Origin of the sequence: Actinomadura sp. NEAU-AAG7 (genome assembly GCF_018603865.1) — a bacterium.
GTDB classification, from domain to species: domain Bacteria; phylum Actinomycetota; class Actinomycetes; order Streptosporangiales; family Streptosporangiaceae; genus Spirillospora; species Spirillospora litoris.
The window spans coordinates 113,315-168,658 of the sequence record NZ_JAHFZY010000010.1 but is presented as its reverse complement, the minus strand read 5'-3'; the positions used below and the strand labels follow the sequence as shown (position 1 = coordinate 168,658).

The 55,344-nt window shown below is 67.2% G+C and carries 65 protein-coding genes and 1 pseudogene (2 of these 66 only partly in view); 41 read left to right on the top strand and 25 right to left on the bottom strand.

Annotation, left to right across the window (positions count from 1 at the left end):
• From KLI87_RS35990 to KLI87_RS35970, 5 genes are all read right to left on the bottom strand, one after another.
• On the bottom strand, positions 1–802 hold the 5' end (the start) of the coding sequence (locus KLI87_RS35990) for a hypothetical protein (protein ID WP_214620608.1). The gene continues 2,096 nt to the left of window position 1, outside the view; the window shows 802 of its 2,898 coding nt (coding positions 1–802); it begins with the start codon at positions 800–802; the stop codon falls past the left edge of the window.
• Positions 799–3,555, bottom strand: a complete 2,757-nt coding sequence (locus KLI87_RS35985; RefSeq protein ID WP_214620607.1) for a DUF6603 domain-containing protein — start codon at positions 3,553–3,555, stop codon at positions 799–801. The genes KLI87_RS35990 and KLI87_RS35985 overlap by 4 nt, the downstream gene beginning before the upstream one ends.
• Positions 3,556–3,572: 17 nt before the next feature.
• Positions 3,573–4,832, bottom strand: a complete 1,260-nt coding sequence (locus KLI87_RS35980) for a hemopexin repeat-containing protein (RefSeq protein WP_214620606.1) — start codon at positions 4,830–4,832, stop codon at positions 3,573–3,575.
• 313 nt (positions 4,833–5,145) lie between these two features.
• Positions 5,146–5,361: a hypothetical protein gene (locus tag KLI87_RS35975; RefSeq protein WP_214620605.1), complete on the bottom strand. Its 216-nt coding sequence runs from the start codon at positions 5,359–5,361 to the stop codon at positions 5,146–5,148.
• Positions 5,362–5,473: 112 nt separating this feature from the next.
• Positions 5,474–6,421 (bottom strand): NAD(P)-dependent alcohol dehydrogenase, encoded by a 948-nt coding sequence (locus KLI87_RS35970; RefSeq protein ID WP_214620604.1) that lies wholly within the window; start codon positions 6,419–6,421, stop codon positions 5,474–5,476.
• Positions 6,422–7,129: 708 nt separating this feature from the next.
• Here KLI87_RS35970 and KLI87_RS35965 point away from each other — a divergent pair.
• The 4 genes from KLI87_RS35965 (at position 7,130) to KLI87_RS35950 (ending at position 11,380) form a co-directional block, all read left to right on the top strand.
• Positions 7,130–7,441, top strand: a complete 312-nt coding sequence (locus tag KLI87_RS35965; RefSeq protein WP_173390832.1) for a hypothetical protein — start codon at positions 7,130–7,132, stop codon at positions 7,439–7,441.
• A gap of 15 nt (positions 7,442–7,456) precedes the next feature.
• Entirely contained in the window at positions 7,457–8,434 is a 978-nt protein-coding gene (locus KLI87_RS35960) for an LLM class flavin-dependent oxidoreductase (protein WP_214620603.1), read from the top strand.
• 229 nt (positions 8,435–8,663) lie between these two features.
• On the top strand, positions 8,664–9,938 hold the full coding sequence (locus KLI87_RS35955; protein WP_214620602.1) for a hypothetical protein: 1,275 nt from the start codon (positions 8,664–8,666) through the stop codon (positions 9,936–9,938).
• A gap of 284 nt (positions 9,939–10,222) precedes the next feature.
• Entirely contained in the window at positions 10,223–11,380 is a 1,158-nt protein-coding gene (locus KLI87_RS35950; RefSeq protein WP_214620601.1) for a phosphatidylserine decarboxylase, read from the top strand.
• Positions 11,381–11,386: 6 nt separating this feature from the next.
• Here the strand turns inward: KLI87_RS35950 and KLI87_RS35945 are convergent, their stop codons facing one another.
• Positions 11,387–12,130 (bottom strand): SDR family NAD(P)-dependent oxidoreductase, encoded by a 744-nt coding sequence (locus KLI87_RS35945; RefSeq protein WP_214620600.1) that lies wholly within the window; start codon positions 12,128–12,130, stop codon positions 11,387–11,389.
• Between the two features lie 221 nt (positions 12,131–12,351).
• Here KLI87_RS35945 and KLI87_RS35940 point away from each other — a divergent pair, with 221 nt between their 5' ends.
• Both KLI87_RS35940 and KLI87_RS35935 read left to right on the top strand, forming a co-directional pair.
• Positions 12,352–12,519 carry a hypothetical protein gene (locus KLI87_RS35940; protein ID WP_156217991.1) on the top strand — a complete coding sequence of 56 codons (168 nt, stop codon included), beginning with the start codon at positions 12,352–12,354 and terminating at the stop codon, positions 12,517–12,519.
• A 106-nt stretch (positions 12,520–12,625) separates the two neighbouring features.
• The gene (locus KLI87_RS35935; protein ID WP_214620599.1) at positions 12,626–13,366 is read left to right on the top strand and encodes a VOC family protein; all 741 of its coding nucleotides are present in this window, start codon (positions 12,626–12,628) and stop codon (positions 13,364–13,366) included.
• Between the two features lie 2 nt (positions 13,367–13,368).
• Here KLI87_RS35935 and KLI87_RS35930 read toward each other — a convergent pair whose 3' ends face one another.
• Positions 13,369–13,854, bottom strand: a complete 486-nt coding sequence (locus tag KLI87_RS35930) for an NUDIX domain-containing protein (RefSeq protein ID WP_214620598.1) — start codon at positions 13,852–13,854, stop codon at positions 13,369–13,371.
• Between the two features lie 397 nt (positions 13,855–14,251).
• On the opposite strand from KLI87_RS35930, the gene KLI87_RS35925 reads away from it, so the two are divergent.
• The 3 genes and pseudogenes from KLI87_RS35925 (at position 14,252) to KLI87_RS35915 (ending at position 17,274) form a co-directional block, all read left to right on the top strand.
• Positions 14,252–15,163, top strand: a complete 912-nt coding sequence (locus KLI87_RS35925; RefSeq protein ID WP_308166460.1) for an amino acid ABC transporter permease — start codon at positions 14,252–14,254, stop codon at positions 15,161–15,163.
• Positions 15,160–15,717 (top strand): annotated as a pseudogene (locus KLI87_RS35920) (amino acid ABC transporter ATP-binding protein); the annotation flags it as partial. The gene KLI87_RS35925 and the pseudogene KLI87_RS35920, both read left to right, overlap by 4 nt.
• Before the next feature lie 21 nt (positions 15,718–15,738).
• The gene (locus KLI87_RS35915; protein ID WP_214620596.1) at positions 15,739–17,274 is read left to right on the top strand and encodes a recombinase family protein; all 1,536 of its coding nucleotides are present in this window, start codon (positions 15,739–15,741) and stop codon (positions 17,272–17,274) included.
• Between the two features lie 959 nt (positions 17,275–18,233).
• On the opposite strand, the gene KLI87_RS35910 is transcribed toward KLI87_RS35915, so the two are convergent.
• The 15 genes from KLI87_RS35910 to KLI87_RS35840 form a co-directional block, all read right to left on the bottom strand.
• A complete protein-coding gene (locus KLI87_RS35910) occupies positions 18,234–18,413 on the bottom strand; it encodes a hypothetical protein (RefSeq protein ID WP_214620595.1) in 180 nt (59 codons plus the stop codon).
• Positions 18,414–18,432: 19 nt separating this feature from the next.
• The gene (locus KLI87_RS35905; RefSeq protein ID WP_214620594.1) at positions 18,433–18,945 is read right to left on the bottom strand and encodes a hypothetical protein; all 513 of its coding nucleotides are present in this window, start codon (positions 18,943–18,945) and stop codon (positions 18,433–18,435) included.
• A gap of 114 nt (positions 18,946–19,059) precedes the next feature.
• Positions 19,060–19,260, bottom strand: a complete 201-nt coding sequence (locus KLI87_RS35900) for a hypothetical protein (RefSeq protein ID WP_214620593.1) — start codon at positions 19,258–19,260, stop codon at positions 19,060–19,062.
• Positions 19,257–19,457, bottom strand: coding sequence for a hypothetical protein (locus KLI87_RS35895; RefSeq protein WP_214620592.1), 201 nt, complete (start codon positions 19,455–19,457; stop codon positions 19,257–19,259). The genes KLI87_RS35900 and KLI87_RS35895 overlap by 4 nt, the downstream gene beginning before the upstream one ends.
• A 39-nt stretch (positions 19,458–19,496) precedes the next feature.
• The gene (locus tag KLI87_RS35890) at positions 19,497–20,204 is read right to left on the bottom strand and encodes a hypothetical protein (protein ID WP_214620591.1); all 708 of its coding nucleotides are present in this window, start codon (positions 20,202–20,204) and stop codon (positions 19,497–19,499) included.
• A 91-nt stretch (positions 20,205–20,295) separates the two neighbouring features.
• Complete coding sequence (locus KLI87_RS35885; protein ID WP_214620590.1) at positions 20,296–20,472, bottom strand: hypothetical protein; 177 nt, start codon at positions 20,470–20,472, stop codon at positions 20,296–20,298.
• A 495-nt stretch (positions 20,473–20,967) separates the two neighbouring features.
• Positions 20,968–21,306: a hypothetical protein gene (locus KLI87_RS35880; protein ID WP_214620589.1), complete on the bottom strand. Its 339-nt coding sequence runs from the start codon at positions 21,304–21,306 to the stop codon at positions 20,968–20,970.
• 399 nt (positions 21,307–21,705) lie between these two features.
• Positions 21,706–21,960 (bottom strand): hypothetical protein, encoded by a 255-nt coding sequence (locus tag KLI87_RS35875; protein ID WP_214620588.1) that lies wholly within the window; start codon positions 21,958–21,960, stop codon positions 21,706–21,708.
• Positions 21,957–22,199: a hypothetical protein gene (locus tag KLI87_RS35870; protein ID WP_214620587.1), complete on the bottom strand. Its 243-nt coding sequence runs from the start codon at positions 22,197–22,199 to the stop codon at positions 21,957–21,959. The genes KLI87_RS35875 and KLI87_RS35870 overlap by 4 nt, the downstream gene beginning before the upstream one ends.
• Before the next feature lie 62 nt (positions 22,200–22,261).
• Complete coding sequence (locus tag KLI87_RS35865; RefSeq protein WP_214620586.1) at positions 22,262–22,681, bottom strand: hypothetical protein; 420 nt, start codon at positions 22,679–22,681, stop codon at positions 22,262–22,264.
• A gap of 243 nt (positions 22,682–22,924) precedes the next feature.
• Positions 22,925–23,317 (bottom strand): hypothetical protein, encoded by a 393-nt coding sequence (locus KLI87_RS35860; protein WP_214620585.1) that lies wholly within the window; start codon positions 23,315–23,317, stop codon positions 22,925–22,927.
• A 499-nt stretch (positions 23,318–23,816) separates the two neighbouring features.
• Positions 23,817–24,200: a hypothetical protein gene (locus tag KLI87_RS35855; protein WP_214620584.1), complete on the bottom strand. Its 384-nt coding sequence runs from the start codon at positions 24,198–24,200 to the stop codon at positions 23,817–23,819.
• A 2-nt stretch (positions 24,201–24,202) separates the two neighbouring features.
• Positions 24,203–24,475 carry a hypothetical protein gene (locus KLI87_RS35850; RefSeq protein ID WP_214620583.1) on the bottom strand — a complete coding sequence of 91 codons (273 nt, stop codon included), beginning with the start codon at positions 24,473–24,475 and terminating at the stop codon, positions 24,203–24,205.
• 291 nt (positions 24,476–24,766) lie between these two features.
• Positions 24,767–25,882, bottom strand: coding sequence for a hypothetical protein (locus KLI87_RS35845; protein WP_214620582.1), 1,116 nt, complete (start codon positions 25,880–25,882; stop codon positions 24,767–24,769).
• Positions 25,843–26,229: a helix-turn-helix domain-containing protein gene (locus tag KLI87_RS35840; protein WP_214620581.1), complete on the bottom strand. Its 387-nt coding sequence runs from the start codon at positions 26,227–26,229 to the stop codon at positions 25,843–25,845. Before KLI87_RS35840 ends, KLI87_RS35845 begins: the two co-directional genes overlap by 40 nt.
• 629 nt (positions 26,230–26,858) lie before the next feature.
• On the opposite strand from KLI87_RS35840, the gene KLI87_RS35835 reads away from it, so the two are divergent.
• From KLI87_RS35835 to KLI87_RS41970, 14 genes are all read left to right on the top strand, one after another.
• The gene (locus tag KLI87_RS35835; protein ID WP_214620580.1) at positions 26,859–27,203 is read left to right on the top strand and encodes a hypothetical protein; all 345 of its coding nucleotides are present in this window, start codon (positions 26,859–26,861) and stop codon (positions 27,201–27,203) included.
• Positions 27,204–27,239: 36 nt separating this feature from the next.
• A complete protein-coding gene (locus tag KLI87_RS41980) occupies positions 27,240–27,686 on the top strand; it encodes a WhiB family transcriptional regulator (protein ID WP_214620579.1) in 447 nt (148 codons plus the stop codon).
• On the top strand, positions 27,683–28,633 hold the full coding sequence (locus tag KLI87_RS35825; protein WP_214620578.1) for a hypothetical protein: 951 nt from the start codon (positions 27,683–27,685) through the stop codon (positions 28,631–28,633). Before KLI87_RS41980 ends, KLI87_RS35825 begins: the two co-directional genes overlap by 4 nt.
• Positions 28,630–28,953 carry a hypothetical protein gene (locus KLI87_RS35820; RefSeq protein WP_214620577.1) on the top strand — a complete coding sequence of 108 codons (324 nt, stop codon included), beginning with the start codon at positions 28,630–28,632 and terminating at the stop codon, positions 28,951–28,953. The genes KLI87_RS35825 and KLI87_RS35820 overlap by 4 nt, the downstream gene beginning before the upstream one ends.
• 30 nt (positions 28,954–28,983) lie before the next feature.
• Positions 28,984–29,421, top strand: coding sequence for a hypothetical protein (locus tag KLI87_RS35815; RefSeq protein ID WP_214620576.1), 438 nt, complete (start codon positions 28,984–28,986; stop codon positions 29,419–29,421).
• Positions 29,422–29,694: 273 nt separating this feature from the next.
• Entirely contained in the window at positions 29,695–29,928 is a 234-nt protein-coding gene (locus KLI87_RS35810; RefSeq protein WP_214620575.1) for a hypothetical protein, read from the top strand.
• 14 nt (positions 29,929–29,942) lie between these two features.
• A complete protein-coding gene (locus KLI87_RS41975) occupies positions 29,943–30,518 on the top strand; it encodes a DNA cytosine methyltransferase (RefSeq protein WP_374225498.1) in 576 nt (191 codons plus the stop codon).
• 64 nt (positions 30,519–30,582) lie between these two features.
• Entirely contained in the window at positions 30,583–30,729 is a 147-nt protein-coding gene (locus KLI87_RS35800) for a hypothetical protein (protein ID WP_214620573.1), read from the top strand.
• 53 nt (positions 30,730–30,782) lie between these two features.
• Entirely contained in the window at positions 30,783–31,142 is a 360-nt protein-coding gene (locus KLI87_RS35795) for a hypothetical protein (RefSeq protein ID WP_214620572.1), read from the top strand.
• Between the two features lie 522 nt (positions 31,143–31,664).
• Complete coding sequence (locus KLI87_RS35790) at positions 31,665–31,820, top strand: hypothetical protein (protein WP_214620571.1); 156 nt, start codon at positions 31,665–31,667, stop codon at positions 31,818–31,820.
• Positions 31,817–31,945 (top strand): hypothetical protein, encoded by a 129-nt coding sequence (locus tag KLI87_RS41315; RefSeq protein WP_284734281.1) that lies wholly within the window; start codon positions 31,817–31,819, stop codon positions 31,943–31,945. Before KLI87_RS35790 ends, KLI87_RS41315 begins: the two co-directional genes overlap by 4 nt.
• 48 nt (positions 31,946–31,993) lie before the next feature.
• A complete protein-coding gene (locus KLI87_RS35785) occupies positions 31,994–34,192 on the top strand; it encodes a bifunctional DNA primase/polymerase (protein WP_250904616.1) in 2,199 nt (732 codons plus the stop codon).
• A 204-nt stretch (positions 34,193–34,396) separates the two neighbouring features.
• Entirely contained in the window at positions 34,397–35,044 is a 648-nt protein-coding gene (locus tag KLI87_RS35780) for a hypothetical protein (RefSeq protein WP_214620569.1), read from the top strand.
• A gap of 519 nt (positions 35,045–35,563) precedes the next feature.
• The gene (locus KLI87_RS41970) at positions 35,564–35,881 is read left to right on the top strand and encodes an HNH endonuclease (RefSeq protein WP_374225497.1); all 318 of its coding nucleotides are present in this window, start codon (positions 35,564–35,566) and stop codon (positions 35,879–35,881) included.
• A 215-nt stretch (positions 35,882–36,096) separates the two neighbouring features.
• Here the strand turns inward: KLI87_RS41970 and KLI87_RS35770 are convergent, their stop codons facing one another.
• The 3 genes from KLI87_RS35770 to KLI87_RS35760 all read right to left on the bottom strand — a co-directional run bounded on the left by KLI87_RS35770 (position 36,097) and on the right by KLI87_RS35760 (position 37,537).
• Positions 36,097–36,276, bottom strand: coding sequence for a hypothetical protein (locus KLI87_RS35770; protein ID WP_214620567.1), 180 nt, complete (start codon positions 36,274–36,276; stop codon positions 36,097–36,099).
• A 108-nt stretch (positions 36,277–36,384) separates the two neighbouring features.
• Positions 36,385–36,849 (bottom strand): hypothetical protein, encoded by a 465-nt coding sequence (locus KLI87_RS35765; RefSeq protein ID WP_214620566.1) that lies wholly within the window; start codon positions 36,847–36,849, stop codon positions 36,385–36,387.
• Positions 36,842–37,537 (bottom strand): hypothetical protein, encoded by a 696-nt coding sequence (locus tag KLI87_RS35760; protein ID WP_214620565.1) that lies wholly within the window; start codon positions 37,535–37,537, stop codon positions 36,842–36,844. The genes KLI87_RS35765 and KLI87_RS35760 overlap by 8 nt, the downstream gene beginning before the upstream one ends.
• Before the next feature lie 200 nt (positions 37,538–37,737).
• Between KLI87_RS35760 and KLI87_RS35755 the strand changes: the two genes are divergently transcribed.
• From KLI87_RS35755 to KLI87_RS35670, 18 genes are all read left to right on the top strand, one after another.
• A complete protein-coding gene (locus KLI87_RS35755) occupies positions 37,738–38,148 on the top strand; it encodes a hypothetical protein (RefSeq protein WP_214620564.1) in 411 nt (136 codons plus the stop codon).
• Between the two features lie 611 nt (positions 38,149–38,759).
• A complete protein-coding gene (locus tag KLI87_RS35750) occupies positions 38,760–39,815 on the top strand; it encodes a hypothetical protein (RefSeq protein WP_214620563.1) in 1,056 nt (351 codons plus the stop codon).
• Between the two features lie 171 nt (positions 39,816–39,986).
• Entirely contained in the window at positions 39,987–41,384 is a 1,398-nt protein-coding gene (locus tag KLI87_RS35745) for a phage portal protein (protein WP_214620562.1), read from the top strand.
• Entirely contained in the window at positions 41,385–42,371 is a 987-nt protein-coding gene (locus KLI87_RS35740) for an HK97 family phage prohead protease (RefSeq protein WP_214620561.1), read from the top strand.
• Complete coding sequence (locus tag KLI87_RS35735; protein ID WP_214620560.1) at positions 42,355–43,842, top strand: phage major capsid protein; 1,488 nt, start codon at positions 42,355–42,357, stop codon at positions 43,840–43,842. The genes KLI87_RS35740 and KLI87_RS35735 overlap by 17 nt, the downstream gene beginning before the upstream one ends.
• A gap of 310 nt (positions 43,843–44,152) precedes the next feature.
• The gene (locus KLI87_RS35730) at positions 44,153–44,785 is read left to right on the top strand and encodes a hypothetical protein (RefSeq protein ID WP_214620559.1); all 633 of its coding nucleotides are present in this window, start codon (positions 44,153–44,155) and stop codon (positions 44,783–44,785) included.
• Positions 44,786–44,857: 72 nt separating this feature from the next.
• On the top strand, positions 44,858–45,208 hold the full coding sequence (locus KLI87_RS35725) for a hypothetical protein (RefSeq protein WP_214620558.1): 351 nt from the start codon (positions 44,858–44,860) through the stop codon (positions 45,206–45,208).
• A 241-nt stretch (positions 45,209–45,449) separates the two neighbouring features.
• Entirely contained in the window at positions 45,450–46,187 is a 738-nt protein-coding gene (locus KLI87_RS35720) for a hypothetical protein (RefSeq protein ID WP_214620557.1), read from the top strand.
• A 68-nt stretch (positions 46,188–46,255) separates the two neighbouring features.
• Positions 46,256–46,663 (top strand): hypothetical protein, encoded by a 408-nt coding sequence (locus tag KLI87_RS35715; RefSeq protein ID WP_214620556.1) that lies wholly within the window; start codon positions 46,256–46,258, stop codon positions 46,661–46,663.
• Positions 46,660–47,661, top strand: coding sequence for a DUF1906 domain-containing protein (locus KLI87_RS35710; RefSeq protein ID WP_214620555.1), 1,002 nt, complete (start codon positions 46,660–46,662; stop codon positions 47,659–47,661). Before KLI87_RS35715 ends, KLI87_RS35710 begins: the two co-directional genes overlap by 4 nt.
• Positions 47,662–47,793: 132 nt before the next feature.
• On the top strand, positions 47,794–48,288 hold the full coding sequence (locus KLI87_RS35705; RefSeq protein ID WP_214620554.1) for a hypothetical protein: 495 nt from the start codon (positions 47,794–47,796) through the stop codon (positions 48,286–48,288).
• Entirely contained in the window at positions 48,285–48,599 is a 315-nt protein-coding gene (locus KLI87_RS35700) for a hypothetical protein (protein WP_214620553.1), read from the top strand. The genes KLI87_RS35705 and KLI87_RS35700 overlap by 4 nt, the downstream gene beginning before the upstream one ends.
• 365 nt (positions 48,600–48,964) lie before the next feature.
• Positions 48,965–52,330: a phage tail tape measure protein gene (locus tag KLI87_RS35695; RefSeq protein WP_214620552.1), complete on the top strand. Its 3,366-nt coding sequence runs from the start codon at positions 48,965–48,967 to the stop codon at positions 52,328–52,330.
• A complete protein-coding gene (locus KLI87_RS35690; RefSeq protein ID WP_214620551.1) occupies positions 52,327–53,625 on the top strand; it encodes a hypothetical protein in 1,299 nt (432 codons plus the stop codon). Before KLI87_RS35695 ends, KLI87_RS35690 begins: the two co-directional genes overlap by 4 nt.
• 68 nt (positions 53,626–53,693) lie before the next feature.
• Positions 53,694–54,176, top strand: a complete 483-nt coding sequence (locus tag KLI87_RS35685; protein ID WP_214620550.1) for a hypothetical protein — start codon at positions 53,694–53,696, stop codon at positions 54,174–54,176.
• A 15-nt stretch (positions 54,177–54,191) separates the two neighbouring features.
• Entirely contained in the window at positions 54,192–54,692 is a 501-nt protein-coding gene (locus tag KLI87_RS35680) for a hypothetical protein (RefSeq protein WP_214620549.1), read from the top strand.
• Positions 54,693–55,001: 309 nt separating this feature from the next.
• Positions 55,002–55,211: a hypothetical protein gene (locus tag KLI87_RS35675; protein ID WP_214620548.1), complete on the top strand. Its 210-nt coding sequence runs from the start codon at positions 55,002–55,004 to the stop codon at positions 55,209–55,211.
• Positions 55,204–55,344, top strand: partial view of a hypothetical protein gene (locus KLI87_RS35670; protein WP_214620547.1) — the 5' portion only. 75 nt of this gene lie beyond the right edge of the window; only the first 141 of its 216 coding nucleotides appear in the window; it begins with the start codon at positions 55,204–55,206; its stop codon lies off the right edge, out of view. The genes KLI87_RS35675 and KLI87_RS35670 overlap by 8 nt, the downstream gene beginning before the upstream one ends.

Genomic DNA, 55,344 nt, shown 5'->3' with positions numbered 1-55,344 from the left:
ACCCGGCGATCATCGACGGATCCACCCCGTTCAACCGTCGCGCGAGCGCCTCGAACGAGCCGTCCGGGCCGGTGCGGAACCGCCACCAGTGGTACACCGGCACCTCGACCGGGACGGCGCCCGCCGTCCACGCCGGCTGCGCGGCCAGCCGGGGATCGGCCGGCCTTCCCCGTACTCCGGCCTCGCGGCCCGCCGCCGTCGCGGGCACCACGCACGCGACGTACGCGGTGCCCCCGTGGAGCCGCCGAGGGCAGACCAGCCGGGCGACGACGGCGCCGGACCTGCGCCGCACGCCCGACATGATCTGCCCGCGCGGGTCGTCCTCGTCGGTCAGGCGCGCCTCCACATGCGCCCACATCGCCGCGTCCACCAGGTCGAACTGCGCCTGGGGCGGGATCGTCACCACCGGCAGCGGGCGGCGCTCGGCGGGGACGCCCTCGTCCTCGCGCAGCACCACGAGCGCCAGCCAGGGCGGCGCGTCCGGCGGAGAGAGCTGCCACGGCAGGTCGGCGTGCGCGAACTCCACGCACGCGAGCTCGCCGGGGTCGGCGTTCAGGCAGCCGTCCGGCGGTTCCCGCCGCGCCACGAGGTTCCGGTCGAACCCGACCACGTCGCCGGGGCCGACCATCGGCAGCCTGAGGTCGGTTCCGGCCGGTGGGAGGACGACGTCGTCGTCACCGGCCTCCTCCCGGGTGCGGGTCAGCGTGATGGAGGGACGCACCTCCGCCCGTCCGTCCTGCCCCCGCGCGGCGGACGCGATGGCGCCGACCCGGACCGACGAGGCGAACCAGCGGCCGGTCACGCGAACCTCACCAGGGTCTCGGCGCGCCGCCAGCGCTCGACCCGCTCGGCGGCGTCCCACCGGCGCGCGAACGCCTCGGCCAGCAGCGACGCCTGGTTCTCGCTCAGGTGCACCGGGCGTTCCGGCCGGTAGCCGGTCTCGTACCCGTCGGCCGCCCGCCGCGGCTCGGCCAGCGCCGACCCGGACGTGTCGGCGGCGACCTCCAGGCCGCTGACGAACTCCCGGAACGCCTCGCCGCCGAGCCGCTCGTCCTCGGTCATGGTGAAGAACTCCGCCTGGACAAAGCGGTCCCTCACGGGATCCAGGTTCTCGTCGGGCGTCCGGCCCAGGGTGGCGGAGGTGGGCCGCCACCGCTGCGGCGCGACCGGCATGCGCTGGAACCGGTCGAAGGTGATGTCCATCGGCAGCACCGACTGCCGGGCGCACAGCACCGAGTCCGGGTGGATGAGCGCGCCGTCCGCCACCTGGGCCTCCGCGTCGGCGGCGAGCCACAGGCCCGTGCGGTCGCGGGCGGGCGGGCGCGCCGACCACGCCTCGCGCCTGGCGAACGCCTCGCCGAGCCTGATCGCGGGCAGTTCGGGATCGACCGCCGGCGTCACCGCGGGCGCCGCGCCCCAGGACACGTCGAAGTCGAGCGAGACGTCGTCGAACAGCACCGAGACACTGCCGGTGCCGAACGCGTGCCACGGAGCGGGACCCTCAAGTGTGAAGTCGAGGGCGACCCCGGCCAGCCGCCGGCCGAACGCCTTCACCGCGACCCCGGCGACGACGCGGACGGAGAACGAGAACACCGGGTCCCAGACGAACAGCGCGTCGAGCCCCAGCCAGCCCTCGACCCCGCAGCCGGCGATCGTGGCCTCCAGGCGCACCTGCCCGCCGAACATCACCGCGTTGGAGGTGACGGCGAGGTACGCCTCGGCACGCAGCCCGAGCCCGCTGCCGAGCGCCAGCCTCAGCCGGCGCAACTCCGGTACCCCCGGCGGCCGGACGTAGCGGGGATGGAACCCGCCCGCCGACAGCACGAAGTCGCCCCCGCCGCTCCCGCCCGCGCCCCGGAACAGCAGGTAGATCTCGCCGGAGACCGGCACGCCGGCGATCCACGAACCGGTCAGCGACACCAGCAGCTCCACCGACGGCGCCCCCGGATCGACCCGCCCGTAGAGTTCCGCCTGCAAGTGGACGATCGGCGCCTCCGCGTGCGGCAGCGCGGCGAGCATCCGGCCCAGCAGCAGGAACTGCGGCGGGGACGGCAGATCGAGGACCACCGCGGCGGCGAGCGACACGATCCCGCCGCTCCAGGTGATCCGCAGCATCGGGCCGACCACGAAACGGCCGCGCGCCTCCGGGAACGCGGCCCCCAGCGCGTCGAGGATCTCCGCCGCCCGCCGGGCGGGGTCGTCGGGGAACAGAACCCGGTCCGCGTGGCCGTCGGCGACCATGCGGCGCAGCGTGTCGGCGTCCGCGCGATGTCCGATCCCGACGATGCCGCCGACCGCGTCCACGGCGAAGCCGAGGCCGACCTGGACTCCCGGTGCGGGGAACGACGCGCTCAGCAGGAGCAGGAACGACAGGGGGGCGTTCCCGGACGGCGGGCGGAGCCGCCCGATCGCCTTGACCGACAGGGCCGCGAGGTCCAGGTCGAGGACGCCGCCGTACACCCCCGGCTCGATCCGCCGCAGGGAACCGCCGCCGCTGACCGGCCCCACGTCCAGGTCGACGTCCACGCCGTCCGGACCGGCGAGCGCGCCGCGGTCCGGAAGCGGGCCGACCCGGTCCCCGGCCAGCGCGATCGGCAGATCGAGCCCGATCCGCGCCACGCCCGCCCGCAGCGGCAGCCCCGGCGGCCGGACCTCGACGGAGACGCGCACGCCGAGGACCAGATCCTGCCCCGCGAGCCGGAGCTCGACCCCCTGCTGGAGGACGGACACCCCCGGCGCCGCCCGGGCGGCCTCCCCGCCACCGCCGCGAGCGTGCGCGCCGCCGGCGGCGCGCCTGAGTTGGAGACCGGTCGTCCCGGTGGCGGCGAAGCGCAGGCCGCCGGCGCGGTCGGCGAGGATCTCCATCCCGGACGGAGCGGACACCAGCGGACCGAGCAGGCCGAACAGCTCGTCCGGGACGACCGTCACGCTGAACCCGCGCAACCCGACCCTCAGCAGGGGCGTCGCGGTGGCGACGTCGACGGCCAGCTCCGCGCCGATCTCGTCCACGGCCACACCGGGAGGCCCCAGGCGGACGGGATCGGCACGGGTCAGGCGGACGGTCAGCGAACCGGACGCCTCGGGGGTCCGCACGGTCGGAGGGGCGCCCGGCACGACGGTGAGGTCCCAGGCGCCGGAGTCCCCGAGCACCTCCAGGCGCCACGGGCCGCTCTCGTGCGTCAGGTGGGGCCGCCCCGAGACCACGACGTCCAGTTGCGGGCCGCCCGGGACGACCGCGACGGCGGCGCAGGCGTCCCCGTCCCTGGCGACCAGCGCGAGACCGCGCCGACCGTCCGCCCGCCGCCACCCGTGCAGCCGCAACGCCGAACCGGTCCCAAGGTCGCCGACCACCGACCGCAGCAGCGCCATGAGCCCGCCGCGTTCGCCGGGGACGGCCCCGACCGGTTCCAGCAGGCGCCCTCGCAGCTCGGACGGCGCGGTGGGATCCTCGCCCAGCCCCGACAGCCCCAGCGGGTCGGCCGCGTCGGTGACCGCGCGCTCCGCCAGCGGCCACAGCAGCGCCGCCACCGCGTCCAGCAGTTCCCTGGGATTCATGACGGTGCCCCCTCGGGTCACTCCTGCCGGCGTGCGTCGCCGAACCGCGTGTCGGAGCCGAGCGCGACCTCCTGCGCGAACGCCGCATACGAACTCGGATTGGTCAGCGCGGCGGCGGTGGTCAGCGCCGAGTAGGCACCCAGCGACGCGCCGGTTGCCGGATCGGTCGCGATTCCGAAAGTGCGGCCCGCGATCGTGGCGCCGGACCATTCGGGGACGTCGGGTCCGGATCCGAACGTGAAGTGGACGGCCTCGTGAATCAGCACGGCGGCCCTGCCATTGGGGCCGTGTGACGTCGAGAACCGGTCGCCGACCTCGGTGAGGAGTCCCTGGCTCGTCTGCGCCGCGAACCCCAGGCCCGGCGTCCACCGGAACGCGGTGGGAATGGCGGCCAGCCTCGTCTGGATCTCCCCCAGCCGGGCCCTGACCACGGTGGTGTCGATCGTCCCCGTCATCGCGAAGTGGTTCCCGAAAGCGGTCGTGATGGCAGGGGTCACCGGCCCGTTGAGCGCCGCCGATGCCCGTGCGACCCAGCCGAGGGCGACGTCGGTGGCGGCCCCGGCGTCCAGGAGCGGCAGGAGGCCCGGCCACCGGGTCACCACCTCGAACGGGTCCGTCACCGTGAACTCGAACTGTTCGGAGTTGTAGTCGTAGCGCGCGTAGATAGGCGCGGACACGCTCTTCCCGATACCCGCGGCGACCGGATGCCCGTCGTCGTCGACCGCGGACGCCGCGGTGCGGAAAAGATACGCCTTCGTGTCGAGGGAGAGCAGCCCCGGGATCTCGCCGTCGATGCCGGCGGTGAACGCACCGGTCGCGTGCCAGTTCGGCGCGAACGGCTTCGGATAGCCCGGCGAGCGGGCGTTCGTCGTCCAGTCGAAGCGGCTGTACTGGTCGCCGCGGAAGAAATAGGCGAACTGGCTCTTGACGCCGCCTCCGGCGAACACGGCGTCGACCGAGGTCCAGCCCGCCGGCAGGTCCCAGTTCGAGGCCGTGTCGGCGGGCGCCCCGTCCGGCAGGCCGTCGGAAGCGCGCAGCCGCAGGTACTGCCCGTCCTTGAAGACGTAATGGAAGGCGGTGAAGTCCCCCTGCCCCGGCACCGCGCCGGCGAGGTCCCGATCGAACGGCGCCGGGTAGGGGATCCGCCGCGGGCCGTCCACGGCCCGGTCGGCCGACCAGTCATAGACCGCGAACCAGCCGCCGGAGAAGACCATCGTGGCGTCGGGGCCGAGCGCAGGCGTCCTGAGGGCGCCGTCGATCCTGGCGGTCGAGGACATGGTCCCCCCTCACATTCGACCGGTACACCGCCAACGCCATTATTGATTGCACGACGAAGGCTGAGCCCGTCCCATTAACCGATCTTTAGTGCGCCTTAGCCGGATTCGGTGACACCCATGGCGCCGGGAAATCCCTCCGAAGAAGGACACGAGGAAGACCGCGATCCGGTCTTGGAGGCCACCGCGGACGCGGCCGCCGCGGTGATCGGTGGCCCAGGTGGCGCGGCGCGCGGGGGCGCGCTCGCCGGACACGGCTCGTCCGCTGGGCGGTGAGCGCGCTTCTGACAGGGGGCCCGTGCCTCTCGGGTCGCGGCTACTTGCCGGTCACCTCGACCTTCCTGATGGTCGAGCGCCAGGTCGCGATGACCGTCACGGTGGCGTCGCCGGGGATCTCCTCGCGCATCGCCTCCTGGACGAAGGCCGCGAGTTCGTCGAGGGTCATGCCGTGCCTGCGGTCTTCGGCGGCGGCCTTGACGGTCTTCTCGGTGGTCATGCCGTCTGCCTCCTCGGCCGGGCCGGGGTCGGTCACCGGGGCCTCCCTGGACCGTGGGTCGGGGACGCGTCCGGGCGCGGCGACCCGGGTTCGTCGCGCGGCCGCGGACCCGCGCTGGTCGGGCTCGCCTCGTCCCCGCCGGCGGAACTCATCGGACGTTGATGACCACGTTGCCGAGTTTCTGGCCCGTCTCGACGTACCGGTAGGCGTCGACGATCTCGTCGAGGGGGTACCGCCGGTCGATGAGCGGTCTGAAGCCGCCGGAGGCGATCAGCTCCCGGATCTCGCGCATCGCCTCCGCGCGCTCGACCGTGAACGGGAACCTCACCCGTCGGCTGGACATCGCCAGCAGCAGGTTCTGGCCGCCGCGTCCCGGCTCGGACGACAGATAGACCCCGCCCGGTTTGAGCAGTCCCTTGCAGCGGCCGAACGAGCTCCTGCCCACCGCGTCGAACACCGCGTCGTGGATCGGCCCGTCGGCGGTGAAGTCGTCCTTCATGTAGTCGACGACCCGGTCCGCCCCCAGCCCCCGTACGAGTTCCATGTGCCCGGTCCCGCACACCGCCGTCACCTGGATGCCCTTCGCCTTGAGCAGCTGCACGGCCGCCGAGCCGATGCCTCCGGTGGCGCCGTAGACGAGAACGTGCTGCCCCTCGGCCACCTTGGCCGAGCGTAAGAACCCCAGCGCGTAGTGCGACCCCTCCGTCCCCGGGGCGACCTCCTCGAACGAGAGCCCCTCCGGCACGGTCGCGATCATCCTCTTCTCCGGAACCGCCACGTACTCGGCGTGCGTCCCGAAGGGCCCCTCGTTGTAGCCGAAGACCCGGTCCCCCACCCCGAACCGCTCGACGCGCTCCCCGACCGCCTCCACGACGCCCGCGAACTCGGTCCCGAGCACCTTGCGCCGCGGTCGCCGGAGTCCGCTCGCGAGCCTCATGACGATCGGCCGTGCGGCCCTGTAGGCGCAGTCCGTGCGGTTGACGGTCGTCGCGTGCACCCTGACCAGGACGTCACTGTCCCCCACCGCCGGCTCGTCCACCTCGGCGATCCGGACCACGTCCGGCGGCCCGTACCTGGCATGCACCGCAGCCTTCATGCCCCGACTTTATGCTCGCGGACGCGGGTTCACCGCCCCTTTCGCGGTTCGGCCTCCCGGCCTCGTCCTCGGCGTCCGGCCCTGGCCAAGATGGTCCCGGCCGAGCACCGGAAACCTCGAACAGGCTGTTGTTGACGTCAACACCTGGATTTCCGAAAGTGTCTCGCCGGGGAGACAGTCGTTGAGTCGGCCGCCACAGCGGGCGGCGGGGATGTGCGACGATCTCACCAGGTCATCGGGAGCCGATCGGCAGCCCGGCGGACCGGACGGCGGCGTCCAGGAGGGAGCTCACGACGACCTGCCGAACATGCAGGTCAACAGGCTGGACGACGTTTTCACCCAGAACGCATACCGGGACATCGCGCACCTCCGGCGCACCGACCCGGCGAGCCCGACCGGCGAGCGGGGCGAGCCGGACAGGGGCGGCGATCTTCGCGCGGCACCCGGTTGTCCCCCTCGTGCCGCGGAGCGGGCCCACAAGGCCGACGCCATCCCCCGGAGACCGGACAGAGCCGAGTAGATCAACGTTCCCACCACGACGAACACGACCGAGGGCCGACCATCGTGGCGGTCGCGACGCCCTACCGGCGACGCCCGCTCACTGACTGTTGACAATCACAACACACGGATCACATACTCAAACCCGCTCCGAAAAGGCCGTTGAGCCCACCGCGGGCCATCCGGCAGCCGAGCGAATGGAGAGCGCGCGTGCAGAAGGTCTACTGCTTGTACAAGCTGAAGCCCGGGGTGACGGCCGAGGAGTACGTCGAGTGGTCCAAGACCGTCGACCAGGCGATCACACGGCAGCAGCCCTGCGTGCACCGGTTCCGTGTGCTCCAGCTCGCCGGGTCGCGCGGCGGCCCGTCCCCGTGGGACGTCGTCGAGGACATCGAGGTCGAGTCGTGGGAGGCCTGGGAGCAGTGCCTGACCACGCCGGAGATGGCCGAGGTCGTGGCCGGTTTCCGCAAGATGGCCGACCGGGAGTCGGCCGTCACCGTGTTCGGCAGCGAGATCGAATAGCGAGGGTGGTGGGACATGGGAACCGTGCCTGACAACGCCGCGGACGGTGTCGTACCGCCGGCATCCCGGCTCTCGGTCGGGGCTCCGACCGAGACGGACCTGCTGGTGCCGTTCGCCCAGAGCGCGGAGCGTCTCGGCTTCGCCGGGATCTGGACGCAGGACACGGTGCACAGCGGCAACTTCTCGCTCGACGGGCTGCACGTGCTGTCGTACCTGGCGGCGGTCACCGAGCGGCTGCGGCTGGGCATCGGCGTGCTGTACTCCGGACGGCGGAACCCGGCCGTCCAGGCCCGCGAGCTGGCCACCATCGACCAGCTCTCGCGCGGCCGGCTCACCGTCGGGCTCGGCGTCGGCAACGACTACCACCGGCCGACCCTCGCCGCGCTGGGCATCCCGACCGATCGGCCGGTGCGCCGGCTGGTCGAGGGGATCGACGTGATGCGGGCCCTGTGGAGCCAGACCGAGGCCGCCTACGACGGGGAGCTGTACTCGTTCTCCGGCATCCGGTCGCAGCCGGAACCGGTCCAGCGCCCCGGCCCGCCCATCTGGATCGGGGCCCGCGCCGAGCCCGCGCTGCGGCGCGCCGTCCGGATCGCCGACGGGTGGACCGGAGCCGGGCCCGTCGCGACCGAGGACTTCCTGGACCAGCTGAAGATCGTCCAGCAGGCCCTGGCCGACGAGGGACGCGACCCGGCGACCTTCACCGTCTCCAAGAGCGTCTACCTCGCGGTCGAGGACAGCGTGGAGACCGCGCGGCGGCACCTGATCCCGTCGTTCGAGCGGGCGTACGGGGGGAACCCGGTCTACAACGCGGCCGACATGACCGAGCGGGTCGCCATCTTCGGCCCGCTGGACCACTGCGCCGAGCGGCTGGGCGAACTGTTCGACGCCGGGGTGGACGAGCTGATCCTCTACCCGATGTACGACCGGCCGGCCCAGCTTGAGGCGTTCGGGGAGCTGGTCCCCGCGCTGGACGGAGCGGGCCGCTCATGACGGCGGGGGCGGCCCGGCCCGTGGGCCGGGCCGTCCCCCACTCCGCTCGGGTACGTCCATCCGCCGTCCACACCACGGCGGGTGACGCGCCTGGCCGGCGACGGCTCTCACGACCGACCTCGGGGAGCCGCGTTTCAGTTGTATCCGCGTGCCGGCGGGCGACGCGCTGTGGTTCCGCCTGTTCGCCGAGGTGACCGCAGAACTCACCGGCCGGGGAGGACGGTAGCCGATGGACGACCTGACCGAGGCGCAGATCGAACGGTTCCGCGCCGACATCGACGCGTCGAGGACGTCCGGCGCGTACGAACCGGGCCGGTGGTCGGTGGCCCCGGGGAACCGCGACACGGCGGTGACCGGGGTGCTGCCCGGACACGTCCGGCTGCGCGACACCTCCGTCCGCGCGATCGAGTCGATGCCCGGCGTGGTGGTCGCCCGCGAGGCGAAGACCGCGTTCCTGCGGCTGCTGGCCCGCTCGGGGGTGCCGGAGATCGTGACCTCGGGGCCGGGCCGCGACCTCGACGCGCTCCGGGCCGACCTGGCGGTGATCAGGGAGGAGCAGCCGGGCTGCGTGGTGTCCTGCCCGTTCGTTTCCACCCTGGACGGCGTGGATCTGGCGCGGGACGTCGGATACGACGCCGTGCAGATCCCCGTGCCCGGGTTCGGGCCGGCGACCGGAATCTACGACCCGCTCCTTCCCGCGTCCCGGGACGAGGTCGTCAGGCGAGCGGTCGCGGTGGTGAAGCACGCGCGCGCCCGGGGGCTGCGGGTCACCGCCGCGCTCACGATGGTGTCCTACCTGAACGAGGAGCGGCTCGCCGAGACCGTGTCGGCCCTGGCCGGAGCGGGCGCCGACGAGATCACCCTGTTCGACGGGCCCGGCGCGGTCGGCCCGGAGGCGTTCGGACGGCTCGTCCACGTGACGAAGTCGGCCGCGCCGGACCTTGAGGTCGGGATCCACCCGCACAACACCTTCGGGCTCGGGGTCGCGTGCGCCGTGGCCGCGGCGCGGGCCGGTGCGACCGTGGTGGAGTCGTCGGTGAACGGCTACTGCGGCGGACCGGGGAACGCCGACCTCGCCGCGACCGCCGCCGCCTTCGAGGCGCTGTACGGGGTGCGGACGGGCGTCCGGCTCGACGTCCTGACCGAGCTGGCCCGGACGGGCGCGGAGCTGACCGGCCACATCCCGGCGCCGAACCAGCCGATCACCGGCCGGGACGCGTTCTGCTGGGGCGGCGGCGACTGGGTCACCGTGGAGCGCGAGGTGGATCCGCTGCTCCACAACTGCGTCGAACCCGCCCTGTTCGGCAACCGGCGCCGGGTGCCGCTGACGCCGCAGAGCGGCCCGCGCACGACCGCGGCGACCCTGCGCCGCCTCGGCATCGACGCGGACCCGGCGCTGGTCCCGGCCATCATGGAGCGGTGCCGCGCGGAACTCGACGCGCTGGGGCGGCTGCTCACCGACGAGGAGATCCGGGCGATCGCGCGATCGGTCCTCACGGCCTGATCAACGCGCGGACGGGCAGGCCGGGCGATTTTACCTATGCCCCGATCCTGGAAAATCTGCGTGCGGGACCGCCTGCAATTGGCGGCCATTCCCACAGGGCGGGCACCGATGGCCCCGAGCCCTGGAACAGGACAGCGGCACCGGGCCAAGGAATACCGCCGGCCGAGTCAAGCTCGGGCATAACACCTGAACCCCGACCCGCGTACCCCGGTTGACAGCGGAACGACCGCCGACCTACGTTCAAAATCACGAATGATCACCTGCCGCATCCACTCGGGGGAGCCTTGGATTACGCGGACGTCGTCAAGAAGCTCAAGAACTACATCGATACGGAACCGGGCTGGAAAGACAGGTTCGACCAGGCCGTTGATTCGGCGAAGGCGGCCGACATCAAAGACTGGGACATCGATTCCATCGACGACTACTACACGTTCATCGATGACTTCCTCAAGTGGGCTCCGCAGGAGAACACCCAGGGCGACGAGGTAATGAACCGGCTCTGCAAGTTCCACTTCCTGCTCGACCAGCCGACGGTGCGGGAGTTGCAGCGCCCCATCCGGCCGAGGGACGGCGCCAGGCCGGAGAGCAAGCTGTCCGACTGGATGGTCGACTACGCCAAGGAAATGGGCAGATTCCTTGACACCGAGAAGTCGCTGACCCCGGACACGCTCAAGTCCTTCAAGAACTCCCCGAACTACAACCTGAGCGAGTACGACGAGTCGGGCGGGGCGTGGACCACGTTCAACAGGTTCTTCGCACGGCACGTCAAGCCGGGTGCCCGGCCCATCGCCGCGCCCTCCGACGAGAGCGTGGTCGTCAGCCCCGCCGACAGCACGTTCGGCGGGCAGTGGGAGATCCGCGCCGATTCGAAGATCACACTCAAGGGCCTGCACTGGACGGTGGAGGAACTCCTGGCGGACAGCGATCACGCGAGCAGGTTCATGGGCGGAACATTCATGCACGCGTTCCTCAGCCCGCTCGACTACCACCGCCTGCACGCACCCGTCGGAGGGAAGGTGCTTGAGGCGAAGGTGATCCCCGGGGACGTCTACCTTGAGGTCACCGTCCAGAAGTCCTTCGATCGGGAGATGGGCGGGCAGCAGAGGCGGCTCAGCGCGATCCGCGTCATGGAGGCTCCCGACGAGCACTTCATGGACGCCCCCGACAGCCCGGGATACCAGTTCGCGCAGGCCCGCGGTCTCGTCGTGCTCGAAACGGCCATCGGGCTCGTCGCGGTCCTGCCGATCGGCATGGCGCAGGTCTCGTCGGTGAACCTCTCGGTCGCTCCGAACGACACGGTGGAAAAGGGCGCGGAGATCGCCTACTTCCAGTTCGGCGGCTCGGACATCGTCGTCCTCTTCGCCAAGAGCGATGTCGACATCACGGCGAAGGAGCACACCCACTACAAGATGGGCACCGCGATCGCCAAAGGCTACCTCTGAAAGGGCTCAGGCCAGGTATCCGCCGTCGATGTCGAGGACGGCGCCGGTGACATAGGAGGCCCCCGGCCCGGCGAGGAAGACCACGCCGGCCGCGATCTCCTCAGGCCGTCCGAAGCGCCCCATCGCGTTGGTCTCGCGCTGGGAGTCGGCGAACTCGCCCTCGGGAGGGTTCATCTCGGTGGCCACCGCGCCCGACCTGATGACGTTGACGGTGATCCCGCGCCGGCCCAGGTCGCGCGCGGCACCCTTGCTGTATCCGATGATCGCGGCCTTGGTCGCGGCGTAGTCGGCCATCCCCGGCCACCGCGCGAGCCCCGACAGCGTGGACCCGATGGTGATGATCCGCCCGCCCTCCCCCAGCACCGGTGCGGCGGCGCGGATCGCGGCCACCACGCCGTTCAGGTTCACCTTGTACAACCGGTCACGCGCCTCCGGATCACCGCCCTCCTCCCCGAGGACCTCCCGGCTGCTCACACCGGCGTTGTTGACCAGCACGTCCAGGCGTCCGAAGTCCGCCACGACGGCGGCGACCATAGCGGCGATCTGCGCCGGATCCGCCTGGTCGGCCCGGTAGGCGGCGCCCTTGCGCCCGGCCCGCTCGACGTCGCGGACGACCTCCTTCGCCCGGTCCGCGGACGCGGCGTAGGTGAGCGCGACGTCCGCGCCTTGCTCGGCGAGCGCCCGCGCCGTCGCCGCGCCGATCCCCCTCGAACCCCCCGTGACCAGGGCGACCCTACCGTCGAGCAGCATGAGACCTCCGTTGTGTACCGAACGATATAGAAGGGACAGTACTATACCGAGCGGTACACAAGAAACCCGACCCGCACCTGCGGCGGCATCGGTCCCCTGCGAGGGCTTGGGGTGTAACCCCCGGGCCTATCTAGGTGTGGACGGTTCACACTTCAGGCGGGAGGGGTTCGATGAGGATGTCGACCAAGACGTTGGCTGACGGTCGCCGGGTGAGTGGTCGGGTGCGTCTCGTCGCTCTGGGGGCGGTGCTGGGCGGGTGGCTGGCGTTCGCCACGGCGATCGAGTACGGCCTCGCCGCCGTTCACGAGCACGCCGGACTCGCGTCGGCCGGGCACGCTGCGGTCAGCACCCAGGGCGACGGCACCGCGCTTGGGCTGGGGCGGTACTAGGCGCGCGGGGGCTTCACCACGTGCGGCCCCCGGCGACACGCCCCCGCTCCCCGGGGGGCAGGCTTCGGCGCAGGTCATCGTCCGGTTGGGCTTATGATCAGCACCCATGGCATTGCAGCTTGTTCAGGTGAACTTCAAGGCTGGGGACGACGTGGCGCTCGGCCGGTTCTGGGCGGACGCGCTGGGGTGGGGCGTGTCCCACGAGGCGCCCGGCGTGACCAACGTCGAGCCCATCGGGTTCGACTGGCCCGACCCCGCGGCCGTGTGCGTTGATTTCGTCGGCGTTCCGGATCCCGAGAACGTGAAGTACCGGGTTCACCTCGATCTCGCCAGCAAGTCCGAGGCGCACCAGGCGGAGTTGGTCGCGCGCCTGACGGAGCTCGGCGCCACGCCCGCCGATGTGGGCCAAGGGGACGTTCCGTGGACGGTCATGGCCGATCCCGAGGGCAACGTGTTCTGCGTCCTGGAGCCCCGGCCCGTCTACCAGGACACCGGGCCGATCGCCGCGGTGGTGGTCGACTGCGCCGACCCGCGGGCCATGGCGCGGTTCTGGGGTGAGGCGACGGACTGGGCCGTGGTCGAGGTGACCGACGAGCACGCGGTGCTGCGTTCGGCCCAGGGTGTCGGACCGTATCTGGAGCTCCTCCGCAAGTCCGGCGAGAGGGCCTACTGGAACCGCGTCCACATCGACCTGCTGCCGTACTCCCGTGACGAACAGGCGGCGGAAGTGGCCCGGCTGCGGGGGCTCGGCGCCACCGATGTCGACCTCGGCCAGGGCGAGGTCTCATGGACGGTCATGGCCGATCCCGAGGGCAACGACTTCTGCGTCCTCGGCGGCGGGGCCTGAGCCTACGGTTCGCTGAGGAACGCCGCGGACCGTCCTTTTCGCGCTTCGTGCAGGGCGTGAATTCGCGTGTACAGGCGCGGGCTCATCATCGTCTTCCAGGTGCCGAGGGGTTGCACCAGCCAATCGGTGTGCTCGGACGCGTCCAGGACGATCCGGTCGAGCTCGGCGGAGGTGAGCACTCCTCCGTCGAAGACGAACCCGATCTTCGCGCACGGCCAACCCGGGCGGGGCGGGATGAAGTGCGTGAGGAGCAGGGTCGGTGGTCCGCCGAACTCGATCCCCGTTTCCTCCCGGCACTCCCGCACGGCCGTGGCGAACGGGGTCGTGTCGCCGTGCTCGACGTTGCCGCCGGGGAACTGCCAGGTCTCCACGCCGTGCGCCGACCGGAGGGCGAAAGGGTCGCCCCCGGTGTCGGTGAAGTACAGGGCCGCGTACATGGTGGCATTGGGGAGGGTCCGCACGTACTCCTCGGGCGGCAGCCATCTCACGGGGACTCCCAACGTCGTCGGTGCTGAATGCGGGGCTCTCGGTGTGAGCCGTCGATACGGGTATGTCGGGCCTGCATCCCGGCGGTTTCACCCATCCGATCATTTTCCGCTTCCGTCCTCGCCTCGCGCCTGAGGGGGTGAAAGGCGGTACAGAACACGTCTCGTGGGATCGGGCACCCGCCTGACCGGGGGGTCGAGCGGCGCCGGATGGTACTTGTGCAAGCGGGGCCAAGTTGCGTGCCACCGGTGACAAGACCCCTGTTCGGGCGCTGATTAGCGTTTCGCGAAATCGCCGGGCGGTGCCCGGCGCCGGTCGCCGAGCGTCTTCCCGGCCTCCCGCCGGACGTCGCGCGGCCCTTCGCGAGGGGGTGTCCCTGTGGTGGCTTCTCATCCGGACGTGGGAGCCGACGGGCACGACAGCCTGCTGGACAGGTTGGACACGCTGACGATCGTCCCCCGGCGAGCGGTCGTGGCGCGGTGGGTGCCGGGGGTGGTGCTGGCCGGGCTCGCGGCGTGGCTGGTGGTGAAGGTGGCCCGGAGCCCGAACCTGGACTGGGGCGTGGTCGGGGACTACCTGTTCGCCGAGCCGGTCCTGCGCGGGGTCGGGGTGACGCTCGTCCTGACGGCGGCGACGATGGTGTCCGGGCTGCTCATCGGCGGTGTGCTGGCGCTGATGCGGCAGTCGCGCAACCCGGTGGCGATCGCGGTCGGCGCGGCGTACGTGTGGTTCTTCAGGGGCACGCCGCTGCTGGTCCAGCTGGTCTTCTGGTTCAACCTCGCGCTGCTGTTCCCCCGGCTCGGTGTCGGGCTGCCCGGCACCGGGCTCGGGTGGACGGCGGAGACCAACCATGTGATCACGCCGTTCGTCGCCGCGCTGTGCGGGCTGGCGCTGCACGAGGCCGCGTACATGGCCGAGATCATCCGCGGCGGGTTCCTCGCCGTGCCGCAGGGGCAGATCGACGCGGCGCTGACGATCGGGATGACGCGGGGGCGGGCGGTACGGAGGATCGCCGTCCCGCAGGCGGTGCAGGTGATCCTGCCGCCGCTCGGCAACCAGTTCATCCTGATCCTCAAGGGGACGTCGATGGTGTCGGTGATCGGCGGCGGTGACCTGCTCACCCGCTCCCAGCAGATCTACGGGATGAACTACCAGGTCATCGCGCTGCTGATGGTGGCGTCGATCTGGTACCTGGTGCTCGTCTCGATCTCCAGCGCCGGGCAGTACTTCCTGGAGCGGGTCGTCCGGGGGCAGGCCGAGGGCGGGCTGCTGAGACGGGTCGTCCGCAACGCGTTCGGGGGACGGCGGTGAGCGCCCGGGGCAGCCTCGTCCTGCGAGGCATCCGCAAGGCGTTCGCGGGCACCGAGGTGCTGCGCGGGATCGACCTGGAGGTCGCGCCGGGCGAGGTGGTGTGCCTGCTCGGGCCGTCCGGCAGCGGGAAGAGCACGCTGCTGCGCTGCGTCAACCACCTTGAGCGGGTGGACGCGGGTTTCGTGCTCGTCGACGGGATCCTGGTCGGGTACGAGCCGCGCGGCGGACGGCTGCACGAGTCGTCGGAGAAGGACACCGCCCGGTTGCGGCGCCGCATGGGCATGGTCTTCCAGCACTTCAACCTGTTCACGCATCTGTCGGCGCTCGACAACGTGATGCTCGGGCCGGTCCGCGTCCTCGGGCGGGACGCGGCGGACGCCGAGCGCGACGCCCGCGCGCTGCTCGCCAGGGTCGGGCTGAAGGACCACGCCGGCAAGCGGCCCGGGCAGCTCTCCGGCGGCCAGCAGCAGCGGGTGGCGATCGCGCGGGCGCTCGCCATGGACCCCTCGGTGCTGCTGTTCGACGAGCCCACGAGCGCGCTGGATGCCGAACTTTCTTAGACGTACCCTCGACTTATGCCGACCACGATCTTCACTCCTGCGGACGTGCAACCCCCGGTGACCAGCCCTGACTACCTACATGCCGCCGCCCCGACGGCCGCCGCCATCTTCACCGGCCGCGCGTACCTTCGCGTGTCGAAGGACCGTCACGGGCGCATGCGATCACCGCAGCAGCAGAACGGCGAGATCGAACAGGACGCCGCCGCACTAGGGATCATCCTCGGCGACCCGTACACCGAGCGTGAGGCCGTGTCCGCGTCCCGCTACACCACAAAGAAGCGGGACGGGTTCGCCGAACTTCTCGCCGAACTTCAGACGGACAGCTTCGGCGCTGACATCCTCTACCTATGGGAGTCGTCGCGAGGATCCCGCCGCGTGGGCGAGTGGGTCACCCTGCTAGACCTGCTAGAAGAACGGGGCGTACTCGTGCGGGTGAAAACGCACGGACGAACCTACAACCCCGCCAACCCGCGCGACCGTCGTACGCTCCTAGAAGATGCCGTGGATAGCGAGTACGAGTCCGGCAAGACAAGTGACCGGATCCGACGTGACGTCGCCTCGAACGCTGCCGAAGGTCGCCCGCACGGCGCCCCAAACTGGGGATTCAAGGCCGTTTATGATGAACGAACCGGCCGCCTGATCAACTGGGACAAGGATCCGAAGCGGGCCCCCATCATTTGGGAGCTATTCGACCGACTCAAAAAGGGGCATGGTTTTATGAGAATCGCCGCAGACTGGGAAGCGCGCGGCATCACAAACAAAGGAGGAAAGCCGTTCTCGCCACAACACCTTCGGGACCTCGCACTTAAACCGACATACACCGGTCTGCGCGTCCATAAAGGTACGCTAATCGAGGCTATATGGCCAAATATCGTTGACCGGGCCACGTTCTGGAAAGTGCAAGAGATACTCGCCGGACCCAAACACCAAAACTACAGCCCGCGCGCGGGCCGTGCCGTTCACGAGTTCACGATGATTATCAAATGTGACGTGTGCGGTAACGGTATCGCGGTTAGCCACACAAAGGGCACACGATACCGTTGCCAAGTTAAGGGCTGTGTCCGCCTCGCAGACAAAGACGGCCTCGACGAGATTCTTCGTGCCGCCATCTGGGATTATCTTTCCAGGCCTGACATTTACGAGACCATCGCGATCTCGCCGAAGGAAACGGCGGAACTTCAGAAAATCGCCGACGACCTCGCGAAATTGCGCACGGAGCTGCGTAAGGCCGAATCCGACGAACCGGAATCGGTCAGTGAAGCCAAAATGATGGGCCGTCTCATCGAAAAACTCAAGACGGACATTGGCACGAAAGAACGACGTGAACTGGAACTAACTACCCCTTCGGCTCTGCGTGACCTCATGGCGCCGGGGGATGACATCGAACGTCGTTGGAAAGCGGCGCCGATCGAAACGCGCCGAAAGGTCGCAAGCATTCTTCTTACCCCGGAGTATCTCGGGGAGGTTCGCGTCACGAGGTCGCCTGTCGCGGGGGGGCGAGTGCCCGCCGCCGCGCGTATCAGATGGGTTCGTAAGGCGTCGGCAACGTAGACATGCCCGCCCGCCCCCCCGGTTGGTCCTACCGGGGGGGTGTTTGGTCTTCTGTGCGGGTTCCGCTCTTGCATACACATGCCATGGGGCATGAGCATGGACGGTGAGTCACACCGACTCAGGCGTAGCCGCCACCGGAACCATGCCGATAACCATAACCGCACCCAGAACTAGGCCACGCCATTGGAACGCCTACCTTTAAGGGCACCCATGGCGACACCGCAACCCGAACATGCACGCGACCACCTAGCCGGCCGCCTAGCTGCGCTTTCACGCTGGCACCCGCACAACCTAGAGGCACTCGAAAAGACACGCGCCGATTTCCATGAGGCGCGGTACCTCAGCGAGGTCAAGGAAATCGTGCGGACGGCGCCGCCGCTCACACCGGAAGCGCGGGACCGACTCCGCGACCTTCTACCCCCGCTGATCACGGGCGACTGACCATTCAGAGTCGACCGGGGCGCCGTCGAGACGGCGCCCCACCTTCGCGCGCCTGGTCGACGTCGAGGGCGGCTAGGGCCGTCCTGTGCGCGGGGGGCGGGTCGTCTCGACGTCGACCAGGCACCCTGGCACCGGTCAGCGCGCGGGGCGAGTGATGGCCCGCTGGCGCTCACATGGGTCGCGCCCCGGTCCCCGCACGGACAATGAGGGACCGGGCGGCGCGACCCATGCCAACCAGCATCCCCGGGACGCGCCCGGGGGCCACGGCAACGATAGAGCCGGTTCCGGGACGCCGTCATGGGTCTGGTGAGTCCAGAACGAAACTAAACAGACCTCGCTGTCCGGCCGTCGAGGCGCCGGCGAGGTCGAGGCGACCAGGGCGCCGCCTCGACGGCTCCAGACGGCCCCTCGACGTCGACCAGGCGCCGCCCGTGGTCGAGGGGGCGCCCCCGACCCCGGACACAAAAAGGGCGCCACCCCGTCAAGGGTGGCGCCCTGTTCCCGCTCCGTCCGACCGGCTAGGACCGGTTCAACTCGTCCCGCCGTGTCACGGCGTCGCCGTAGCTCGTGAACTCGCCCTCGACGGGGAACGCGCTGCGGTCCCCGTTAGCGTGGGCAACCCACTTGTCATAGTCCGTCACCGTGTACTTGCCGCCCGGGTTCGTAATGCTCCCCGGGTTGAGAATCACGTACGCCATTTCGATTCCCTTTCCCTTCCTACGCTTCGGTTTTGCCTAGTAGGTCGGGCGGCACGATAGCGATGAACCCGCCTTCCGACAACTTATGCGTTACCACTATGCAACGACCTTCGCCCGCCTGCCGAACTGTGGCCGCAAAGTTTTCCCGAACGTACTGCATTTCGGCGACTGTGATTGCTTCGGGTGGCGCGAAAGCGTCGGCTATGGCGGCCGGAACAACGGCCGCGATTCGCCGCCCACGCCGCGAAAGATAGGTGATCGTGCCGTGTTCCACGGTGGATTCGGCCAGCGTGGCGAAATTTGTACGGGCCTGAGAGACTCCCATGTCCGGCGCCCGGGGTGTCCGCGTGCGTATGTTGATCTGCGAGCGGAGTGCTTGAACCTGTGTCATGAGTTCCCCTAGCTGACTGGCGATGGCTTCGGGGGGCGGCGGGTCGGCTTGCTCGCACCGGTCAGCGAGCCGCGCCGCCTGGTCTGCCAGAGCGCGGGTCGCTGCGCGTAGCCAATCGTCGAGCGGCGCGGGTGAGGTCATGTCGTCATCCTGGCATGCGACGCCCGCCGCCTGGTCGCCCTCGCCGCCGCCCGGACGGCCGCCCACGGGCGTTAGAGCCAACGTGGATCGTGGGCGGGCCGTCGAGGGTAAGCGTCAGCGAAGTTCCGCTTCGAGTGCTTCTATCAGTGCCCAGTCGGGTTCAGGGCGGGCGCGTTCTTCCGCGATGGTGATCACGGTAATTGCCCCGTTGCGGTCGAGTGGTTGCGGCCACCCGGTGACGTGCCACTTGCCGTCCCGGCGGTGGGCGCGCACGTCTACCTCGGTGCTGGTGATCTGGTCGGCGTCGATGATCAATTGCATTCCTCGCACGCGTCGGCCGGTTGCGCTTCGTCGGAGTGGTCAGGGCAGAGGCCCCTCACCCTCAGGTCGTCGGAATCCTCGCCCTGTTCGATCAACTCGTCGCGCGCCGCTTCGGCTGCTCTGGTCGAGTCGCAGGGTCCGTAGATAAACCCGCCGGCGAAGTCTGACCATACGCCCCATTCGGAGACCATTGTGCTTCCCTTCGTGGTGATGGAGGTTGCGGAAACTTGTCAGCGGCGTTTGCCGCGTCGAGGGAAAACGATGTTCTGGCCGGTAGCCCGGGTGAGCGTCCACACGTAAACGCGGTCGTGGCCCGGGTTGGCTTCTAGGTGGCGGTGCCCCCACATAACGTTAGGGTCCGTGTCCTTGTTGTCCCAGTCGACCGGCGGTCCCATTTCGCCGCACTTGCGGCACTGTTCGACGTGGTATTCGACGAACGCGTCTGGCGCGTGCTCGTCGAGTCGGGGCAATGCAAATCCGGTAGCGGGTGGCGGTGGGGCGTACGCCTCGACGTCACCCACGGGCGCCCAGATGCCGCGCCCCCGGGAGGTCTTGCCATCCCATTCGGGGGTGGCCATCTCCACGAACTTGCCGGGGGTGTCGAGGCGGACGACGACCAGGGGCCGCCCCTGGTAGGTCACGCGGTCGTCCCGCTTGAACGGCGCCGAATCCGTTTCCGCCTCGACGGCGGGCGCCTGGTCCGCCTCGACGGCGGGCGCCGAGGTGGTCTTGACGCGGGGGGCGATTTCGGCGGGGCCGGACTCGACCGCCCATCCGGTCGCCTGGTCCTGGTACAGACGGCGACGGCGGTTAGCTCCGTCGCGCTTGATCCACAGGTAAGTACCGCGCTCGTCCTCGTCGAAATCCGACACGTAGTAGCGCCCCCCATTGGGGGACGTCAGGTGTGTGCCCCTGGCGATGTAGTCGAGGTCAATCACGGGCTGTCCTTTCGTGGGGGTGTCTGACGTCTAGGACTCGTCAGCGACGCTTTGAGCGCCGGACGCGCGGTGATGAGCGCGCGTTTCGTCCTTACGCGAGACGGGCAGTCCAGAAATCCCCGGCGGGACATTGCTGCGCGTCGTTAAGGATGTAACTTTTGACGAAATCGCGGATCTCTTGAGCGGATGTTCCGCACCCGTATTCGGTGTTCAAGGATTCGACGTCTTCGGCGGTCAGCTCTACCGTCAACTTCACGCTGATCTTCATTGGGTACCTTCCGTGCCGGTTACGGTGTTCCTGGCCTCTGTTCGGTCTTGCCTGCCTTACGTTACAGCACGTTTCAACCTTACGGTTCAGATTAGCTAAATCTCGGCGAAGAATCTTTCTTGGAGGATGTTCGCGCAGGTCAAAGCATGTGTAAGCGGTGACCGGATACGGCCACCGCCTCGTTCCACCGCACGGCCGCGCGGCTAAGAGCTGGTCGAGCCGCCCTCAAAGACAGCGATGCCCCCTCGACGGCGGTGGTCGAGGGGGCGCCGGGGAGCGTCGAGGGGGGCACACAAGAACGCGGGTGGGGTGCGGTCGTCTACCGCACACCCACCCGCGTCCCGGGCGCCGCTCCCCACGGGGACCGGGAACGGTGCCAGGGGGGCCGCGCCGGACGGGGCGCCGCCGGGACAGGGTGAGAGACCTTCCCGGGCGCACACGCGAACCAGCGCGGCCCCTGCGCCCGCCCCCGGGGACAGTAGGGCGGGCGCCGTCCTAGAGCGTTTCGCCCCGCCTGAGTCGCGCGAGATACTCGGCGACGTCGGGCGCGCGGAGACTGCCGAGGTACTCGGCGACCGCCGGCACCGGCAGATGCGCCGTGTGCGGCTCGTGGATCCCACGCGGGCAGATTCCGCGCACTCTCACGATGTCGTCGGGGTGGTGGATCACCGCGCAGGGCGGACACATCGGAATGACCGCTGTCCGCCCGGTCAGCTCTATCGCCGCGTCCGGCATGTGCACCACCCTGTCGCAGTACACACATTCCGTTTCGGACCCGGGCAACCGCCCTTGCCCAAGGTCGTCGCAGATGACGAGTGTTCCATCGATTTCCATGTCTCGAATCTCCATTGATTCCGCGGGGCCATTTATTTGACCGGTGGGCGACCTATTGCCCAGCCCAGGCAATTACGCCCGGTCGCCCACCGGCGCCCTATTCACGGGAAAGGGACACGCCGATGGCGGGGCCCGCTTTCCGGTGCGCTCCGAAAAAGGCGCATATTAGGCACTCGATCGTGACGGATATTTCTTCGTCTGTCGTGAGCGCCTCATGTAGCGCCTTCTGTTGTTTTGGCCCTAGCCATATCGGGGAGCCGCAACGGCGGCACGTCGTCCGCTCCGAGCCTGGGGCGGGCGATGGGTTGAGTTCTTCTAGATTCGGGTCGAGTCCGAGTGACCGGAGTCGGGCGTGGTAGGCGCGGGTGATTACGGGTCGGCACGACATCACTACGGGAATCATTCGTAGCCTTCCGTCTGGGTGAGGGTCTGCATCGTGACGTCGAGGCCGACCGCCGTAGCGACCGCCCATCCGACGACCAGGGCGCCCGGTCCCGGCGCGGCGTGGACGGTGACGCCCACGCACAGCGCCATGACCGCGATGCCGCCGTACAGCCGTGTCCACGTCCACCAAGACGACGCCCGCCCCTGTTGCGGCGCCGTCCGGTCGAGATAGGACCAGAGCCATTCAGCGAACGGGTCTGCGCCGTTCACGCGTGCCCGCCACGGCGGCTAGCTCTGGCGACCCGCCATAGCGTTCGCCGGGACGGTCGGCCGAGTGCCGCGCGGGTGTCCGGAGACAGCAGCGTCCCGGCGAACCGCGCGGTGTCGCCCTGGTCGACGGATTCGAGGATGTCCGCCACATTCGCGGCCGTCGTCCGGCGCGCGTCATACCCCTCGACCAGGCGGCAATAGCGAACGAAGCGTGCGGCGTCATGGATCGCTTTCGTCATCTGTTGTGCGTCGGGCGGGCCGTGTTTGGGGGTGTGGGCGTCGGTGTCGGGTCTCCAATACATCACCGGTTCTCTTTCTGATTCAGTACGCCGGTACCGCAGAACGCGCCCGTGCATCGCCGACACATCCCGTCCGAAGCGCCCGGGATGCCGTCGACACGGAAACACAACAGGCACACGCCCACGCCGGCGGGCAGCATCCCCGATTCTTGTAGCTCGACCAGTGCCCGCCGGGCGAGGAATCCGGCCGTGCGCACATTCAAAGCGTCCGGCATTTCCGGCGGCGCGGTGTTGCTGGCACCCCACCATGCGAGCCACTCGCGTAGCAGACTGACCGGGTCGCCCGCGCCGGTGCCGGACTGTGTTCGCGCGGTACGCGCATAAAGGGCGTCGGGGCGTCCCTCCGCTGGCAAACCCGCCTGCCCCCACCATGACGCCCACCGGCGCGCGAGATACCGCGCCGTCTCCTGGTCGGCAATCACGGCCGTTTCCCTTTGGTGATCTGGTTTTGCAGGGATACCCATGCCGGACTGCGTCTCAGCAGGCGACCGAGCATCCCGACCGTGTATCCGCTCGCATGGTAGAAATCATTCACCTTGCGGGCACGTTCCGCCCGGAGTCGTTTGACCTCCTTTTCGTGGCCGCTGATCTCGCGGTCAACATGTTCGTTATATGCCCTTAGTTGTTCCGCGCGGCGCCGCCATTCGTCAGCGCGCCGCACCGGGTTATCGCCGTGAGGCATGGCTACCGGCCGCGTCTGCGGTGATGTGCGGTGCGGTCGGATAGGTGACGCCGGACGACTCCGGTTCGGTCGCGCGGGCCGGTGCGGCACGGAACCGGCTCACCGTCTCCGCATGCCCCTGCTGGGCCGCGTGCTGTGTCATGTGCCCTTCTACGGAGGTTTCCGTGATGGTGGTGCGTGTTGCCCATAGCGGGGTGGTGGGGTGCCCCTGGTCGTCGGTCTCGGCGTACACAACGAACGTTGTGCGCACCTCGACTGTCAACCCGGGACGAATGGCGATGACGTCTCTAGCGGCTGTGCGCGCCTCGACGTCTTCCATGAGTGCTTTTGCCTGCTCCGGGGTGATTAGGGTTCCGTCGAGTCCAAACCAGGCCATCGGTTCACCTATGGATCCGGGGAGTGGGACCGATTCCCGCCGTCCCCCGGGGCGCCTTGGAGAATGAGCGGGGGTGGCGCCGCCTGGTCGACGGGCGGGAACCGGCCGATAGAGGGGGCAGTGCGCCGGCGTCGGCGTGGATCCGGCGCCGCAGTGCCCTGACCAGTGGGGGCGCTCATCTCGTCTCGTGCGGCGTGGCGGGGGTTCCGCCCCTGGTACGCCCGCCGCCGCACGTAGCGGTGTGCAGCTCTACCCGTGGCCAGAGAGACGGCGTCGGCGACGCCGGCGCACTGCCCGGGGCCGTGTGGCGGCGCGGGGAACCTGTCCTGAGTTTCCCCGCGCCGCAGACGGACACGGCCCGTCTGTGAAGTCCTGTGGGGAGTGCCCCGGGCGGGGGTGCAAGGGGGGAACCGGTGTCGGCTCCGTCCCGCCCGGGGCGCTCGCCCGGTTTCGGTTCGACGCGCGCTAGGGCGCCCGTGCTCTCTTCACGCCCCCTCCTCTAGCAGGCGACTCTGAGAAACTCGATCTCGTCCGTTTGAATCGCGAGGATTTGAGCCACCATCGCCACCTGAACCGGAACATCACGGGTCCCGGCTATCATTGGCGGGTGCGCGCAGTAGCTGGTGAAAGGTTGGCCCTTGACGTCCAGCCGGTACACGTTTCCGGAGTATCCGGTCTGTACGGCGTAGCGTCCGCCGTGAGAGCCCGTGATGACGAGGTGCTTCCCGGACTCCAGACGCGCGCGGTTATCCTCGTCGAGGATCGCGGCTAGGACGTGGAACGCCTTTTCGCGGTACTCGCCCGCTTCCTTCTGCTGTGCCTCTGTGCGCGGTGTCTGGTCAGTCCACGCGCATTGCACGCAATGGGGACGCCCGCACGGCATGATCAACCCCCTTGGAGGGGCTGTACCAGCACGACCACGGCGGCGTCCGGAGCGAATTCCCTGATCTGTTCGCCTCCGTGGTCGGGGTTGTCGGTGCGGTAGGCGAGCGCGCCCGCGCCCACCTGCCGGTCGAATGCCGCACGCGCCGCCTCGACCGTCGCCGGGTCGCCCGGATCCCACCGGACATCACCCCCGGGGCCGGTGAGGTCGTACATCACCCCCTGACGCGTTTCGGTTTCGTGGGTGTCGGGGGTCGCCAGGAGTTCGGCGGTCATGGGTTGTTCCTTTCCGGGGGTTATCCCCTGTTGTGGCGTGGGGGCGATCCCACGTTTGATGCCGGTAGGCCGGTCTGTTGCTGGCCTACCGCGACGCCTAGCCGGAAACTTTCCGCATTCGTTTCCAAACGGCGGACGATAAAGAGCGTCCACAGCGTCGGAAACTCACCGGCCAGGAAAATCCACCGCAGATCAATCAACCAGATGGGCGGGTCATAGCCCATCCAATCCACGGCGAACGTTGCGAATGTCGCCACCATAAGTGCGCTGATGGCCATGAAGTAGAATCGGCTACATCGGACCGTCATGCCTTTCGCCCCTCAGCCTTTCCAATAGGGCGGTCGCCGCCCGGGTAAGCTGCTCCGAATAATTCATGACCTCGACGGCGAAACGTTCCACTTCCCGCCGTTCTTGTAGCAGGGTGTCATGCTCGCCGAGGAATCCGAGCAGATCCTCAACTGATATCCGCCTGGAATTCTGCGCGTCATTGCGCGCGAGGTCGGGAGCGGTCGAAGTAACCCCCTTGCGACCGCTCGTGTCGGTGTCGGACATGGCGCCGGTCGGTGCCGAAACGGCCGGCGGAGCGGGAGCGGCGGGGGTGGGCGCGACGGTAGCGGGTACGGCGGTGTGCGCCGGTACGCCCTGGTCTCTCTGAATGAAATACACGGACGGGACCACGGGATTACCGGCCTTGATACTGACCAGGCGGCCGGACTCGACAAGAATCGCCCGAACCCGGTTCAGAAGGTAATTGAAATCGGCCTTGCTCAGGGCGGAAAGCTCCGGGTACACCTCCCTCATTTCGTCCCCGATACGACCGGCCCACCGCCATCCGGGTTTACCGGCGTGGGTGGTGGCGTTCTTGGGATGGGCGGCTGCTTTGGTCTGGAGGTGCCACCACATGTAGCGCGCGGCGTCACGGACGGTTGCCTTTCCGATGGGGGGCCGCTCGGGCGCCGCCGGACGCGTCGTCCTGGTCGTCGCGCTCGCCTCGGCGGGTTTGGGCGTCGGCGACGGGGCAGGGGGCACGGTCGACACAGAGGTTCCGTCGTCGAAACGGACCTTCGCAATTTCACCTAGCCGTGGCATCTGCTGACCTCTCGTGCGCCGCTTCTTTTTAGTGTGCTGATGGTTATTTGCTATCGGATCGTTCCACCCAAGGTGCCGACGCAATTTGCGGCGGGTGGTGTGAAGCTGATTGTGATCGGACGGAGTTCCGGGGAGCGTCACCCCGTGCCCCACCGGTTGCCCGTGCGCATCCGCCCGGTATGCGCGCCGGTGCGAACTGGAGGTGCGGTCGTCGGGAACCACATATCCGGGGGTGTCATTAATCCGCTTGATGAGCTGATCAATGTCTTTACGGGAAGTCAAGGCGATTGCCTCGATTCCTCCGACCTGCCCGCCCATGCGAGCATTCTTTCCACAGTGTCAGAGAACCTGAGTTCGCGTTCACGTTCTTGTTTGCGCCACTCGCTCAATAGGGCTAGCTTCTGACGATCTGTGAGTTTTGGTGAGGCGAGAATCTCACTCAGGGCGTCCTCGCCGCCTAGCATTTCGTGCTCACTGAAATGCCCCGCCTCGACCAGCAATTTCCGCACCGACACATTCAAAACCGGAGCCAGTTTCCGCAGGGCGCGGTTTCCTGGTTGGCGTTCGTGGTGCTCCCAGCGTGAAACTAGGCTGGGGTTGATACCGGCCCGCCTGCACAGCTCGGGGACGCCGGTCACGCCAGCGTCTCGCATGGCCTCGCTCAAGAAGGTCATCCATCGTTTGGGTTCGTACATGTCGTTCCCCCCACCTGCTACGGGTTACGGTCAGTCAATGCACCGTGCCCGTTTTGCACTGGGTCACGGACGCTAGCGATCACTTACGTACGGGTCAACCCCCCTGACTAGGGCTGATCTTGTCACCATGTGAAACATGGACGTAACAAACTGGGGCCATCGTTCCTGCATGTCAGGCGGTTTCAGTCCGTCTGCGGACCGTCCACAACCCTTGTAAAGTCCGCCACCGGAACCGGGGTTGGATCACCGCTCTTGCGGCCTTGCGTACACGCAATCTGTGCGATCACGCTGACCCACATGAGGCCCACTTGTCCGAAATATCCCCTTGTGCGTGTCCGCAGCGACCACCTGCGGGTCGTCGCACGCCGTCACGGCTACCTCACGGACGCCGCCACGGCCGACCGTCTTGGTATCAGCGCCGCCACCCTTTCACGGGCCATGCACGGGGCCACCGCAGGGGGCCGCGTCATCGCCGCCATCTGGGAGTCCTTCGCCCAAGACGGCGACGCCCGCCTAGATGACCTGTTGACGCTTCACCTAGATGACTCCGTGCAATACGGCGCGTCCAATGAGCCGAGAATCTCACCCAGGGGCGCGTCATGAGCCGCGAACGCGCTAAAGGTACAGCAGCCGAAACCGCAGTCGTTCATTACCTGCGGGGCGCAGGGTTCCCCCATGTCGAGCGCCGCGCCGGTGCCGGACGCCTCGACGCCGGCGACATCGCCGGAATCGTCGGCGTCGTCATAGAAGTCAAGGCCCACGCGCGCACGGAGCTAGCCGCATGGCTGGACGAAACCCGACGCGAAACCGCCAACGGTCACGCCGACTACGGCGCCGTATGGCACAAACGGCGCGGCAAGGGCAGTCCGGCCGATTGGTTCGTCACCCTCGACGGCGCCACCTTCACGCGGCTACTGAAAGCCGCCCTCAACGCCGACACCTAACCCGAACCAGCCTCACGAGAATCCACGGGCGCACCAATGTATGACTACCCCCGCTTTGACATCGACGCCGACCCGCCCGAATGCACCGGACAGACGAGCCTGTTTTTCCCCGAAACCCCGCACTCCCTAAACGTCCACGAGCGCCACGCGAAAGCCATATGCGCACGGTGCCCCTACCAGACCCCTTGCCGGGATTATGCGTCCCGCCGTGGCGAGAGCGGGATATGGGGTGCCACGACTGAGGGCGACCGCAGAGGCGCCCTAGCAGTCGACCGGGACGCGGCGCAGACACAGCGCCTATCGCGCTACTCGCTGTACGAGATCACCCAAACCATGATCGGCCGCGATGGGCTGTCCGTCCGCGAGTGCGCGACGCGGCTAGGGCTGTCCTATGCGCACGTCACGGCGACGCGCCGCCGTGTCCGTCGCGAGATCGACCAGGGGCACTGGCGCCCCTCGACCCCCGATGGCGGGACGTCGTGACCGCGCCCGCCGCCTCGACGATCACGCGCCGTGGCCGGTACTACATCGACACCGTCAACGGGGGCCGGTACCCGTCCGTCACCACCGTCATTGACGCGGCACTCGCTAAACCGGCCCTCACCGGCTGGTACGCCACCCAGACCGCCGGACGCGCGGTCGACCAGCTCGCCGAACTATCGCGGCGGGTGCGCCTCGACGGCCCCGAATCCGCCGCCGCGTGGCTAGCCCGCGCACCCCGGGACACCTCCCACGCCGCCGCCGTCCGAGGTAGCGATCTTCACGACCTCGCCGAACGGCACGCCCACGGCGAGGAACCACCGGCCGACCTCGCCCACGACGTGAAAGCCATGCTCGGGCAGTACGAACGATTCCGAGCCGACTGGCGCCCCACCATCGCGCACACCGAAATGACCGTGCTCAACCGCACCATGGGGTACGGCGGTACGGCGGACGCGGTCATGTCGCTGCCCGCCTACGCCGGCCTACCGCTGATCACGGACTACAAGACCGGCAGAACCGGCCCCCACGCCGAGTGGGCAGTGCAACTCGCCGCCTACGCCAACGGCGAATGCGTCCTCAAAAGGACGGGCGATAAACGCACCAAAATTGTTGAGGAAATCATGCCCGCGGTGGACATTTCGCGCGCATTGATATTGCGTATCCGGCCGGACACATACGAACTACACGAAGCAGATCTAACCGGCCTACTGGACGTCTTCGCCGCCATGCTCAAAGTGCATTCTTTCGCGACCTCCGCGGAGCCATTCACAGAACGGCGACCCGCCACTGAAAGCGCAACCTACTGGACGAACAGAATCGACACGGCCCGCACCGTAGACGACCTGCACACAATTTGGGTCGACGCCGTAGCCGCGTCCCAATGGGATGACCGGCTACTCAACCACTGCGCGACGCGGAAGGCGCAACTTCTCGGGGGTCAGACGTGAGCACAGAAGCGCGGGCGTTCCTCGTGGCCGGACTAGCCGAGGTGCGCATGCGGCCCTGGATCCAACACGCCACCCTTCGAGAAGCTGATGGCGGCGTCTGCGCCATGGGTGCCCTATTCCGTGCGCAGGTCACCGCCCGCCGAATGGGGCACGCATTCACCGGCGACAGCCTTCTATCCGCACACGACCGCCTAGAGGCGGCGGCGCGGCGGATCACCGGCGACGACGCGGTTACCGTCCCCGCCTACAACGACACCCACGCCCAAAACAAGGCCGACATCATCCGCCTTTTCCAAACAGCCATAACCGATTGCCGATAATTGCACCGCGGAACCGGAAGGATAAAACCAATGTCGGAAATCGACGACTTCGCGCCACCACCCCCCAAACTGAAGATCACCGACTTTGAGAATGACCTACTGCTCATCACCGCCACCGAAATCCTCAAAGACATTCCCTCCGATTTCTCTAAAGACGGCACCGGTAAATCAGATGTGACCGTGGTCGACGTCGTCCGCATCACCCCCGACGGATCCGGCGAAGCCTACGAAGGGCTTTGGATTTTTCAGGGCGGGCTACAGGGACAACTGCGGTCCCGCGTGGGGACCGGGCGCCGCACACTCGCCCGCCTCACCAAGGGGCCGTCTCAGAAGGGGGCGTTTCAGTGGACGTTCGCTGACCCTTCCGACGCCGATAGGCAGGCAGCGCGCCGCTACCTGACCGCCGGACCGGCCGCGCCGCCCGCCCCGGCGGCGCCCACTGTGACCAGCGAAACCCCACCGTTCTAAACCGATCCGACCGGCAAGGGCGGCGGGGGCGACCAGCACGACCAGGACGCCCCCGCCGCCCACCACCCACCCCCCTAGGGACACGCCATGAAAGGCCGCCGCTATGGCCACCGAACGCCGCTACACCATCACCTGCGACGCGCCGCAATGCCGCCAATACCTGTGGGCGGTGTCCCGGCGGGTCGCGCGCCGCGTCGCCCGCACTGCCGGCTGGAGTCTGGACAGTGGGCGGGACCTGTGCCCCATGCACGCCCCCATGCCATCCCCGCCCCGATGACGACCCGCCGCGTCCGGCGACTACGCGCCCGGTATGTGTGGGCGCCCCGCGCTGCAATGGCACTCTGCGCGGGTATCGCCGCCGCCGGAATCGTCGAGGCACTCGCCCTCGACGCGCCGTTCAACGGCGCGCTTCACGCCCTCACCGGCGTCGTCCTGGTCGCCACGTGGGCCCATATCGCCCGCGTCGACCGGGCGCGATTCCGGCGCCTCACCAGGGGCGCAGCGTGAATGACACACAACCGATGCGCCTAGGGTCGCTCTGTTCGGGCTACGGCGGCCTCGAAATAGGCGTAGCCGAAGTGCTCCCGGTGGAACCGCTTTGGGTTGCCGACCCCGACCCGGGCGCCGCCGCGATCCTCGCCCACCACTGGCCGGACGTCCCCAATTTAGGCGACATCACCCGCATAAATTGGGCGCAGGTGCCGCCCGTCGACATCCTATGCGCAGGATTCCCCTGCCAGGACGTATCACTAGCGGGACTCAAGAAAGGAATGGGCGCCGAAACACGGTCCGGCATCTGGTCACACGTAGCCGCCGCTATCGCGACGCTACGCCCCCAACTCGTCTACATCGAAAACGTGGGAGGACTACGACATGCGAAAGCCGACGATAGCGACATGGAACCCTGCCCGGTCTGTATGGGAGGTCCCGGGGACTGGCCGCGAGTGCGGGCACTCGGCGCTGTACTCGCTAGCTTGGCCGAAATCCGGTACGACGCGGAATGGACGAGCGTCCGAGCGGCCGACATCGGTGCTCCGCACCGTCGGGAACGCCTTTTCATCCTCGCGTGGCCCCGTGAAAGCGCTACCGACACCTAACGCGTATCTGGCGCAGCGCGGCGGGTCACAGCACCCCGACAAGCGCCGCGCCGGTCGACACAGCGTGTCGCTAACGGATGTCGTCGAGCACATCGACATCACCAGCGGCGCCTACCGGCCCGCCCTCGACGATTGGGCGGCGCTCACCCGCCCGGCGCCTGCCCCCACCCGCCCCGGACAGGGCGACCAGGCGTCGCCCCGCCCGGCGTGACGCCGCGCCGATCACGGGCGTACCCACACCCGCAACACAGAGAGGAAACAGCCGTGACACTCGCCATCTGGAACCCCGGCCGGCGCACGTGGGACACCCCCGCCGCCGCCCGGTGCGGGCACGCCGCCCCCTACCGCGACCCATGGCCCACCGGCGGCGCCCTGCGGTCCGGCCGCGCCCGCCGCGTCGAGCTGCCCACGCCACGCGGCGGGCGCGGGGCCCTACTCCCCACACCCCGCGTATCCGACGCCAACGGCCCCTACGAACGTAAGCAGGGTGGCCCCGACCTCCGCACGGTCGTAGCCCGGGGAGTCGACACCCCCGGATGGGGCAAGTACGCGCCCGCGCTCGACCAGTGGGCGGCGCTCACCCGCCCGGCGCCTGCCCCCACCCGCCCCGGACAACACCCCTAGCCGCGCCCACCCCCGCAACCGGCCGCGCCGATCACGGGAGTACCCACCGGCTAGCCACCCCCGCAAAAAAGGCACCCGCCCCGCAACCCGCACCTAAAAACAACTCACCCGCCCGGCGCCTGCCCCCACCCGCCCCGGACAGGGCGACCGGCCACGCCTAGCCCCCGAATTCGCCGAATGGATGATGGGACTACCCCATAACCACGTATGCGGCGTTCCGGGGCTTTCACGGCGCGCACAAATCCGAGCGATCGGAAACGGCGTCGTCCCCCAACAGGCGGCGCACGCGCTCCGGATCCTGCTAGCCCGCCGCAACACCCCCGACTAGAAAGGCGACCCGTTGATATGCGTCGAATGCCGCACCCGGAACCACGGCGCGTGCCGTGGGGGGACATGGTGCGACTGCCAGCACCGGCCCGCACCCGCCCCGGACACGGAACCGGCGGCATTCGACGCAACCGGCGGCCTCGACCAGGACGACGACCAGAACGACGCCGGCCCTCGACCACCCCGGCCGCCGCGATGACCACAATCACCGCAGGTCAGTACGCCTACGGCGCCCTCGACCAGGCGCCCACCGACCCCACCCGGGCGGCGCTGTGCGCCGCCCTGGTCGTCGTCCTGGTCGCCGTCGCTGCCCTCCTCATAGAACTCAACCCCGAGAGGAACACGCCATGAAAGGGCAACTGAGGTACACGCGCGAATACGCGTGGACGTGGGCGCCGCAAGTGTGGCGCACACTCGCGAAAACCGTCCTGGTCGCGTTCATCGCGGGCGTGGTCGTGGGCGCCGTCCTGTTCTAGCCACCCACGACACGCAAAAAAGGGGCGGACGTGACCGCATTTCCAGACATGAGCGCCGCCGCACGCTGGTACGCCACACAAGGCGTGCCCGTGCTACCCCTCCACTGGCCCATACCCGTCGCCACCGGATACCGGTGCTCATGCGGCGCCCGGGACTGTTCCTCCCCGGCGAAACACCCGCTAGGGCATCTCACCCCGCATGGGTTGGATGACGCCAGCACCGACCCGGCGGTGATCGCCGAATGGTGGCGCAAACACCCACACGCCAACATCGGACTACGAACCGGCATCGTCTTTGACGTGCTTGACCTCGACGGCCCGCTCGGCATAGCCGCCTACAAAGCCATGTGCGACGCGCTAGGCGGGGACGTCGAGGCGCTCGCCATCGTCCGGACCGGCCGCGCGGACGGCGGACGCCAACACTACGTACGCCCACCCATCGCCCGGAACTTCACCGGCGGGCGGGGCGGGATTCCGCCCGGCGTCGACTGTCGAGGCGTGGGCGGCTACGTCGTCGCAGTCCCCTCACAACACATCACCGGCGCCCGTTACTCATGGGTCACGCGGTGGGGTGAGGGCGGCGGCGCCGTCTCCTGGTCGAGGGCGCACACGTGGCTTACCACCCCGACCGGCGCCCCGACCGGCGCCCACACCGCCATAGCCGGACCGCCACGCGCACCCGTAGCGGAAATAGGCGCCTACGCGCTGTCTGCACTCACCGGCGAGACGGACGCCGTACGACTCACCCCGGAAGGGGCGCGAAATAGCCAACTGAATGACAGCGCGTTCGCTATCGGGCAACTCGTCTCGCACGGACTCATCAATGAGGCGACCGCGCGGGGCGCCCTACTCGACGCGGCCCGCGCCGCCGGACTCACCACCCACGAAGCGGAACGGACCATAGCTAGCGGGTTCGCCGGCGGCGCCGCCAAACCCCGCCAAGCGCTCCCCGTGCAAATCGCCCTCGACGACCCGCCCGCCCCCGACGACCCGACGGTCGGCGAGGACGACCAGGCGGCGGCCGCCGAGGACACCCCGCCCCCATCCGACGACCCACTAGTCGTCGAGGACGCACCCCCCGTCGCCGAGCTGCCCGCCGCGCGCCCGGTCGCCGACGACCAGGACGCCGCCTCGACGACGCCCGCCCTCGACGACCAGCCGCCGCACGTCGACCTCGACGCCATCGCACTAGCCCACGAGATCCGGCAACTCAGAATCCGACGCGACGCCCGCCGAACCCTCGACGCCCAGGAAGCCGCCGCCAACTTCCCATGGCCCGCACACCTCCCCACACTCGCCGACGACCTAGCCCAACCAGATGAAGAAACACCTTTTTTGATAGATCGGATCATGCCCGCCGGATCAAACGTGTTGCTCACCGCGCAGTACAAAACCGGGAAAACCACACTCGTCAACGCCACCGCTTGCGCCCTAGCCGAACAATCACCCTTCCTTGACCGATTCGACATCAACGACCACCCCGGACGCGTCGTCATCTTCAACTTTGAAATGGCCACCACCCAATACCGGCGATGGTGGCGCGACCTCAAATGTTCAGCACCCGACCGCATCACCCTTGTCCACCTACGCGGCACACGCCTACCCCTGCTAGCCCCCATCACCCAAGAATGGATCTGGTCGACCCTCCAAGACATGCGCGCCCAAACGTGGATCGTTGACCCGTTCGCCCGCGCGTTCTCCGGTTCCGGGGACGAGAACAGCAATAGTGACGTAGGTGTTGTGCTCGATGTCCTCGACGACATCAAAAAACAAGCCGGGTGCCAGAACCTCATAGTGGCCACCCACACCGGCCGCGCCGAAGTCGACGAAGGACGCGAACGGGCGCGCGGCGCCACCCGACTAGACGACTGGGCGGACGTCCGCTGGATCCTCACCCGCGACGACCACGGCGCCCGCTACCTGCGCGCCACCGGACGCGACGTCGAAATAGACGAAGAAAAACTAGCCTTTGACACCGACACGCGACGACTCACCCTAGGCGGCGGGGATCGGACCTGGGAACGCAAAGCCCGCATAGAACGGCAAGTGCGCGACTTTATCGAGGCGAACCCGGGCTGCACTGTGCGGGATATCCACGAGTCCGTCACAGGGAAACGATCCCATATCGACACGGCGCGCGTGCGGCTCGTCGAGGCGCGAACCATCCGGGTGGAACGCGACGAAAGCTCGGGGGCCCACAGGCATTTTCCTTTCGCGCCAGACGTGCTGCGCAGTAGATCCGAGTAGACCCGTTCCCCGTGTTCCCCTGCGTTCCCCCTTCTAACGGGGAACACCCCCTGTTCCCCGTGTTCCCCGTTGTTCCCCGCCGCACGGGCGGCGGGGCGTTCCCCCCCTATATAGGGGGAACGCCGCCCCCGGTCGCCACACCACCCCGTACCCCACACCACACAACGGGTACGGGGAACACACACCCAGGAGGAGAGAACCCGCATGCCCACACACGCCGACCCTCACCAGCGCGAACGCCTCCAATGGGACATAGAAGAACTCATACGCCCCGGCGGACTAATCGACCAAATAGAAGAACTAATGCCGAAACAAACCGCCACCGCGGACACAAATAAATGCCACCGCGGCCACCTATTTGGTCCGCCCATTCCATGGCACGCCGAAGCCGCCGCCGTCCTCATGGACATTCATGTAGGGGCGCGGGACCTGGAAAACCTGATCCGCTATCAGATAAACGGCACCACGAGAAACCGGGGCGGGTCGGACGGCAACACCCGCCTAGCCATACGCGAAATTGGCCGGCTCTCCTACGCGCTACCGGCGGCACAGGTCGAGGACGCCGCCGCCATGGTGCGCCGATGGGTCACGGCCGCGCGCCAAATCGGCGACATAGACCAGGCGGACCGGTGGGTACCGCTACCCCGCCAACCCGGGCACTACCCGCCCCCGTGCCCGTACTGCGACACCTACGCGCTGCGGATGTCCAGGCGGGCCGGTGAAGTGCGATGCATCAACCCCGAATGCGCGGACGCGCGCGGTCGGCGACCGGTCGCGCGGATGGCGCACGGGCTTCTGTCCGGCGACGCCTACCTTGCGTTCGCGGACGGGCGGGAAGTCACCTACCAATGACCGACCTATGGACTCTCACGGATGCCGCCGCCCTTCTCGACCCGCCTATGACCGTGGACGAGCTGCGCCACATGATCAGGCTCTTTCAGATCCCGACACGGGGACGGGTGCGCCCCGGGTACGCCACCGGCCGCCCGCCCAACCTGTATGCGGCGCGGGATCTCCTGACCGCCCATGCTCTTGTCGTAAAAGTAAGATCACAGATGTCGGGTTCCCCACTTGCATAACCCTTCTTAATGCGTAACCTTGGACCTGACACCCCATGCCCAAAAACGTCCGGCCCACCGCGTCAGACCTCGTCCACGGTGGGCCGGTCGCGTTCCGGGCGGAACCGCACAACGGCGCCCTACGGGTTGGGGGCGCCGCCATCCGGCACCCCCGCCCGGAACAATCCACCACCGCACACAAACCCACACACAGCCCGAACACACCGCACCCGAACCATTCCCCGAACTCGCCCACAACGGCGCCCACAGACCAGCACAGGCACGCACACCCACCGATGCCAGCGAGGTACCCATGGCGCCGCGTCCCTGCCTCGACTGCGGAACACCGACCACACGCACCGCACGCTGCGACCCATGCCGACGCAGAGCCGACGCACCCCGCTACGCCCGACGCGGCACCACCCGGCAACGTGGCCTGTCAGGTCGACACGCCGCGATGTCGCGCGAGTACAAGCGCCGTGATGCCGCATGCGTGCACTGCGGTGCGCGCGGAACCCCGGACAACCCGATCACGGCCGGACACGTGCTCGCCCGCGCCCACGGCGGACCCAACACCCCCGCCAACTACCGGCCCGAATGCCGCCTCTGCAACAGCCGACGCGGCACCTGACCAGGCGGGTAGGCGGGCACCCCGCCGGGGCACCCCGGGGGGCGGGGTGCCGTCGAGGACACGCACCGGCCAGATGACCCCGCGCCAACCTTTCTCGCAACGCGGGCGCATGGCGCGTCTGCGCAGGTCAGAGCGTTGCCGGTGGCCGGTCGGGGTGCCGAGACGGGCCTCGGTGCACTAATACGGAGCGTCACCGCAGGTCAGAGCGGTAATCGTTATGGCGTCGTCGAGGGTCCCGACAGCCGTTCGGCCAGTCGCCGATACGACTCGGGGAGCGTGGAGCGGTCGCCGCTCGCGAGGTAGGCGCGTATCCCGGCCTCTTCCTCGGGGGTGTGGCCACGGAAAGCCCAGCCATGCATCACGTAGCGGCGGAATCGCTCGTCGTCTAGGTCCATGATCGGTTTCTTCTGTTGGCTTCCTGGGGAGTCGACCAGGCGCCCCCTCTTGAGCGCGGGGCGCCTGGTCGACGGGACCTCGGCCCCCGGCGAGCGTGGGTGCCCGCGCTACTCAGAACCCGGTGACTTGCTGTCAGCGCTTGACTTGGTCCCGCCCTTGCCGAGGAAAGGTAAGGTCGCAGGACGGAGACCAAGAAACAGGGCGACTGTGGTTCCTCCGCCGATCGCAAACACCATGACACCCTGGGACGCGTCGGCCTTCACGAACTTTTGTGCGGCATAAGCGGTAATAATCAACGAGCAGAAGGCGAAGACAATCCGGACCGCCTGCGCCCCGTGAGTGAACCAGGCCGTACGGCGCGTGTGTTGGGACTCCGTGCGCTCTTGCGACATCCGGTGTTTCTCGGCCTCTGCTTCTATTTTGCGCCGGTGCTGACCCTCTTCTAGAGCTTCTTTCCATATCTCTTCGAAGGTACCGGGTCGAATCTTCTCCCATGCTTGGGCTTGCTTCGCGGGTGGCAATTTTCGCCACTCCGCATAACCCTGGTTGGGAGGTAGGGTTCCGTCAGTCATCGGGGCTCCAGCCCGGCGGCGGGCCTAGTCTATTGTAGATCTCGTGAATGCGATCATTGATAGCGGCGAGAGACTTTCTGTCCTGAATGTCATACTGGCCCGGATCCCAAGGTATTTGGGAATCACCTTTTCCGAAACCTTCAGGAACATACAACCGTTCCGGCTCTCCCTTCAACCTCTCGGGGCTATAAATAGGTACGCCATTGCCGTCAAGATAGATCTGTATCGTCCGCGTCAATCTTTCAACGTCTTGAACACCTAGATCCGAAAGCATGGCGGAAATACGCTTTGCCCTTGATTCACGCAAGCGCCGGCGGACTTTACCCAAAAGCAAGTAATAGGCCGGTCCGATCCCGCATGCCATAGTAGCCGCAAGCGGCAAACTGATTCGGAAGACAGCGACAAGAGCGCCGACTACTGGCGGAAGTATGAATATCAGCAGTAGTATGGCGCCGGTATTCAAATACCGTGGCTTTGGTTGAGGTAGGGACTTCTCAATCTTCCGCAAGGCATGGGTTTCGATATCCTGATTTAAAACCTCGATGACTTTGAGCAATTGCTCCCTACTGAGAAGCAATCCTTTAAAGCGCACCAGAACTTCGCGCCTGCCCGAAATTATTTGAATATTGTCGTCTTGAAGTTCTTCGCTCTCCCAGGTGCGTGGTGTCTCTGCCGACGCATCACTCATGTGCCCGACGCTATAGCACGCCGCCCCAGCTTGGCGTGCGCATGGCCGGATTGATGCAGAACGATCAAAAGTGGATCATGGGGTCTGTGGCTGCATTCACCGAGACCCGGGGGCAGTGCGCCACCCCCTAGCCCCGTGCGCGTTGACCAGCTCGACGCCCCCATGCCGCCCCGGCATGTCAACACCGGAGAGTGATCACGATGCCGACACCCCCGAAGTGGAACCCGGCGCGCGGGAAGACCCAGGGGCGCGGGCCGGTCACGCTCCCAGCAGAGGGACGCGTCGGCGACCCGCCGCCGTGGCCGCTCGACGGCAAACCCACCCGCCGTGAGGCGGCGGCATGGCGCGCACTCTGGGCGTTGCCGCAAGCGGTTGCGTGGGAGCGGTTCGGCTGGACTCGCGGAATCGCGCGCTATTGCCGCCACATGGTGAGGGCGGAAGCGTCCGACGCGTCACCGGCCCTACTGGCGCAAACCCTGGCGATGGAAGACCGGCTAGGGCTCACGCCGAAGGGCATGCGCTTGCTCTTGTGGGAGGTGGCGCTGCCTGCCGACGACGCCGCACCGGCCGAATCCGTGTCGGACATCCGCAAGCGAATCAAGGCGGTCTAGCGGCGGAGAAAGACCCGCCCTCGACGTCGACCAGGCGGCGGCCGTCAAGGGGGTGACCGTGCATGCCATGGCGCGGCCCTCAAGAGCCTGGCGAGTTCCCCACTCTGGGGTATGCGGTGGGGGAATGGATTGAGGCGCATTGCGTTGTGCCGGACGGCTACCTACGCGGGCGTCCTTTCATTCTCACGGATGAGATGTGGCGGTTCCTCCTCCACTACTACCGGGTCACTCCGCATGCCGAACCGTGGCCCGCAGTCGACGCCATGGCGTTCTATGGTGGGCAGCTTCGTCGGGCGCAGAAATGGGGCAAGGACCCTTTCGGCGCGTCGATTTTGTGGGCGGAAGGGTTGGGACCTACGCGGTTCGCGGGGTGGGACGCTGTGGGCGAGCCGGTTGGGGCGCCCTACCCCACGCCCCTAATCGCCTGCCTGGGGACGAGCGAGGAACAGACCGATAACACGTGGCGTCCTCTGGTCGCCATGGCGCGTAATGGCCCCCTAGCCGACATGACGGGGTTGGACGTCGGCGAGACCCGGTGTGTTCTTCCGGGCGGCGGAAAAATCGAGCCGGTGTCGTGTAGCGCGCGGGCACGGTTGGGCGCCCCCATGACTATGGCCACCATCACGGAAAGCCATCTGTTTACGCTCCAAGGAGGATTCCGCAGAGTCGCCGGCGCCGTAAAAAGAAACATCGCCGGGATGGATGGCCGATGGTTGGAACTGACGAACGCATGGGACCCCATTGAGGGGTCGGAGGCACAGGTCACGGCGGAATCCGGAAATCCGCGTGTGCTGGTCGACACAGTTGAGCCGCATCGTGTCGAGTCGCTCGACGACGACGAAGCGGTTTATCGGGAACTGTTGCGGCAGTACGGCGACAGTGCCCGCGAACGCGGCGGGTGGGTCAACGTGCGGGGAAGGATCATGCACGAGGTCCGGTCGACGATTCACCTAGAGTCCGACCGGCGACGGTTCTTCCTAAACGAGATCGTCGTCGGACAATCAACGTTCGTCAGTCCGGAGCGGTGGGCGGCGGCGGCGCGGCCCGACGAAACCCTAGAACCGGGAACGCCGATCGCTTTGGGGTTCGACGGCAGTAAGAAGCGCGACGCCACATCGTTGGTCGCGTCCCGCCTGTCGGACCGGCGCCTCTACATGATCCGTACGTGGGAACGTCCGGCCGACGCGGGCGACGAATGGCGGATACCCACGGCAGAGGTTGACGCGGTCGTGCGGGACGTGTTCGCCGCCTACCGCGTCGCCGTCATGCTGGCCGACCCTTTCCGATGGCAGGACTATCTAGATCTGTGGGCGGCGGAATTCCCCGGGCGGGTACTCGAATTCCCAACGAACCAGGAAATCCGCATGGACGCGGCTCTTGAACGGTTCTCGACCGCGCTAGCCAATGGGGACGTCACCCACGATGACGACCCGACCCTAGGTCGCCATATCCGTAACGCCGTTCTCGTCAAGGGCGGGCGGCGGAAGTCGCGCCCGGGTGAGGACGAGACCCTAGCCACGCACTATCTAAAACTCGCCAAGCGGGGGCCATCCATGTGGATTGATGCTGCGGTTGCCGCCGTCCTCGCTCACGCCGCCGGGTCTCACGCGATTGAGCACGGGCTAGCCGACCAGGGCGGCGCGGCGCCGTGGGCGGTGTTCGTCTAGGTGCGTCCGGCGCGCGGGCCGGCCAGCGCGGTAGCGGGCTACGCCGCCGGTGTCCTCCTGGTCGTCGTCGGGGTGGCTCTCCAGTGGGGTGCTGCGCCCGCTCTCATGTTCGCCGGCGCCCTGGTTGCCGTGTCCTTCCTGCTACTTGGGGACGTGGGGGGCGACGACTAGGTGAACCTGTTGCGCCGTGCCCTCGACCGCCGTCCGGCGAGGTCGATTAGCACCCTCGACGACTACGCCGCCGCGCTAGAGGCGTTCACGTTCAACGGCAACACCTACCCCGTGGGCGTCCCTCAGCAGACACTCACCGGCCAGACGGAACGCATAGCGCACTCGCTTACCGGCTACGCCACGCACGCGTTCGGGGCCAACTCAGCCGTTTTCGCGTGCATGGCTACCCGCATGCTCGTTTTCGCGGCGGCGCGCTTCCAATACCAACGTTTTTCGCAGGGTCGACCGTCCGAACTGTTCGGGGACGCCACGCTTCGACTTCTAGAGGTTCCATGGCCCGGTGGCACAACGCAGGACTTGCTTGCGCGCATGATCCAGGATGCCGATCTTTGCGGGAACTCATATTGGACCGTGAGCGACGGCGAGTTGATCCGCTTGCGACCCGATTGGGTCGGAATCGTTTTGGAGCCTCGTCGTATTTACGGTGGGCAAGTCGGGTACCGCAGGGTGGGCTACACCTACACCGAGCACGGTCCCGGCTCGGGGGCGAACCCGGCTTTGTTCAGGGTCGGCGAGGTAGCGCATTTCGCGCCGCTCCCTGACCCGCTCGCCACCTATCGCGGCATGTCATGGCTCACACCCGTTATTCGTGACGTCGCGAACGACGAGGCGATGGGGCGCCACAAAAGCAAGTTCTTTGAGAACGGCGCCACCCCGAACATGATCGTCTCATTCAAGGAGACGGTCACGAAAGAGCAGTTCCGCGACTTTATTGAGGCGACAGAAGAGGCGCACCGCGGAGTCAATAACGCCTACAAAACCTTGTATCTAGGTGGCGGTGCCGACGTTGAAGTCGTAGGGAACTCATTCGAGCAAATGAGTTTCACGGCGGTGCAAGGGCACGGCGAAACAAGAATTGCGGCCGCGGCCGGTGTGCCGCCCATTATTGTTGGGCTTTCCGAAGGTCTACAAGCCGCCACCTACAGCAATTATGCGCAAGCGCGGCGGCGTTTTGCGGACGGCACATGCCATCCCCTGTGGGGGAACGCTGCGGGGAGTCTCGCCCCGCTTTTGCCCGTGCCGCCCGGTGCCCGACTCTTCTACGACGCGCGGGACGTCCCGTTTCTGCGGGAGGACCGGCGGGACGCGGCGGACATCGCCGCCGTCAAGGCGCAGACGATCCGGACCTACATAGACGCCGGGTTTGACGCGGACGCCGCGATACGCGCCACGGAATCAGAAGACCTATCGCTACTGTCCGGCGCCCACAGCGGCCTTTTCAGCGTCCAGCTACAACCCCCGGTGACCGCGACAGAGGACGACCAGGCGCCGCCCGACGACGCACCCGACGACGCACCGGCCGACGCACCGGCCGACGACACAGAATCGGGGGAATAGATGGCGCCCAGAGACAATCTCGTCCGCACGGTCGATTTTCGCGCCGTCGACACCGGCTCCGATGACGCCGGCGACGGACTGACGCTGGAGGGGTACGCGGCCGTCTGGGACACCCCTACCCTGATTGACTCGTGGGAGGGGACTTTTAATGAACGTATTCGGCGCGGCGCCTTCCGGAAGTCGATCCGGGAACGCACCCCGCGTATGCAGTTCGACCACGGCAACCATCCGTTGATCGGAAGCATCCCGATCGGGACTATTGAGACGCTACGCGAGGACGACGATGGGCTATGGACATCCGCGCGGCTCTCCGATAACTGGCTGATCGAACCCGTGCGCGACGCCATCCGGGACCGCGCCATTGACGGCATGTCCTTCCGTTTCTCTGTCATCCGCGAGGAATGGACCGACGTAGACGGCAAGCGCGTCAAGCCCGATGAACTAGACGCGCTTCTGTGGTCGCCGGGCGAGCGCGGGCCGCTGGAAAGGACGCTCGTCGAGCTGCGGGTGCACGAGCTAGGCCCGGTTGTATGGCCAGCGTATGAGGCGACCACCGTCGGCGTACGCGCCCGGGATATGGCAGCGCAGATCACCGGAAGCGGAACGCTTCGTCGGCGAGTCCGCGAAAGTCTCGCGCAGAGCAACGCCACGCTTGCCGCCCTCGACGATGCGGCTTTTCGTCGTGAGGTGGCTACGGCCGTCCTGCTCGACGTCCCCGCGCGCGGTGACCAGCTCGACCCGACCCCCACCCCCGATGATGACGCGCCGCCCACCACACAGCACCCGTCATCCCCTACTCATCCCGACGCGCCGCCCGCCCCCGGGCACCCGTCCACCGATTCCGACGCGCCGCCCGACCAGGGGCACCCGCCGGCAATGTCCGCATCACGACTCGACCCCGCACGCATTCGCCGCGATGCGCAGATGCGTGCCGAGTACTTGAGTCTCATTGTCAAAGGGAGTGCGCGCTATGACGAGCGCGAATGACGGCCGCAAGGCCACCGAGTACAGCCACAAGCAGGCGTTTAACCGCATGCGCGATATTCAGGACGAGATCGAGCGCATCGGAGGCAAGGAAGCGCTGACCGGCGAGGACGAAACCCATTGGACGGAACTCGTCCAAGAGTTCGAGGAACTCGACGGGCACCGGAAGAATCTGGAGCGCGCGTCTGACATTGCGCGTGTGCGCGCCGCCCTCGACTCACCCCACGGCACGGTCGAGCGCGGGACGTCAGTCAACCCGCATGACGGCTACGACCTCGACCCGATTTTGAATCCGGATTCCGTAGAGGACTGCCGTTTCCGCAACCCTTGGGATCTGGCAGAGGTGCGGACGTTCGATCGCACCAAGGGTGAGGTTGCGCGGGAGTTTCGTGCACGCGCCATCTCCGCTATTGAGAAGATGGGCGCCGCGTCCGATAGCGTCCGCGAAGCCGGTACAAGAATCGTCGAGGCTTGGGACGATGGCGACTCCCGCATTGCGCGCCTTTGCCTCGCCACGTCCTCACCGGAATACCTGCGCGCCTGGTCCAAGTGCGCGTCCGGCCGAGGGCACATGATCTCCCCCGAGGAACAGCGCGCACTAGAGCGCGCAATGAGCCTGACGGACGCGCAGGGCGGATATCTGGTGCCGTTCCAATTGGACCCGACCGTGATTATCACTGCGGACGGTTCCCGTAACCAGATTCGCCAGATTGCGCGACAGGTGATCGCAACCGGCGACGTCTGGAATGGTGTTTCGTCCGGCGCCGTTTCCTGGAGTTGGGACGCCGAAGCGGCTGAGGTTTCCGACGATTCCACCACTTTCGCACAGCCATCTATCCCCGTGCATAAGGCGGCCGGTTTCATCCCCATCAGCATTGAAGCGCTGGAGGATGAGGCGAATGTGACGGCCGAGGTTGCGCGCCTGCTCGCATTCGGGCGCGACGTCCTAGAGGCAAAGGCTTTCACCGCCGGTTCCGGTACGGGTCAACCGACCGGCATTGTGACCGCCCTTACCGGAACGTCGAGCGTCGTCACGTCGGCGACCACGGACGTATTCGCGGCGGCCGACGTTTACCGCCTCGACGCCGCCCTACCGGCCCGATACCGCGCGGGCGCGTCATGGCTAGCCAATCGGGCGATTTACAACCTGATCAGGCAATTTGACGTCAACGGCGGCGCGCAGATGTGGGAACGGATCGGTGCGGATGTGCCGCCGCAACTCCTGGGCCGTCCTGCGCTAGAGGCAGAGGACATGGACGGTTCGGTCACGGCGACCGAGGACAATCCCGTCCTCATCTATGGCGATTTCAATAACTACGTCATCGCCGACCGGGTCGGCATGCAGGTCGAATTTATCCCCCATCTGGTCGGGTCGAACAGGCGCCCGACCGGTCAGCGTGGCTGGTACAGCTACTACCGCGTAGGCGCGGGCGTCGTTAACGCCGGTGGTCTGCGCATGCTGAACGCCACCTAATGTCGGCCGGTCATTCGGGCGGCGGAGTGCACCGGCGCCCGAATCGGAGGGATGCCAAATGAGTGTCAAACGATGCCGGTCCGCCTTCTCGGTTTGGACGGACGGCGTCCCGCGTGTCATCGCCGGCGGTGACTTGGTCGACGACTCCGACCCCGTTTACCAGGGGCACGAACAGTTTTTCGAGGACGCGTCGGAGTATGTGACCCGGGGGGCGGCGGGCGACGTCGAGGCAGCGACGGCGGCGCCCGGAGAGCGCCGGGACGTGACCAGGCCCCGGCGGGGTCGACCGCCCAAGAACGGCGGATAGGGCATGGCTCTGGGTGACCCGTACGCGGACATGGCGGCGCTGAAAGCGCGACTCGGCATCGCCCTTGACGACATCGGCGACGACGCCCGCCTTGCGGGGGCCCTTGCCGCCGCGTCCGCAGGTATCGAGTCCTGTACTGGTCGGGTCTTCAACTCGGCGGTCGCGGTGTCCGCGCGCGTGTACCGTCCGGACGCCCCGCGCCGCGTCGATCTCGACGACTTCTCGACTGCGGTCGGGCTGGTCGTCGAGGTCGACCGGACCGGTACCGGCACCTATGAGACGTGGGCGGCGGAGGACTACGACCTAGCCCCGGCGGGCGGTGTCGTCTCCGGGGCGCCCGGGTGGCCCTATGACCAGCTCTACGCCGTGGGCGCCTGGGGGTTCACCTGCGGTCGACGCGTGTACCGGTCGGGTGCTCGCCCCCGGGTGCGTGTGACCGCGCGGTGGGGGTGGGCGGCCGTCCCGGCGCCCATCGCCGAAGCGGCCCTAATCGTCGCTGCCGAAATCTACAAGTTGCGGGACGCGCCGTTCGGGGTGGCAGGCTTCGGCGAGTGGGGCCCGGTGCGCGTCCGTCAGAACCCCATCGCTATGGCGATGATCGCGCCGTACGAGCGTTACCGGGTGTTGGTCGGATAGATGGCAGCGCCGTCAGTCCTCGACGTCATGCGGGGCGTTAGCGCACGCCTAGCGACCATCCCGGGGCTACGTGTGTCGCCCATCGCGCCGGATCAGATCACCCCGCCGGTTGCCATCGTTGGCGTCCCGCCAATTGAGAGCTATCACGCCACGATGGCGCGCGGCCGTGCCACCTACGACACGACCATTTACATACTCGTGTCCGCCGCCCTCGACCGGACGGGGCAAGAGGCGCTCGCCTCGTACGCCGACCCGACCGGCCCCCGGTCCGTGATCAGCGCCATATACGGCGACCGGACGCTAGGCGGCGTCGCCGAAGACTGCCTAGTCCGCTCATTCCGACCGTTGGGCGTCGAGGAGGTAGGCCAAATCGGCTACTACGGCGGCTCTTTTGAGCTTCGCATTATCACGGCCGGTTCCTAGCCCGGCCGCACCCGTTATCCCGCTGAACCATACCCGGGGGTTGTGCTGTGACGAGTTATCGCGTGATCGGACCGTGCGAGGTCGCCGGGGTACAGCCCGGCGGCGTGGTCACCAGTGATGCACTGGAAAAGGCGGGCGCGCTGGTCGAGCCGCTCCTGGGGGTGCACCTAGAGGAACAGGCAGACGACCGGGCAAACCTTAAGAAGGCAACCGCGCCCAAGAACCCCCGGGATGGCGGCTAATGGCGACACTCGTCCTCACTGACGTAACAACGCTGGTCGCCGGACATAATTTCACGACAGACTCTAATGAGGTTTCCCTATCGGTCGAGGTCGACGACCAGGAGAACACGACGTTCGGGGGGAACGGCTACCGATCCCGGGTGGGCGGGCTAAAGTCCGTCGAGGCGGAAATTAACGGCTATTGGCAGTCGGCCGAGACTGGGGCGGTCGACGCGGACGTTTTCGCAAATCTCGGTAGCCGTGACGAGGTCGTGACGGTGTCGCCCACGGGGGCCGCCGGCTCAACCGCCTATCTCTTTCAGGCGGGCAGGTTCACTTACGAAATCCTCGGCGACATCGGCGACGTCGCCCCGTTCACCCTTTCCATGATGAGCACGAACCGCGTGGGCCTTGTTCGGGGAAAGGTCGCCGTCCCGGCGGGGGTGGTCTCGACCACCGGCCCGATCGGCACGGGCGTGACCGGCCTCACCCCAACCAATGACGTCCCGGCGGGACGGTACCTGTATGCCGCTGTTCACGTCCTAGCGGCGGGGGCGTCGCTGACTCTCGCGGTCGAGGGAGACAGCGCACCCGGATTCCCCGCCCCCTCGACCGTGGCGACGCTCCCACCGGTGACCAGCCCCGGCGGGCTATGGATGACCCGCCTAGCCGGTCCTGTGGCCCACACCTATTACCGGCTCACCGCCACCGCGATTAGCGGCGCGTTCACGGTCGCCGGCGCTATCGGCGTCGCATAGCGGCGCCCCCAAACTTCGCAGCACGCTAGGCCATCCCCGGCGGGTGGCCTGTTCCGCATGGGGGGATTATGGCCACCTTCGTACTGACCGATGCCGTAGTGACTATCAACGCCGTCAACCTCTCGGCATGGTGCACGAGTCTCACGCTTAGTGTCGAGGTCGACGACCAGGAAAACACGGCGATGGGGTCCGGTTTCCGGTCTCGTCTCGGTGGGCTAAAAGAGTGGTCGATTGACGTTGACCTTAACGCCGACTTTGGCGCGTCCGCAGTCGACGAGACGGTCTATCCACTTCTCGGCCAAACGGTCCCGGTCACGATCAAGGCAACGTCTGCCCCGACCAGCCCGACGAACCCGATCTATTCCGGCACCGCATTGATCAGTGAGTACACGCCGATTGATGGGGGCGTGGGCGACCTCGCGACCACGTCTGTTAGTTGGCCTGGTTCCGGTGTCCTGACGCGCGCGACGGCATGACGACGTTCGGCATTGATCACGCGTGGGGGCGCCCCGGTGTGCCCGCGCTGCGCGCCGCCGGGGCGAAATTCGTGTGTCGCTACCTCTCGCATGACGCGTCCAAGAACCTGACACGTGGTGAGGCGGCGTCCCTTTCAGCGGCCGGTATCGCCGTGGTCGTGGTGTGGGAGACGACCGCGAATCGCGCCCTATCGGGGCGGTCAGGTGGCGTCGCCGACGCCCGCGAAGCGGACCGGCAGGCGGCGGCGTGCGGCATGCCCGACGGGCGCCCCATCTATTTCGCCGTCGACTGGGACGCCTCCGCAGCACAGCAGGGAACCATTCACGCCTACCTTGACGGCGCCGCGTCCGTGCTCGGCCGTGACCGCGTCGGCATGTACGCGGGCTACGGCCCCATTTCTCGCGCGTTCAACGCGGACAAAGTCGCCTACGGGTGGCAGACCTACGCGTGGAGTGGCGGCCGGTGGGACAAGCGCGCCCAACTTCAGCAGTACAGCAACGATTACCGGATTAACGGTGTGGGGTGCGACTACAACCGCTCCGTGGTCGCCGACTACGGCCAATGGCGAATCGGATGGACCCCGGCGACACCGGCCCCACCTGCGGAGGACGACGACATGCCCGAATACGTTTCCTTGGGGATGACGAAACCGGCTGCACTCAAAGCCGGTGAGGCTACCCGACTTCGTTTCGACCAGGAGTACGCCGACACACACCAGGCGCACGCGGACGGGAATTTCCCCGCTGTGCTTAACGGGGGCGGCAAGGGGGTTCAGTTCATCGTCACTGTTGACGTCACCCCCGGCGCGGTTGAATGGCGATTGATCGAAGCTGACCCGGGCGCCAAGTACGCGACGTCGAAAACGTATTCGACGCATACCGGCAGCGCGACCGTAGTCGGGTGGTGTAGCGCGAAACAGCATCTCTATGTCGAGGCGACGGCCCGCGCAGACACGGATGCCTCCGTGTACGTCAAGGCGCACTACTGGATTCGCTAGCTGGTCGAGCGGGCCGCCCTCGACGGCCCGCCCTCGACGCCGACCAGTTCTCGCCCGCGCCGCCTAGCTCGACGGCCGCCGCCTGGTCGCGGTCGACACCCCCGCCTCGACACCGACCACCCGGGGGCCGCGATGGCACAGGCCGATGACCTCCGGGCACTGTCCCGTCTCCTCCGCAGACAGGCGGACGGCAAAGACCGACTCAAAGCCATGCGCGCGGAGCTGCGGACGGCGGCGGCGCCCATGGTGCCCGCCGTCCGCTCTGCCATCCGTGCCATCCCCAACAGCAGCACGACCCAGCGGTCGAGGGCGGGACGCCGCCGCCCCACTATGCGCGCGTCGCTGGCACGCGCCGTCACCCTGCAAGTCCGGACGGGCGGCAAGCGCGCCGGCGTGGCCCTTTTCATGAACCCCCGCAAGATGCCGGATGGCTTGAAAGCCATGCCCGCCTACTTCGAGGGCACCCCCGGATACCAGCGTTTCCGGCACCCGGTTTTCGGCGCTGACGTGTGGGTGACGCAGCGCCCGCACCCCTATTTCACGCGCACCGTCCGATCGGCGGATAGGCAACTGACGCGCGTCGTTGACGAAATTATTGAACGCATTAGACGAGAGGTCGAGGGATGACCAAACCTACCCCCGCCGCCACCCTGACCCACGAAGCGGAGAACCGCGCGACCGTGGTCACGATCGGGGACGGCCCGGACGCCGTCACCCTGACCGTTCCCCGGAAATGGCAACGGTTCCGTTTCCTGCGCCGGATCAATAGCGGTGACGTGATCGGCGCGCTTGAATCGGTCTTCGGGGCGGAGGCGGTCGAGGCGCTCGACGATATCGAGATAGACGACGTCCAGTTTGACGAGATCCTCGAAACACTCGCCGGGGCGCTCAGCGGGACTACAGCAAAAAACTCGGTAGCCTCGCCCAACTCGCACTAGACCACAGCGAGGATATCGAGGCGGACCTAGCGCGCGTCTACCCGCGCGACGCCGACCAGCTCTGCGCGTTCTATGACGGCCGCATGTCTCTACGGCGGCTATGGGTACTCGTGTCCCGCCTACCGCAGGACTGCGCGACCGCACGAGCGCTACACGGCGAACTCGCCGACTGGTCGACCGACACATACCTACTCGCCCGCATCGCCAACAGTTTGCAGACGGCGAATGCACAGCGCGCGGGTAAACGTGCCCCGGACTCGGCGCTCATCCGGCCGCCGTCCTCGACGTCGACACCCGCCCGCCACAACGGAAAGCAACTTACGCAAGCCGAGTTCGACGCGCTTTTCTGAAAGGCGGGTGACGCAGTGGCCCGCACCATCGCGATCAATCTCAGCCTGAATGACGGCCCGTTGGCGCGTGGCTTCCAAAAGGCCGGCGGGCATGTCGACGCGTTCAGGGAAAAGCTCGGCGGGCTCAAAGGGGTCATGGCGGGTGCCGGTCTCGCGGGCGGCGCGGCATTCGCCGGGGCCCTTGCGAAAGGTCTGGATGCGAGCGCCGCCCAAGGGAAACTCAAAGCGCAGCTTGGGCTGTCCGCGCAAGAGAGCAAGAGAATTGGCGGCGTCGCTGGCAAATTGTATGCGGACGCGTACGGCGAAAGTATGGAGGACGTCAACGCGGCCGTTAAATCCGTTGTCCAGAACATGGACGGGATGCGGTCGGCGTCCTCGGCTGATTTGCAGCAGACGACCGCGCGGGCCATGACGCTAGCCAATGTTTTGGACGAAGATGTTGGCGGCGTCACGAACGCGGTCGCCCAGCTCATGCGTAACAAGCTGGTGAAAAACAGCACGGAAGCGTTCGACCTGATCGCCAAGTCCACGCAGCTCGGGGTGAACAAATCCGAGGATTTGTTGGACACGATCAACGAATATTCGACGCAGTTTCGCGAGGTCGGTCTAAGCGGCCCGAAAGCCATGGGTCTCATCTTTCAGGCGGTTCGGGCGGGTGCGCGTGACGCGGACACGGCGGCGGACGCAATCAAAGAATTTGCCATTCGATCCAAGAACGTTGCCGACCCGAACACGATCAAGGGGTTTGAGGCCCTTCATCTGAACGTCAAGCAGATGACGCGGACGTTTGCGGCCGGTGGCCCGGCGGCTGATAAAGCGTTTCGAGTCGTCATCGACCGACTCAAGCAAATCAAGAACCCGGTCAAGCAAAATGAGATCGCAGTTGCCCTATTCGGCACCAAAGCCGAAGACCTGGGAAAGGCGCTCTATGCACTCGACCCCTCGACGGCCGTACAGGGTCTCGGCCAGCTAAAGGGCGCTACAGATAATGCCAGTAAGGCAATGGGTGAGACGTCCGCGGCGCAGTTTGAGAAATGGAAGCGCGGCGTTGAAGCTGCCATTGTTTCCACCGTCGTAGGGGATGTCCTCCCCGCCCTCGACCAGCTAAACGCAAAACTCGCGGCGGCCGGCGTCGAGCCGGGCCACATCGTCAAAGCGGCACTTGCCATCGGTGGCCTAACGGTCGCAATGAAAGTGGGGACGGTTGCGGCGGGCGGGATGAGAACCGCCGTGGGCGGCGCCTCCAAAGCCATCGGCCTTTTCCGCGCAGAGCCGGGCGGGGTGTCCAAGGCGAGTTCCGCCCTGGAGACGCTTCGGCTACGCGCCATGTACGCCGGTGACGCGGTCAAGCGTGGCGCTATCGCCACGGCGAACGGCGCGAAAGCCGCCGTGGTGGCCGCTCGGGCGAATGCTGCGCTTGCGGTGTCCCACGTGCGGGCCGGTGCCGCCGCCACGGCACAGGCGGCTAAGACGGCCGCGCTCGTGGTCTGGCAGAAGGTTTCGGCCGCTGCGACCAAAGCGTGGGCGGCCGGTCAATGGCTACTGAACGCGGCCATGAGCGCCAATCCAATTGGACTCGTCGTCGTCGCCGTGGTCGCGCTCATTGCCGCGTTCGTGCTCGCCTATAAAAAGGTCGGCTGGTTCCGTACCGCCGTCCTGGCGGTTTGGGGAGCGCTCAAGACCGGTGTCGTTTTTGCGATCAATTTCGTCCGCGATCATTGGCGTCTCATTCTGCCTATCCTGCTGGGCCCGCTCGGACTGTTCATTGCGCTAGGCACCAAATATTGGGCCCAGATAAAGGGGATTTTCAGTGCGGCCGTGTCGTGGGTGCTCGCCAACGTTCGCGCCCATTGGCGTCTACTGGTCTCAATTTTCCTCGGACCGCTCGGTATCGTCATCGCGCTAGTGACTAAATACTGGTCGCAAATCAAGTCGCGCACGCTGGAAATGCTCGCCTATGTGCGGCAAAAGATCGCGTCTGGACTAGCCGCCGCAAGAGCTATTGTTTCAAGTGCGCTTTCTATAACGCTCGGAATCTTCGCCCGCGGCTACAATTCCATAAAGTCGCGGACGTCGGAATTCATGGGGTCGGTCCGGTCGCGCGTCCAGTCCGGCATCAACGCGACCAAAGCCGCTTTCTCGTCCGGTGTCGCTGCGATCGGCCATATCTGGGACCGGCTCCGGGACATCACCCGCCGCCCCGTCTCGTTTTTCGTCAACACCGTTTATAACGGCGGCGTCCGCAAAGTGTGGGGCGCCGTCCGCAAGCTGGTCCCCGCGCTTCCCGATCTGCCCGCTGTGCATTTCGCGTCCGGCGGAGTGCTCCCCGGGTACGCCCCGGGGCGAGACACGGTAATGGCGATGCTCTCACCGGGTGAGGGCATCTTGCGCCCCGAAGCGGTCAAGGCTTTGGGGCACGACTGGATCAACGGCGTCAACCATTCCGCTCGACGGGGCGGGGTCGACGCCGTCACGCGCCTGGTCGCCGGCGTCGGCGACCCGGGCGGACTCCCCGGATTCGCGGGCGGCGGCATCGTCGGCATCTTGAAAAAGCCCGCCAACTGGATCAAAAACGCCGCCGGCCCCCTCATGTCCAAGGGCGTCGACTGGTTCGCGAAATCCGTGCTCAACCCGATTCTTCACCGGATCCCGGGCGGCACGTCCCTATGGGAACGCGCACTCTCGGCTGTACCCCATCAACTCATTGACTCATTCCTAGCGTGGATCAAGAAGACCGTCGCACCGAACATGGGCGGGCGAGGGTCTCAGGCGGCCGTCAACGCCGCTAGGACGCAAATCGGCGTCCCCTATAGCTGGGGTGGCGGCGGCCTAGGCGGACCGTCCTACGGCATCGCACAGGGCGCCGGGACGCGCGGCTTCGACTGCTCGTCCCTCATGCAATACGCGTGGGGCAAGGCGTCCGATGGGAAAGACATCACGCGTACCACCTACAGTCAGCGCGGTTTCCTGCGCACCATTTCCCATCCGGTCGTGGGCGCGGTCGGGCAACCTCATGCCGGTCACACCTATATGTACAGCGGCGACGGAAAAATCGTCGAGGCGCAGCAGACCGGCACCCGCATTTCGGAGCACAACCTCTACCGCAGTACCCCATGGTGGGGTCTGCCCCCGTGGGTGATGGACAACGGCGGCGCCCTACCCCCGCGCAGTCTCAGCCTGATTCACAACGCGTCCGGCCGGTCGGAAATGGTCATGTCGGGCGCGCAACAGGACTTGATAGCGGGCGCCGCCGGTGGGGGCAACACCTACAACATCACAGTGCAAGTCGCGCCCGGCGGCAACACGGCCGAGGCAGCGCGCCAGGTCGTCAGCCTCATAAAGGAGTATGAGCGCCGCAACGGGCGCGGGTGGCGGACGTGACGCCCGACATGCCGACGCTGCGGGTTGAGGTCGCGTTCACCGTGGGCGCCTCGACCTCGACGCTGCTACACCTCGACGACCCGGGGCGCGGGCGCCTGGACACCGGCTCTCTAGGCGCGACCAGTACGGGCGCCCCGGTATGGGAGGACATCACCCCGTGGGCGCGGGCCGTGTCCATCACCCGGGGCGCGGGGCGCGTTGACACTCCGATCGTCCAGTACGAGGCGGGCACGCTAGCGGTCACGCTGGACAACTCCGACCGCAGGTTCGATCCAAGCAACTTGGACGGACCGTACGTCGACCCGATCAACCACACGACACAGGTCACCGCCATGCGCGCTATCCGCGTCCTAGCCACGTGGGCGAACGTCACCTACGAGCTGTACCGGGGGTTCGTTGACTCGTGGGGGGTCGACTGGATCGCACCCGCCTACAGCGAATGCACGGTGACCGCGACGGACGCCTTTAAGGTGCTCGCCGGCATTGACCGCCCGGCGCTCACGACACCCGTAGGTACCGGGGAGACGACAGGCGCCCGCATCACCCGGGTATTGGATAGCGCGCAATGGCCCACGGCTGACCGCGTCCTAGCCACCGGTGACAGCGCGGTACAGGCCACCACCCTAGAGGGCGCCGCGCTCGGCGAAATGCAAACCGCTACCGACGCCGAACTCGGCGAACTGTACATCGACGCGGGCGGTCGGGTCGTCTTCCGGCATCGCACGGCGCTACTCACTGAAACCCGATCGGCCGAACCGCAAGCCCTATTCGGCGACGGCGGCGGCGTCGAGTTGCCATACCAAGATCTCGACATCGCCACCGACGACAGTACGTTTTTCAACACGGTTCGGGTAACGCGCTCGGGTGGTACTGAACAGGTCGCCACCGACACAGCCTCACAAACCCTGTACTACCCGAGAACTTTTAAACCGGGCGATGACCTCCCGCTGATGACGGACACGGACGCGCTCAACTACGCCCAATGGATCCTCTATATTTCCCGCGCCCCGGAATTGCGGTTCGTGGAACTCACGGTCAACCCGCGCAGCGACCCGTCGGCACTGTTCCCGCACGCGCTAGGCCGCGCTCTGGGTGACCGGATCACGGTGACGCGTCGGCCACCCGGCGGCGGCGTCATCACCGCAGACCAGTTCATTCGGGGAATCTCACACGAGATATCGCCACAATCGTGGGTGACGCGCTGGACTCTCCAGAGCGCGTCCAAATTCGGATCATTTTTCACTTTGGACAACGTCACGCTTGGGCGCCTGGACTCTAACGCGCTCGCCTACTAGGAGGTACACCGTTGGCTGTTCCCCTACCTCGAACGTGGTTGGTCGGCGAGGTACTCACGGCCGCGAATATGAACGGCTACGTGCGCGACGCGTTCACCTACCTACTCAACCCGCCGTCGGTGCGCGCGACAGAAACCGCCGGGACAAGCGCCGCGAACAACGCGAATGTAGTTGTGCCGTGGGGCGGCGAAAGTTGGGACACGACCGGCGACATGCACAACACGAGTTCGCAGACCAGCCGAATCGTTGCGCCCGACCCGGGGATTTACGTGGTCACGGTTTTCGTCCGGTGGGTGACGAACGCAACCGGTATCCGAACGATCAATTTGCGGATGAACGCGGGTGGAAACCCGGCGGGCGGAACCACCCTCCTATCAGCGAACGCGGGCGCCCTGTCGGGGGTCCAGACTCCACACATCGTGTCCCGCCAGATCGTCATGGACCCCGGCGACTATGTGGAGACGTTCATTTCTCAATCGTCCGGTGGGACGCTCGCCCTCGACGCCGGGGCGTCCTTTTGTGAAATGTATTGGATGCGAAACAAACCCTAGCCCGCGGGACCAATCATGAAAGGCAACAGAATGCCCGAATACCTGAACGTCCAATATGCGGGGACTCCTGTGCCCGTGCCGCCATCCGATCGGCTCAACCTTCCCGGCGAATGGGTCGACGTCACTTTTGATACCGAGATCGCGGACGCGGCCGGACACCACAACAACAACGGCGGACCGTCAGTCGCTTTCGGTCCCCGCTACTGCCTCGGCACCCTAGACCTGTGGCTAGTCGATTTCGACGTGAACACCGAGATTCAGATCAGGTCGTACGAGGTCAACAGCTCGAATTACTCGCGCGCTGAAACTCACATGCCGCACGAGTTCTACACGGCCAACCCGACCGGCGGACCCAATCCGTCCTACCCCCGGACGACGCACCACCGCTACCCCGTTTTCGCCTACGTCAATGCCGGTCACTACCTGCGGTTCGAGATCTCCCAATGGCCGGCCGACCTGACCGCGACCACCGGCACCATCACCAAGGCGCAAGCGCAGCTTGTGTATTTCGCCTAGGCCGTGATCGTTTGTGGAGTCCTCCGCGTCCTCCCGCCCCGGCATGGCTAACCGTTCTGAGGGACATCACCTGTCTCGTCATCGGCGCAGGCGGCATCGTCTGGGAGATCGTTCACGAAACCCCGGACCTCGCCGTTCTGGCGTTCTTCGCGATACTGCTGTACGCGCCAGCGGGTTTTGCGGCGCTCTGGTTGGCTCAGTTGCATACCGGTGGGCCATCCTCGCCACAACCGGCGCCGCCTCCGTCGCCGTCGCCACCACCGCCGGGCGGGTGATGATGTGATGCCATATCGCGCCTACGCCGTAGGCGTGGCCCTGATCGTCGGCGTTCTGTTCGTCGGCAGTCTGCTTTTCAGCGTCGGCTACACACGCCACGTCTCCCAAGAGGCGGACCGGCGCTGGTGTGCGCTGTTGGAAAGCCTCGACGCGCCATGGACACCGGCGACCACAGAGCGCGGGAAAGAGATCCAACGTCAGGTGCATACTCTGCGCCGGGATTTGGGGTGTACCAGTGAATAACCGAGTAGAGGCGAAGGTCACGGCGGCGGCGTCCGGGGCGGCGCTCGCTGGCCTGGTCGTCACGCTGATGGGCGAGCACGTGTTCAACGGGGACGTGCCCCAAGCGGTGACGGACGTCGTGTACGTCGTCGTG

What these genes read in the sequence shown, in the direction of transcription:
- KLI87_RS35985 (WP_214620607.1), bottom strand. Translation starts at nt 3,555, where the DNA reads ATGAATCCCAGGGAACTGCTGGACGCGGTGGCGGCGCTGCTGTGGCCG.
- KLI87_RS35980 (WP_214620606.1), bottom strand. Translation starts at nt 4,832, where the DNA reads ATGTCCTCGACCGCCAGGATCGACGGCGCCCTCAGGACGCCTGCGCTC.
- KLI87_RS35970 (WP_214620604.1), bottom strand. Translation starts at nt 6,421, where the DNA reads ATGAAGGCTGCGGTGCATGCCAGGTACGGGCCGCCGGACGTGGTCCGG.
- KLI87_RS35960 (WP_214620603.1), top strand. Translation starts at nt 7,457, where the DNA reads ATGGGAACCGTGCCTGACAACGCCGCGGACGGTGTCGTACCGCCGGCA.
- KLI87_RS35955 (WP_214620602.1), top strand. Translation starts at nt 8,664, where the DNA reads ATGGACGACCTGACCGAGGCGCAGATCGAACGGTTCCGCGCCGACATC.
- KLI87_RS35945 (WP_214620600.1), bottom strand. Translation starts at nt 12,130, where the DNA reads ATGCTGCTCGACGGTAGGGTCGCCCTGGTCACGGGGGGTTCGAGGGGG.
- KLI87_RS35935 (WP_214620599.1), top strand. Translation starts at nt 12,626, where the DNA reads ATGGCATTGCAGCTTGTTCAGGTGAACTTCAAGGCTGGGGACGACGTG.
- KLI87_RS35915 (WP_214620596.1), top strand. Translation starts at nt 15,739, where the DNA reads ATGCCGACCACGATCTTCACTCCTGCGGACGTGCAACCCCCGGTGACC.
- KLI87_RS35910 (WP_214620595.1), bottom strand. Translation starts at nt 18,413, where the DNA reads ATGGCGTACGTGATTCTCAACCCGGGGAGCATTACGAACCCGGGCGGC.
- KLI87_RS35905 (WP_214620594.1), bottom strand. Translation starts at nt 18,945, where the DNA reads ATGACCTCACCCGCGCCGCTCGACGATTGGCTACGCGCAGCGACCCGC.
- KLI87_RS35895 (WP_214620592.1), bottom strand. Translation starts at nt 19,457, where the DNA reads ATGGTCTCCGAATGGGGCGTATGGTCAGACTTCGCCGGCGGGTTTATC.
- KLI87_RS35885 (WP_214620590.1), bottom strand. Translation starts at nt 20,472, where the DNA reads ATGAAGATCAGCGTGAAGTTGACGGTAGAGCTGACCGCCGAAGACGTC.
- KLI87_RS35880 (WP_214620589.1), bottom strand. Translation starts at nt 21,306, where the DNA reads ATGGAAATCGATGGAACACTCGTCATCTGCGACGACCTTGGGCAAGGG.
- KLI87_RS35870 (WP_214620587.1), bottom strand. Translation starts at nt 22,199, where the DNA reads ATGACGAAAGCGATCCATGACGCCGCACGCTTCGTTCGCTATTGCCGC.
- KLI87_RS35860 (WP_214620585.1), bottom strand. Translation starts at nt 23,317, where the DNA reads ATGGCCTGGTTTGGACTCGACGGAACCCTAATCACCCCGGAGCAGGCA.
- KLI87_RS35855 (WP_214620584.1), bottom strand. Translation starts at nt 24,200, where the DNA reads ATGCCGTGCGGGCGTCCCCATTGCGTGCAATGCGCGTGGACTGACCAG.
- KLI87_RS35850 (WP_214620583.1), bottom strand. Translation starts at nt 24,475, where the DNA reads ATGACCGCCGAACTCCTGGCGACCCCCGACACCCACGAAACCGAAACG.
- KLI87_RS35845 (WP_214620582.1), bottom strand. Translation starts at nt 25,882, where the DNA reads ATGGGCGGGCAGGTCGGAGGAATCGAGGCAATCGCCTTGACTTCCCGT.
- KLI87_RS35835 (WP_214620580.1), top strand. Translation starts at nt 26,859, where the DNA reads ATGAGCCGCGAACGCGCTAAAGGTACAGCAGCCGAAACCGCAGTCGTT.
- KLI87_RS41980 (WP_214620579.1), top strand. Translation starts at nt 27,240, where the DNA reads ATGTATGACTACCCCCGCTTTGACATCGACGCCGACCCGCCCGAATGC.
- KLI87_RS35815 (WP_214620576.1), top strand. Translation starts at nt 28,984, where the DNA reads ATGTCGGAAATCGACGACTTCGCGCCACCACCCCCCAAACTGAAGATC.
- KLI87_RS35810 (WP_214620575.1), top strand. Translation starts at nt 29,695, where the DNA reads ATGACGACCCGCCGCGTCCGGCGACTACGCGCCCGGTATGTGTGGGCG.
- KLI87_RS41975 (WP_374225498.1), top strand. Translation starts at nt 29,943, where the DNA reads ATGCGCCTAGGGTCGCTCTGTTCGGGCTACGGCGGCCTCGAAATAGGC.
- KLI87_RS35790 (WP_214620571.1), top strand. Translation starts at nt 31,665, where the DNA reads ATGACCACAATCACCGCAGGTCAGTACGCCTACGGCGCCCTCGACCAG.
- KLI87_RS41315 (WP_284734281.1), top strand. Translation starts at nt 31,817, where the DNA reads ATGAAAGGGCAACTGAGGTACACGCGCGAATACGCGTGGACGTGGGCG.
- KLI87_RS35785 (WP_250904616.1), top strand. Translation starts at nt 31,994, where the DNA reads ATGAGCGCCGCCGCACGCTGGTACGCCACACAAGGCGTGCCCGTGCTA.
- KLI87_RS35780 (WP_214620569.1), top strand. Translation starts at nt 34,397, where the DNA reads ATGCCCACACACGCCGACCCTCACCAGCGCGAACGCCTCCAATGGGAC.
- KLI87_RS41970 (WP_374225497.1), top strand. Translation starts at nt 35,564, where the DNA reads ATGGCGCCGCGTCCCTGCCTCGACTGCGGAACACCGACCACACGCACC.
- KLI87_RS35770 (WP_214620567.1), bottom strand. Translation starts at nt 36,276, where the DNA reads ATGGACCTAGACGACGAGCGATTCCGCCGCTACGTGATGCATGGCTGG.
- KLI87_RS35765 (WP_214620566.1), bottom strand. Translation starts at nt 36,849, where the DNA reads ATGACTGACGGAACCCTACCTCCCAACCAGGGTTATGCGGAGTGGCGA.
- KLI87_RS35760 (WP_214620565.1), bottom strand. Translation starts at nt 37,537, where the DNA reads ATGAGTGATGCGTCGGCAGAGACACCACGCACCTGGGAGAGCGAAGAA.
- KLI87_RS35755 (WP_214620564.1), top strand. Translation starts at nt 37,738, where the DNA reads ATGCCGACACCCCCGAAGTGGAACCCGGCGCGCGGGAAGACCCAGGGG.
- KLI87_RS35750 (WP_214620563.1), top strand. Translation starts at nt 38,760, where the DNA reads ATGGCCACCATCACGGAAAGCCATCTGTTTACGCTCCAAGGAGGATTC.
- KLI87_RS35740 (WP_214620561.1), top strand. Translation starts at nt 41,385, where the DNA reads ATGGCGCCCAGAGACAATCTCGTCCGCACGGTCGATTTTCGCGCCGTC.
- KLI87_RS35735 (WP_214620560.1), top strand. Translation starts at nt 42,355, where the DNA reads ATGACGAGCGCGAATGACGGCCGCAAGGCCACCGAGTACAGCCACAAG.
- KLI87_RS35730 (WP_214620559.1), top strand. Translation starts at nt 44,153, where the DNA reads ATGGCTCTGGGTGACCCGTACGCGGACATGGCGGCGCTGAAAGCGCGA.
- KLI87_RS35720 (WP_214620557.1), top strand. Translation starts at nt 45,450, where the DNA reads ATGGCGACACTCGTCCTCACTGACGTAACAACGCTGGTCGCCGGACAT.
- KLI87_RS35715 (WP_214620556.1), top strand. Translation starts at nt 46,256, where the DNA reads ATGGCCACCTTCGTACTGACCGATGCCGTAGTGACTATCAACGCCGTC.
- KLI87_RS35710 (WP_214620555.1), top strand. Translation starts at nt 46,660, where the DNA reads ATGACGACGTTCGGCATTGATCACGCGTGGGGGCGCCCCGGTGTGCCC.
- KLI87_RS35705 (WP_214620554.1), top strand. Translation starts at nt 47,794, where the DNA reads ATGGCACAGGCCGATGACCTCCGGGCACTGTCCCGTCTCCTCCGCAGA.
- KLI87_RS35700 (WP_214620553.1), top strand. Translation starts at nt 48,285, where the DNA reads ATGACCAAACCTACCCCCGCCGCCACCCTGACCCACGAAGCGGAGAAC.
- KLI87_RS35685 (WP_214620550.1), top strand. Translation starts at nt 53,694, where the DNA reads ATGAACGGCTACGTGCGCGACGCGTTCACCTACCTACTCAACCCGCCG.
- KLI87_RS35680 (WP_214620549.1), top strand. Translation starts at nt 54,192, where the DNA reads ATGAAAGGCAACAGAATGCCCGAATACCTGAACGTCCAATATGCGGGG.